Raw genomic sequence first — 54,549 nt, 5'->3', positions numbered from 1 at the left:
ACCTCATCCTAGTTGCCTGCCCAAGCATTTGGTCCCGGCGAAACCGACCGTCAGACCAGGCCGGCGTCGTGCACGAGCAGCGCCACCTGGACCCGGTTGTTCAGCTCCAGCCGGGTCAGCAGCCGCGAGACGTACGCCTTCACCGTCGCCACGCTCATGAACAGCTCCCCCGCGATCTCCGCGTTGGTGTGGCCGCGCCCCAGCGCGACCGCCACCTGCCGCTCCCGCTCGCTGAGCCCGGTGAGCAGCCGCAGCGCCCGTTCCCGGCGCGGGTCCGGGCCGACCGGGCCGGCCGGGCCGGGCGCGGCGCCGGTCACGTGCGCGATGAGCGTCCGGGTCACCGTCGGGGAGAGCGTCGCCTCGCCCGCCGCGACCCGGCGTACGGCGCGCACGATCTCCGCCGGTGGGGTGTCCTTGAGCAGGAAGCCGGCCGCCCCGGCGCGGAGCGCCCGCAGCACCTGCTCGTCGGCGTCGAAGGTGGTCAGCACCAGCACCTCCGGCGGGTGCGGCTGGGCCCGCAGCGCCTCGGTGGCAGCCAGCCCGTCGACCCGGGGCATCCGGATGTCCATCAGCACCACGTCCGGGGCGTACGCGGCGACGGCCGCCGGCACCTCGCCACCGTCGGCCGCCTCGCCGACCACGGTCAGGTCGGGCAGACCGCCAAGAATCATCGACAGCCCGGCCCGGACCAGCGCGTCGTCGTCCACGATCAGCACGCGCACCGGCGGCCCGGCCGCGCCGGCAGGCCCGGTCACGCCCGGCGGCCCGGCCACGTCGGCAGGGTTGGTCACGCTCGGCGACTCGGCCGCGCCGGCAGGGTTGGTCACGCCGGCCACGGCAGCCAGGCGGCCAGTCGGAAGTCGCCGCTGTCGTCCCGACCGTAGGCGAGCCGACCGCCGGCCAGGGTGACCCGTTCGCTGATGCCGACCAGGCCGGTGCCGGCACCCGGCAGTGTGTCGCCGGCCGGTGTGCCGACCGGCCACCGGTTGCCGATCGCCACGGTCAGCCCGGTGCCCGGCCCGCCGGCCACGTCCACGGTGACGGCCGCGCCGGCCGCGTGCTTGCGGGCGTTGGTCAGCCCCTCCTGCACGATCCGGTACGCGGCCCGGCCCAGCGCCGCCGGCACCTCCCCCGGGCTGGCGACGCTGTCGCTGACGTTCACCCGCACCCCGGCCGACCGCGACTCGGCGATCAGCGCCGGCAGGTCGGCGAGGGTGGGCTGCGGCGGCTCCGGGGCGTCCCCGCCGTCGTCCCCGGCCCGGAGCACCCCGATCACCTCCCGCAGGTCCTGCAGGGCGGCGTGCGCGCTGCCCCGGATCACCCCGGCGGCGCGGGCCACCTCGTCGGCCGGTGCGTCCGGGCGGAACTCCAGCGCGCCCGCGTGCAGGCTGAGCAGCGAGATCCGGTGGGCCAGCACGTCGTGCATCTCCCGGGCGATCCGGGTGCGTTCGAGGTGACGGGCCTGGGCGACCCGTAGCTGCTGCTCGGCCTCGGCGCGCTCGGCCCGCTCCCGCAACGACACGATCAACTGCCGCCGGGCCCGGACGAACATCCCCCAGGCCAGCACGCCGAAAGTGATCACCACCCCCCACAGCACGGTGGCCCAGTACGGCATGTGCGGGTCCGGGCGCGTCCAACTGAAGACCAGGTTGGTGAGGAGCCCGGCACCGGTGATCGCGATCGTGACGGCGGTCCGGCGATGCACGACCACGGTGAAGTAGATGATCAACAGCGGGATGGCGGCGGCCATCGAGAACAGGTTCAACGGCAGGGTGGCCACCGCCAACCCGAGCGGCCACCGCCGCCGCAGCCAGAGCAGCCCACAGCAGACCAGCCCGAGCAGCGCGTCCACGCCGACCATCCAGTCGTGCGGCAACGGGATCGCCGTCTCGGGAGCGGGCGACAAACCATCGGCGGTGACGAACAGCACCCAGAGCAGCCCGATCAGGAACGCGAGGCTGTCCACCACCCAGTCGCGCGTGGTGCGGCGCGGGTGCGCCCGGTCACGCTCGGCCGGCACCACCAGCTCCCCCGGCAGCAGCCAGGGGTGTTCCGGGACGGCGAGGCTGGTCACGACGTCATGCTAGGCAGCCGACGGGCGCCACGGCCAGCTACCAAAGTCGAGACCCTCCGGTCGACCAAGGTCGACGCGGCACCGACCGGTGGCCGCAGCGGATGGCCGGACGGCGCGGGCAGGCTCGACGACATGATCACCGTGGAGAACCTCACCAAGCGGTACGGGCCGCACCCGGCCGTGGATGACGTGTCGTTCCAGTGCGAGCCGGGCACCGTCACCGGCTTCCTCGGCCCCAACGGGGCCGGCAAGTCGACGACCATGCGCATGATCTGCGGGCTCACCGCGCCGACCGCCGGTCGCGCCACCGTCTCCGGGCACCTCTACCGGGACCTGCCCAACCCGGGGCGGGAGGTCGGGGTGCTGCTGGACGCCTCCGCCCAGCACGCCGGGCGCACCGGCCGCGAGGCGTTGACGCTGTCCGCGTACACCATGGGTCTGGATCGGCGCGAGGTCGCCGCGAAGCTCGACCTGGTCGGGTTGAACGCGGTCGCCGCGAAGCGTCGGGTGAAGGCGTACTCGCTGGGCATGCGTCAACGGCTCGGGCTGGCGCACGCGCTGCTCGGCGACCCCCGGGTGCTGATCCTGGACGAGCCGGCCAACGGTCTGGACCCGGAGGGGATCTTCTGGATGCGCGGCCTGCTGCGTGACTTCGCCGACCGGGGCGGCACGGTGCTGCTCTCCTCCCACCTGCTGCGCGAGGTGGAGGCGGTCGCGGACCGGCTGGTGGTGATCGGGGGTGGCCGGATCGTGGCCCAGGGCGACAAGAACGAGCTGCTGGCCGGTGGCGGCACTGTGGTCCGGGCCCGCGACGACGCGGCACTGCGCCGTGCGCTGAAGATGGCCGGGCTGACCGCCGCCGACAGCGCCGACGGCGTGCTGGTGCAGGCCGACGCCGAGGCGGTCGGCCAGGCCGCGGCCGATGCCGGCGTCGCGCTGGCCGAGTTGCGCCCTGCCGGCAGCGGTGGTCTCGAACAACTCTTCCTCACCCTGACCGCCGGCGAATCGACCAAGGAGGCCGTCCGATGACCACCACCACCACCACCGCGCCCGCCGCCGGCGCCGTCGCGCCCCGACACCACACTCCGGTACGCCGTCCGTCACTGCTCCGGCTCACCCACGTGGAGCTGCGCAAGCTCGTCGACACCCGGGCCGGCCGCTGGCTGCTGATCACCATCGGCCTGGTCGTCGTCGCGATCGTCACCCTCCTGCTGATCTATGCCGAGGACGGCGAGCAGACCTTCTTCACCTTCTTCGTGACGTCGCTGCTGCCGGTCAGCGTGCTCCTACCGGTGCTGGGCATCCTGTCGATCACCAGCGAGTGGTCCCAGCGCACCGCCCTCACCACGTACGCCCTGGTGCCCCGCCGGGAACGGGTGGTGGCCGCGAAGCTGATCGCCGTGACGCTCACCGCGCTCGCCTCGGTGCTGGCCAGTCTCGCCGTCGCCGCTGTCGGCACCCTTGTGGCGTCTGCCACCGGCGGGGCGGGCACCTGGCAGTTCGACTGGTCGCTTGTGCTGAACGCTGCGATCCTCCAGGTCACCAGCGTGCTGATGGGCGCCGCCTTCGGTCTGCTGCTGCTCAACCCGCCGCTGGCGATCGTCGGCTACCTGCTGCTGCCCACCCTGTGGGGGGTGCTCGGCGAGATGGTCAAGCCGCTGCGCGGGCCGTCCGAATGGCTGGACACCAGCAAGACCATGGAACCGTTGTTCAACAGCGACGCCGTCACCGGCGAGCAGTGGGGCCGGGTGGCGGTGTCCCTGCTGGTCTGGATGGTCCTCCCGCTGGCCGCCGGCCTGTTCCGGACGCTGCGCCGCGAGGTGTCCTGACCATGGACGCGGCCGGCTACCGTCCGCGCACCGTGGTCAGCGGCGGCCCGCTGGAGCTGGCGGTCCTGTGGGGTGGCTTCCCGCTGCTCGGCGCGGGCGCCGGGTGGCTCCTCGCGGCGGCGACGAGCTGGCTCGCCCGGTTGCCCTGGGTGCCGTTCGGCGACCTGATCGAGTGGCTGGACCGGCTGCCCGAACCGCAGGCGACCGCCGGCACCGTCGGGGTGGGTGTCCTGGTCGGTCTGGTGATCGCCGGGATCGGCACCGCCGAACGGCTGATCGTCACCGTCGACGCGGCGCAGGTCCGGCTGCGCCGCTCCGACGAGAACCGGACCGTCGCACGGGTCGACACCCGGGTGGTCTTCCTCGCCGACAAGCACCTGGTGCTGCTCGACGCCGACGGCGCGGAGCTGGTCCGGGAGTCGACGGACCTGCCGGCCGGCCAACTGGCGGCGGCGTTCCGGACCCACGGCTGGGGTTGGGCGGACGACGACCCGCACCGGTCGGCGTACCGGCTGTGGGTTCCGGACCTGCCCGGGTTGCCGGCCGGCGCGGACCCGCTGCTGCGCGCCCGGGAGCGGGCGATACAGCGGGACCGCCGCGACGACGCCCGGGAGTTGCGCCGCGAACTGGGGCAGCTCGGGGTGGTACTGCGCGACGAGAGCAAACGGCAGTACTGGCGGTTGACCAGTCGGGCCCTCACCCCCGGGCCGGACCAGCCGACTTCGGCCGAGCGGGACGCGGACGGGCGGTAGCGTCTGTCCCAGCAGACCCTGGGAGCCGCGCGATGACCGAACAGCAGCCGTACCGGGTGGTGTCCCGACACCCCGGCTTCGAGCTGCGTCGGTACCACGCCCACCTGGTGGCCGAGGTGCAGATCCAGGCGTCGTTCACCCGGGCGCCGATCGAGGCGTTCCGGCCGCTGGCCGCGTACCTCGGCGGCGCCAATCGGGCCCGGCACCCGATCGGTGCGGCCGCGCCGGCGATGGCGGCGACCGGCGGCTCGGAGAAGATCGCCATGACCGTGCCGGTGGTGCAGATCGAGGACGAGCGGCCGGGTTCGTACCTGATCCAGTTCGTCATGCCGGCCACCTTCACCACCGCCACCCTGCCCGAGCCGGTGGATCCCCGGGTACGGATCCGGGAGGTGCCGGCGCGACTGGCGGCGGCCGTGCGGTTCTCCGGGCGGTGGACGGAGCAGGCGTTCAGCCAGCGGGCCACCATGCTCGGCCGGTCGGTGACCGCGGCCGGGCTGCAACCTACCGACGCCATCCGGTACGTCCGCTTCGACCCGCCGTGGAAGCCGTGGTTCCTGCGCCGCAACGAGGTCGTGCTGCCGGTCGTCGAGTGAGCTACCTGTACCTGAGCTGCCGACCGAGACGGGCCTGGTGGGGCCGGGCGGCCTACGCTGAGCCGGTCACCCGCGCACCCAGGAGGAGCCATGACCCGGTACGTCGCCCTGCTGCGCGGGGTCAACGTCGGCGCCACCACCCGGCTGGCGATGGCCGACCTGCGCCGGATCGTCACCGACCTCGGCCACGAGGACGTCAAGACGTACCTGCAGAGCGGCAACGTGGCCTTCAGCAGCACGGTGCGCGATGCGGAGAAGCTGGCCGCCGGGATCGAGCGGGCGCTCACCGACGAGCTGGCGATGACCGTGCCGGTGTTGGTGCGCAGTGGCCGGGAGTTGGCGGCGGTCGCCGGCGGCAACCCGTACGCCGACCGGGAGGACGACCCGACACGACTGCTGGTGGCCTTCCTCGCCGCCGCCCCGAAGACGTCCACTGTGGATGCGCTCGCCGTGCCCGGTGGCGAGAACGTGTCGTTCACGGTGACCGGCCGGGAGGTGTTCCTGCACTACGTCGACGGCGGTTACGGCCGGTCGAAGTTCACGAACGCGTACCTGGAGAAGAAGCTCGGCGTGGTGGCCACCACCCGCAACTGGAAGTCGGTGCGGGCACTGGCCGAGCTGACCGGCTCCTGAGCACGGTGGGGGTGCCGGGCGGGCCGCGGAGCTGCTCGGGATGGCCCAGCCGCCGCTGAGCCAGTCGATCCAGCGGCTGGAGCGGGAGCTGACGGTCGAGCTGTTCGACAGGTCCCGCCGCCAGGTACGCCTCACCACCGCCGGTGAGCTGCTGCTCGGCGAGGCGGAGGAGCTGCTCGCCGGCGAGGGTCGACTGCGCAGCCTGATGGGGCAGATCCGCGCCGGTGAGCTGGGCGTACTCCGGGCCGGGGTGCCACCGGAGACGCCCGCCGTGACGCTGCGCTCGCTGCTGGACGGGCTCACCACCCGGGCGCCCGGCCTGGACGTGGAGCTGCACGAGCTGACCACTGCCGAGCAGGTGCGGATGCTCGCCGAACGGACCCTGGACGTGGGGCTCGTGCATCACCCGGTGGCCGCGGACGGGCTGCGCTTCGGCGCCCCGGTCGACGTACCCCTGGGGGTGTTGCTGCCGCGCACCTCGCCGCTGGCCCGCGGCCGTGCGGTGACGCTCGCGTCGCTGGCCGACCTGGATCTGGTGGCCGCGCCCCGCGCCACCGCCCCCGGCTGGCACGACCACCTGCTGGCGGTGTGCCGACGGCACGGTTGGCGCCCGGCCCGGGTACGCCCGGCCCGCAACCCGGAGTTCCTCTTCGGGCTGGTGCTGGCCGGCGGCGGGGTGGCCGTGGAACCGGCGGCGGTGGCCCGCCGGGAACCCCGGATGGCCTGGCGGCCGATCACCGACGCGCCGCTGGCGAAACGCACCTCGGCGGCCTGGCCGGACCGGTCGGCGCACCCGGCGGCGGCGATGTTCGGCCAACTCGCGGCGGAGGTGCTGGGCGACGCCGAGCCCGCCGCTCCCGCGCCGCCCGCGACGTCGGTGCCGGCGGAACGGCCGTGGCCGGTGCTGTTCGACACGACCGGGTGACCCGCCCCCGCGTTGCGCTCGTCACCCCGCGATAAGCGGTGAATCGACCTTCCCCTCGGGTATGGATGACAGGCAACGAAGATGACGCGAAGGAGCCCGCAGTGGCAATCACGATTCCCGACATCAGCCTGAACGACGGCACCACCATTCCGCAGCTCGGCTTCGGGGTGTTCCAGATCGAGCCGAAGGACACCGTCGCGGCGGTGACCACCGCGCTCGAGGTGGGCTACCGGCACATCGACACCGCCGAGATGTACGGCAACGAGGCCGAGGTCGGCGAGGCGGTACGGATGTTCGGCCTGGACCGGGACGCGGTCTACGTGACCAGCAAGCTGAACAACGCCTTCCACCGCCCCGACGACGCCCGCAAGGCGTTCGACTCGACGCTCGCGGCGTTGAAGATGGACTACATCGACCTGTTCCTGATCCACTGGCCGCTGCCGACGCTGTACGACGGCGACTACGTCTCGACCTGGAAGGTGCTGGAGGAGTTCCAGCGCGACGGCCGCGCCCGCTCGATCGGCGTGTCGAACTTCCAGGTGCCGCACCTGGAGCGGCTGGCCGCCGAGGCGAGCGTGGTGCCGGCGGTCAACCAGATCGAGGCGCACCCGTACTTCACCAACGACGAGGTCCGCGCCTACGACCGGGAGCACGACATCCGCACCGAGGCGTGGTCGCCCATCGCGCAGGGCAAGGTGCTCGACGACCCGACGGTGCTCGACATCGCCGAGCAGGTCGGGCGGACCCCGGCGCAGGTGGTGCTCCGCTGGCACGTGCAGCGCGGCGACATCATCTTCCCGAAGTCGACCACCCCGAAGCGGATCGAGGAGAACACCCGGATCTTCGACTTCGAGCTGGACGACTCGGCGATGCAGCGGATCACCGCGCTGGACAAGGGTGAGGCCGGCCGGCAGGGCCCGAACCCGGACACCTTCGCCTACCTGCCCAACTGACCTGAGCCGCCTCGACACCACCTGGTGACCTGTCATCAGCCGCCCCGCCGACCTCAGCTCCCGGTCGGCGGGGCGGTCAGGTCGAGCTGCCAGTCGTTGGCACGCATCATCCGCCCCGGCGGGTATTCGAAACCGGTCTCACCGAGCAGCGTGAAGCCCGCCTTGCGGCACACCGCGTTCGAGGCGGGATTGTCGACCGAGGGGTAGGCGTGGGCGAAGCGCCGGTCCCGTCGAGCGCGGGCCACGTCGAGCGCCGCGCGCACCGCCGCCGTGGCCAGCCCTCTCCCCCGGTACGCGGGCAGCACCGCCCAGCCCAGCTCGTACACCGGTTGCTCGCGCCACTCGCGGGCCCAGTAGCCGACGCTGCCCGCCCGTGCCCCGTCCGGCAGCACCAGCGTGAACATGCAGCCCTGCCCGGCGTCGGCGAAGTGCACGTACCGGTCGTGGCGGGCGAGGACCTGCTCGTCGGTCTCCGGGCCGCCGGTGTGCCTGCGCGTGTCCGGTGAGTTGAGCTGCCGCAGCAGGTCGAGGTCGTCCTCGTGCCACGGCTCGATGCGTACCTGAGCCATCCCGCTCCCCCATTCGTCGACCTCAGTCAAGCCGATCCCACCGACATTCCGCCCCGAAACCGCGCCCGCTAGATCGGATCTAGCGGGCGCCTGTCGTCACCTCGCGCCTTCAGGATGGAGGGAAGGTGGGCCATGACGCCGTTGCGGATCGCCGTGATCGTCGGCAGCACCCGCGAGGGGCGGGTCGGCGACCGGCTCGCCCACTGGTTCGTCGAGCAGACCGCCCGGCACGACGACCTCACGGTGACGGTCGTTGACCTGACCGAGTACGACTTCCCGGCCACCTACCCCGCCGAGCCGACCGCGTCCATCCGGGCGTTCGTCCGCGAGGTGGGCCGGGCGGACGCGTTCGTCGTGGTCACCCCCGAGTACAACCACAGCTTCCCGGCACCCTTGAAACAGGCCATCGACTACGCGTACGACGAGTGGCAGGCCAAGGCGGTCGGCTTCGTGTCGTACGGCTGTCGGTCCACCGGACTGCACGCGGTCGACCAGCTACGTACCGTATTCACTGCCCTGCACGCGATGACGGTGCGCGACGTCGTCGGGATCGACCTGCTCGCCGGCGAGCCGACCGCCCGGTGCACCGACGAACTGCGCCGCGACGTCGGCGCCCTGCTCGACCAGCTGCGCTGGTGGGGTGTGGCGCTGCGCGACGGCCGGGCGGCTCGACCCTACGTCTCCTGAACACGTCCACCACGAAAGGTAAGGATCATGAGTAGACGCACCACCGGTCTGGCCATCGAGGCCGAGGGGCTCACCCGCTCATTCGGCGACACCCGGGCGCTGGCCGGCATCGACCTTCAGGTGCCCGCCGGCACCGTCTACGGCCTGCTCGGCCCGAACGGCGCGGGTAAGACCACAGCGGTCCGGGTGCTCGCCACGTTGCTGCGCCCCGACGGCGGCGCGGCCCGGGTCTTCGGGCACGACGTGGTCACCGAGGCCGACAAGGTCCGTTCCCGGGTCAGCCTCACCGGCCAGTACGCCTCGGTCGACGAGGATCTGACCGGTACGGAGAACCTGGTGCTCCTCGCCCGCCTGCTCGGCCTGCGCAAGCCGGCCCCTCGGGAGCGCGCGGCGGCCCTGCTCGCCGCGTTCGGGCTGACCGAGGCGAGCGACCGTCAGGTGAAGAAGTACTCCGGCGGGATGCGGCGACGCATCGACATCGCCGCCAGCATCCTGAACACCCCGGATCTGCTCTTCCTCGACGAGCCGACCACCGGTCTCGACCCGCGCAGCCGCAACCAGGTGTGGGAGATCGTCCGGGCGGTGGTGTCACACGGCACGACGGTGCTGCTGACCACCCAGTACCTCGACGAGGCCGACCAGCTCGCCGGGCGGATCGCGGTCGTCGACCACGGCCGGGTGATCGCGGAGGGCACCCCGGGTGAGTTGAAGTCGTCGATCGGCTCCGGCACCGTCCACCTGCGACTGCGCGACCCCGGGCAGCGACCCGAGGCGGAGCGGGTGCTCCGGGAGGCGCTCGGCGTGCCGGTGCAGCTCGCCGCCGACCCGGTGGCGTTGACCGCCCGCGTCGGTGAGGCCGGCACCGACCTCGACGCCAGCGCCCAGGCCGCTCAGGTGCTCAACGACCTGGCCCGCGCCGGCATCGTCGTCGACAACTTCTCCCTCGGCCAGCCCAGCCTGGACGAGGTCTTCCTGGCCCTGACCGACCACCCCGCCGTGCCGGCCGACGAGCGCGACGACGAGCTGGAGGCAGCCCGATGAGCGACACCACGACCACCACGACCGAGCGGGCGCCGTCCGTCTACGTCCCGTCCGCCGAGGCGCTGGCGACAGTGCTCGCGCCCGGTGCCCGACCGCCCCGGCCGAGCGCGCTGGGCGCGTCGCTCACCTTCGGCTGGCGGGCCCTGCTGAAGATCAAGCACGTGCCGGAGCAGCTCTTCGACGTGACCGCGTTCCCGATCATCATGGTGCTGATGTTCACGTACCTGTTCGGTGGCGCCCTCGCCGGCAGCCCGCGCGACTACCTGCAGTTCTTCCTGCCCGGCATCATGGTGACCAGCGTCGTCATGATCACCATGTACACCGGCGTCGGCCTCAACACCGACATCGAGAAGGGCATCTTCGACCGGTTCCGGACGCTGCCCGTCTGGCGCCCGGCCGCCCTGGTCGGCATGATCTTCGGCGACGTGCTGCGCTACATCCTCGCCGCCCTGGTGATCCTGGGCCTCGGGCTGGCGCTCGGGTTCCGCCCCGAAGGCGGGGTGGTCGGGGTTGCCGCCGGGATCGGACTGCTGGTGGTCTTCTCGTTCGCGTTCTCCTGGGTGTGGACGTTCTTCGGGCTGATCCTGCGCAGCGAGAAGTCGGTGATGGGGGTCAGCATGATGGTGCTGTTCCCGCTGACGTTCCTCAGCAACGTCTTCGTCGAGCCGAGCACCATGCCCGGCTGGCTCCAGGCGTTCGTGAAGGTCAACCCGGTGACGCAGCTGGTGGCCGCGATCCGGGGAGCGATGAGCGGCGACTCGGACCCGTCGGCCACGATGTGGCTGCTGCTGTGGAGCGCTGGCTTCGTGCTCGTCTTCGGCACCCTGACCATGTACAAGTACAACCGCCGTTGACCCTGCGACGGGCGCCGCCACGGCCGTGGCGGCGCCCGTCCGTCGTTGGTGCGTCGGCCGGTGCTCAGACGACCGCCGGTACGCCAGCTCGGGTGACGCCGCGCAGATGGGCGACATCCTGACTGGGTGGTGCGCCGAATTGGCGACGATATTCACGGCTGAACTGGGACGGGCTCTCGTAACCGACGCGGCTGCCCACCCCGCTGACGTCGTTGGGGTGGGTGGCGAGAAGGAGCCTGGCCTCCTGCAACCGGATCTGCTTCTGGAACTGGATCGGGCTCATCGCGGTCACCGCCTGGAAGTTGCGATAGAACGCCGAGACGCTCATCCCGGACAGCCGCGCCAGATCCTCCACCCGGAACGCCTCCGCGTAGTGGTCGCGGATCCACCGCACCGCGCGCGCGATGTGACTGAGGCTGCTGTCGGCCAGGCCGAGCTGCCGGACCGCGGCACCCTGCTCCCCGCTGAGCAACAGCCAGAGAATCTCCCTTTTGATCAGGGGCGCGAGCACCGTGACGTCCCGAGGTCGGTCCAGCAGCCGAAGCAATCGGACCACCGCGTCGCCGAGTTCGTCGGGAGCGTCGCTGACCACCATCCCTGACGGTGCCCCGCCCGGCAGGGGCGGGAGGTCACCCGGGGCGGCCTGCAACAGCAACTCCGCGACCGTGGCCGGGTGCAGCACCAGCCCGAACCCCAGCGCGGGTGAGTGGGCACTGGCCTGGGTGAAACGCCCGGTGACCGGCAGATCGACCGAGGCGACAAGGTACTGGCCGGCCCGGTACTCGTACACGCGGTCGCCCAGCGCCATCCGTTTGGCGCCCTGCGCGATGAGCGCCAGCACGGTGCCCGACATCGACGTGGTCGGCGCGGTCTGCTCGTCGACCTTCGAAATCAGCACCCCGTCGAGGGCGGTGGACATGTCCGGGCGGGCGTGTCGGGCCAGCAACGCCCGAAGCTCATCGAGGTACACGCCCCGATTGAAGCACATGACCGATGCTCGTCACAACGAGAGAATCAGGCAAGTACCGAAGAGCATCTTTCTAACGTTTCTGCTGGTGGCGATGCTCTTATTGGAGTGTCAGTTTTTCGAGATCTCAGCAAGCGCTAGACGATTAAGGAGTCACTTCGATGACTGTCCACCACGGGTTCCAGGCCACCATGACCGCGCAGCCGGGGAAGGCAGACGAGCTGATCGAGCTGTTGCTCGACGCGCCGTCCCTGCCTCACCACGACTGCGTCGTCTTCCTCGTGGCCCGCTCGGCCGCCGACCGTGACGTCGTCCACGTCATCGAGGGCTGGACCAGCGCCGAGGCGCACAGCGCGTTCTTCGCCGGGGAGCAGGCGCAGGCCCTGGTCGCGAAGCTTCAGCCGCTGCTAGCCGGCGACTCGACGTACACCGACGCGGTGCCGGTCGGCGGCAAAGCGACCTTCTGAGCCGGCGACCACACCCCGCCACCCCGACCCGTACCAGCGAAAGGATCCTGATGAACCTCCCCCGACCGGGCATCGACCCCGAGTTGCTCGTACCCCTGACCGAGTTGCCGCCCATGCCGCCGCTCGGCCCCGAGGTGATCGAACTGCTGCGCCACTTCCCCCAACCGTCGATCGAGACCCAGCTGGACGGCCGGGCGATCTCCCGGCGCGAGGTCGCCGTACCCGCCGGGGACGGAGTTCCGATCCCGCTGTCCATCTTCAGCCCCACCGACCGTGCCGCCGGGGCGCCGTGCGTGTACTGGATCCACGGCGGCGGGATGATGTGGGGCGACCGCTTCTCGAACATCGACATCCCGCTGGAATGGCTCGACCGGTTCGGTGCCGTCGTGATCTCGGTGGACTACCGGCTGGCCCCGGAAGCCACCGGTACGACATTGGTCGACGACTGCTACCACGGCCTGCTCTGGGTGGCCGAGAACGCCGCTGACCTCGGCATCGACCCGGCCCGCATCGTCGTGGCCGGTGCCAGCGCCGGAGGTGGCCTGGCCGCAGGGGTCACGCTGATGGCTCGCGACCTCGGCACCCCGGCCATCGCCGCCCAGCTGCTGTCGTGCCCCATGCTCGACCATCGCAACAGCAGCAGCTCCAGCCTTCAGTACAGCGGCCTGGACGGCGTGTGGACCCGGGAGATGAACGAGTTCGGGTGGCGCAGCGTCCTCGGCGACAACACCGGCGACAACGTCTCCCGGTACGTCTCACCCGCCCTGGCTGACGACCTGTCCAACCTGCCGACGACCTACATCGACGCCGGGACGGCCGAGGTGTTCCGCGACGAGGACGTCACCTACGCGACCCGGATCTGGGCCGCCGGCGGCCAGGCCGAGCTGCACGTGTGGGCTGGCGGCTTCCACGGATTCTCGGCGCTGTTCCCGCACGTTCGCGTCTCCGACGCGGCACGGCGCACCCAGGCCGACTGGCTCGCCCGAGTTCTGGAACCCGGCCCTGACCTCAAGGACTGAACCCGACCCATGGCCGGCGCTGACCATCCGGCGCGCCGGCCGTGGGTTCAGAGTCGCCAGGGCGGCGGGTCGGACGGCAGGTAGCGGCAGGTGGTGCCGGTGGAGACGGACCCGCGCAGGTGGCCAGCCAGTGCTGGATGTCGGTCGTCGAGCTTGCGCAGCGTGTCGCGGATCCGCGCGGTCACCGTCTTGCGGGCCCGCTCGACCTCGTCGCCCAGGCGGCGGCTCCGGCCGGCGAGGCCCGCCGCGGCACGCAGCTCGTCGAGCAACGCACCCCGCTCGGCGTCCAGCTTGGACACCTTCCGGTCGTCGTCGCGCGCGGCGGCCCGGTCGATCTCCTCGTCGAGGCGGGCCAGGTGCCGCCGGTAGCGGGCCTTCGCCTCGTCGTCGAGGACCGGGTCGGCCCCCATCCGGCGGGCGGCGACCAGCTCCGGCCCGGCCGCCGGGTCGAGCAGTTCGACCGCCGGTACGTCACTGCCCGGCCGGCTGAGCAGCAGGTGCAGGTCACGCAGGCCCTTGGCGTTGGGCAGGTGCACCACGACACCGTCGTACGCGAGCTGCCAGACCGGCCCGTCGTGCCGAAACTCGTACCCCTCGATTGCAGCCGCGACCGGCGCGGCCCGGCCGGGCGCGACAACCTGGCCCGACCCGGCGGCCTGGCCCCAACCAGCAACCTGGCTCGAATCGACGGCCTGGGCTGGGCGGCCGGCGTCGATGGTCGTCGCGGCGTCGAGCCGGTCGAGCACCTGGGTCATGCCGAGAGCGGTCGCCTCCTGAACGGCGGCAGCGCGTAATGCGGTCGACGTCGTTGAGTCGCCGGGGTGGCCTCGGCCGGCGAGGGCGTTCGCGAGGCCGGTGCGGGCGAGCAACGACCAGGGCCGGGAGCCCAGCCGGTCGGCCGAGTTCCGAGCGGCGGTGAAGCCGGCGATGGCGTCGTCCCAGCGTTCCTGGGCGGCGTCGACAAGCGCCAGCCAGTGGTCGACGGGGCCGCTGATGTCGCAGCCGAAGATCCCTACCGTCCACTCTCCGCGGTGCGGGGCGAGCGCGGCCCGCGCGGCGTCGCAGCGCTGCGGGTCGGCGGACGCTGCGGCGGCCTGCGCGCGGAGCCGGAGCCAGAGCGGCGACACCGGGCGCGGGTACCGGATGGCGGCGGCCTCGATGCCGGCGGTCAGCCGGACCGCCGTCTCGCCGTCGCCCCGCTCCGCCGCGGTGATCGCCCGCAGCAGCTCCCGGTACGGGTAGTCGATCGGGGCCAGCCCGTCCACCAGCGCGGCGGCCTCGTCGACCCGCCCCTGAAGCAGCAGCCGGGACCACCGCAGGTGGTGGCCCATGAACCCGAACTCGGTGTGGCCCGGGTCGGTCTGGTCGGTGATGATGGCGAACCGCTCGTCGGCCATGGTGAAGTCGCCCCGGAACGCCGCGATGATCCCGCTGTCGATGGCCGCGGCCATCCGGTGCCGGGCGAAGTCGCCCTGCCGTTCGGCCTCGACGAATGTGGTGAGCTCCTCGACGAAGCGAGGGTCGCCCAGCTCCAGCAGCGCCACCCAGCGCAGCGAGGTGGCCCACAGCTCGGTCTCCCGGTCGCCCGTCCGGCGGGCCACGTCCCGGATCTCGGCGGTGAGCGCGGCTCGGGTCGCAGCGGTGCCGAGCCCCCAGGTCGTGTCGTGGCGGGCCCAGAGGCTGAAGGTGAGCGCCTCGTCGTCCTGCCCTCTACGGGCGATCGTCTCGCTGGCGGTGATCAGGTCGGCGACCAGGGCGCCGACCGTCGCGGTGGCGTCCGGTTCGCCGATCAACCGGCGGTACGCCTCGCGCACCAACTCTGCCGCCTCGATCGACTGGGCGGTCTCCACCTGGCGGGCGCGGTTCACGGTGAGCGCGACCCGGGCCAGCAGCACCGGGTCGTCGAGGGAACGGGCCAGCCTGGCGGCCTCGGCCAGCAGTCGGGTGACCTCTTCCCGGCCGGCGTGGTGATAGTGCGACTCGGCGAACTCGACGAGGATCCGCACTCGTTGCGTCTGGTCTTCGACGATCTCGAGAGCTCGGCGAAAGTGCACGGCCGCCTCGTCGCCGGCCAGCCGGGCGAACGCGTCCCGCCCGGCGGCGACCAGCAGCGTGGCCACCCGGGCGCGATCGAGCGCGGTGCCGGCGAGGTAGGCGTGGCGGGCGAGGTCGGCCGGGACCAGTCGGTCGGTGAGCTCCCGCAGGTCGTCGACCGCCCGGACGACCGCGCCGTGCCGGGCCCGCCGGTCGTCGTCGGTCAGCCCGTCGTAGAGGGTTTCGCGGACCAGGTCGTGGGCGAAGGCGAACCGGCCACCGCCCCGGGCTACCACCAGTCGGGCGGTCACCGCCCGGTCGAGCAGCCGGTCGACCTGCGCCGTCGGTGCGGCCGCGCAGGCTGCCAGGACCTGACGGTGGAACTCACGCCCCAGCACGGCGGCGACGGTCAGCGCCTCGACCACGGCGGCGGGCAGCTGGGCCAGGCGGCGCACCGCCTCCCGTACGCCGGGTGCGATCGCGCCGACCGCGTCGTCGGCGTGCCACAGCCGTGCGGTCTGCTCGACGAAGAACGGGTTGCCGCCGGTGCGCCGGTGCACCTCGTCGACCAAGCCGGCCTCGGGCTCCCGGCCGGCGGTCCGGGCCATCAGTGCGGCCACCTCGTCGCGGGTGAAACCGGTGAGGGTGATCGTGGTGGCCTTCGCAACCAGCGGCATCAGCAACGGGCGCAGCGGATGCTCGCCCGACTCGACCTCGGCGTCGCGGTAGGTGCCGATCAGCAGGAGCCGTTCGAACCAGGTGTGCTGGGCGGCGAAGCTCAGCAACCGCAGCGAGGCCGGGTCGGCCCAGTGCAGGTCGTCGAGGACGACCACGACCGGCCGGTGCTGGGAGACCGCGACCAGCGCGGCGGTCACCGCGTCGAACAGCGCGAACACCTCCCGGTCGGCGGCGTCCCCGCCGGTGTCGATGCCGGCCCAGCTGGCGGCGCGGCCAGCCTGCTCGCCACTGGTGTCGGCCTCGCCGAGAAGGGCTGCGAGGGCCGGCTCGGCGGACTGCCGCGCCACCGCCCAGTCGTCGGCGGAGCGCCGCAGGCCGCGCAGCACCTGCACCCACGGCCAGTAGCCGGGGGCGCTGTCGGAATCCCAGCAGGCGGCACCGAGCACCAGCGCGCCTCGCTGCCGGGCCTCCCGGGCCGCAGACGTGACGAGGGTCGTCTTGCCGATGCCCGGCTCGCCGGTGACCAGGACGAAACCGCCGTGGCTGGTGGTGGCGCGATCCAACTCGGCGCGCAGCAGGCCCGCGGGGTGATCCCGCCCGATGATGGCGTCGGCGCGCCGCGCGTCCATGGTTTTCAGACGGTACTGGAACCGTCCGACAGCGCGGGCGGGTTAATCGGCCGAACGCCTCGCGGGGATCTCTGCCCGGCTAGGGGGCCTTTGGAGCTGATGTCGTAAACGAGTCAGCCTCATTACTCCCTATACTTCCCTAAGAAGGGTAAGGTAGGGACAGATGACGGAAGAAGTGTACTCAGTTGAGCAGGTGGCTGACCGCCTCAACCTGCACGTGCGCACGGTGCGCGGCTACATCCGCTCCGGTCGGCTCCGGGCGGTGCGGATCGGCAAGCAGTACCGGATCGCCGCCAGTGATCTCGATGCCCTCACCGGACAGGCCCCGACCGCCACCCGCGTCAGCGGGCAGGCGGAGGTGTCGAGCATCGTGCAGATCGACGGGGTCGACCGGGCCGCCGCCGACCGGCTCGGCACGCTCGTGCTCACCAGCGCCAACACCGCCCACGACCAGGCCCACCCGCTGCGGGTGCAGACGGTGCACGACGAGGAACGGCACCGCATGAAGATCATCATTCTGGGTGACCCCGCCGCCACCGCCGAACTGCTGCACCTGCTCGACGCCGTCCTCAACGCCGACAATGGCCTGCTCGACCGGGAGGTTCGCGATGTCTGACGAGATCCAGGAACGCGCCGGGGTGCCGGTGCTGGTCTGCGACCCGGCGGGGCCGCTGGTGGCCACCGAACAGGACGCGCTGGACCTGATCGGCGCGGCGTTTCTCGGCGCCCAGGTGGTGGCTGTGCCGGCCAACCGGCTCGACGAACGCTTCTTCTCGCTGGGCACCCGCTTCGCCGGTGACGTGATGCAGAAGTTCGTCAACTATCGGCTGCGGCTCGTCGTGGTCGGTGACATCTCGGCACACCTCGCGGACAGTTCGGCACTACGCGCTCTCGTGCACGAGTCGAACCAGGCCGGGCACATCTGGTTCGTCCCCGACCTCGACGCGCTCGACGACCGCCTCCGCTCCGCGTCGTAGCGCCACCTCCACCGCGTCCGGCTCGACACCCTCGGATCGGGCCCGCTCGGCCGCCCAGCGCAGGTAGGCCAGCCACTCCTCGGACGACCAGTCATTGCGGCGGTCGACACCGGCCTCGACCGGAAGGTGGCTGGCCACGACCCGGTCGAGGATCAGCGGCTGCACCCCACCCACCCCACGTCGGTAGCCAGCGAAGTAGAGGACCTTCGTGAACAGGCCCGGCCCCAGCCACGGCAGCCGCGCGTGGTCGGGGTCGCGCAAGCGGCGGTACGCCGTGCGCAGCGCCTCCTCGTCCGGCGCGGACGCGGACACCTCCTCCAGCGCGTACGCCAGGCGCTTGCCCTCCGGGTCGGCGCCGAGCGTCCGGGCGGCGCGCCACGGCCCGTATCCGATCGGTCCGTAACCCCAGATCAGCACGGCGGTCAGCAGTTGCCGGGCGGTGGCCGAGCCGGCCCGGTACGCGTCGGCCACCGCGAAGACGTCACGCCGCCAGACCTCGCCGCTCAATGGAAAGGTGTCCGGCCAGGCGTCCGGCGGCAACCCCGCCCGCCACCGGTCCAGCTTCACGGTGATTGGGGCCTGCTCTCCCGGCAACGGCCTCTGCATGGCTACCTCCCTCAGGTCGCGCGCTTGGGGACCTGCGCCGTTCGGACGCTATGGTCGGGCACTCGTGCACGCCGTCCGCTGACGCCATATCGGGGTATCGAGCGTCTGCCCGCCCTCCGCGCATCTCCAGCACGGTCGATTCAGCGAGTCGTACACATTCCTCGGCGACGAAACCAGGCAGTCTGTTCGGCATGGGGCCAGAAGTCGTCATCGCAGTGGTGTCCGCCGCCGTGTCGCTGATCAGCGTCGCGGTGACGTACCGGACTGCTCTCGTCACCCACCGCCTGCAGGACGAGGCACGCAACCGCGACAAGGTGGAACTCGCCGAGGAGTTGTTTCGGCGTTACCGGGTGCCACTGTTGGCGTCAGCCGAGTCGCTGCAGTCTCGGCTGCACAACGTGCTCAGCCGAAACCTCCTGCGCACATACCTGCACTCCGGCGACAGCGAGGAGCAGCACTACGTCCGCCACAACACCGTGTACGTCCTCGCCGAACACCTGGCCTGGCTGGAGGTCCTCCGCCGGGAACAACGCTTCCTCGATCTTGAGTCGGTGAAGAGCACCAAGGAGCTCTTCGCAGCGATCCAGCGGATTCATCATCCCTTGGCGACCGACTCACTGCCCGGCCCGTTCCGCGTGTTCCGGGGGCACCAGCGAGCCATCGGTGAAGTCATGTTGCGCCGAGTGGAGTCGCCTGAGGGCGCGGTGACAGAGGTGCTGGGATACGCGGCCTTCTGCGACCGCCTCGAAACCGACCCGAGGTTCGCATCCTGGTTCACGCGCCTGCTGACGGAGGTGGACGACGTGGAAGCCCAAGGCCAACACGGAAATGAGCGGCTAATACGCCTGCAGAACGAACTCGTCGAGCTCATCGAACTGCTCGACCCCAAGGGTGAATGGCTCCCGTTGGAGCAACGCGAGCGACTGCCACGACCGACCCCCCTCCTGCCCACCTCGCGGACACCGAACGGCTGACGTTCGCCGGGTGGCTCGTGACTAGCCGGCGGGTGACCGGGTACGCGCGGTCCATGGGTAGCCACAAGCAGAACAAACACGACAACGACGGCGAGTCGGCGCGAGGTCGGCGCCATCCGGGCAGTGGCGCTCGCGGGCACCAGGGCTCGACCGTGGAGCACTCGCCCGACCAACGGCACCGCCGTACCGCGACCGGCCCGGCTGGCACCGAACGCGACCTGGGCCGGGCCAAGGTCTCGGGCGACGGGCGGATCCAGCGCCAAGGCGGCTCCTGAGCCGACCCCAGCCGGTGCAGCCGCTCGCGTCCGCAGGGCGGCTGCACCGGCTGATCGGTTTCTACGGCGTGGCGCAGGCATCACCTGCAAGCCGACTGCGTCGCGGGATGGACTAAGTCCATCGTCGGCGCGGCGCTGAACTGACGGATGATGGATGCGCGTCGATGTCTGTGCATACCATTCGGTTATGCCCGCTCGCCGCGTCACCGCCGCCGCCAGCATCGCCCTCGCCGCGCTGGCGAGCCTGCTCGCCGTCAACGCCGCCCGCGCCGACGGGCCGGCGATCAGCACTCCCGGCACCCCCACGGTGGTGGCCAACCAACCGCATCAGCTCACGCTCAGCTGGGCGCCCTCCGCCTGGGTCGACGAGTCGGGCGCGGAGCAGCCGATCAACTACGAGGTGCAGGTGCCGCTGGGGCCGAACACGTACCGCTTCCTCGGCTCCACCACCGACACCACGATCACGTTGACCGACCTCGCACCCGGCACGACGTACCGGATCGCGGTTGCCGCCCGCGCGCTCGGCGGCTATTCCGACACCTCGCCCCCCACGACCGTGCGCACCGCGGTCGGCCGCGCGACGGTCAGCTACCTCAACCTCGACTGGGCACCGACGAACAACCAGATCCAGTACGTCCTGCGGGTCACCAACACCGGCACCGGGCCGCTCGACCTGAGCACCGTGCAGGTGCGCTACCACCTGCGCTTCGAGGGCGGAAACACCTCGCTGGTGCCGAACTGCGACTGGGCCGCATTGGGCTGCGACCGGATCCGGCAGACCGTGCAGTTCTCCATCCCGCCGGGAGCGCCGTCGGTGCTCTCGACGCCGGCGCCGCCGTACCCGGCCCCGGGAACGCCGGTTCCCGGCTGGGTGGAGCTGACCTTCACCCACGGCACGCTCACGCCGGGCCAGTCGACGGGGCCGATCCAGCTACGGCACCACCGGCACAACTGGAGCACGATCGACGAACGCGACGACCCGAGCTGGCTCGCCGCCACCGGCCAGTGGACCTCAAACGACCGGATCACGCTCGACGTCGACGGGGTCCGCGAGTTCGGTGACACCTACTCCTGACCACGCGCCGGGCGACCGGCGTGCCCCGGGTCCGGGCGGCCTTGTCCTGACGAGCGCGATGCCTGTGAGTCATCACGATGACCCACAGGCATCAGGCTTCTCGGGGAACTACTCCCGACTCTCTGGCGCCCCGGGTGCTGGGGCGTTGGCGCGCCGCCGCACGGGACGCGGTGACCCACTGCTGCGCAGACAGAGTCATCAGTGGGCTTTGAGGCAGGTGGATGCGGGTGGCGGGGATGCCGAGGGCGCGCAGCCGTGATCGCGCCGCGGCCAGCATCGCGGGTGGACCGCAGAGGTAGATGTCCTGATCGGGCCGGTGGTGTTCGAGCGCGATGGTCAGGGCGTCGCCCCGCTCGGCCGGCTCGGCGCAGGGGTCGTCGGAGAAGGCCGGCACGATGGTCAGCCAGTCGTGCGCGCACTGCAGCTTGTCGAGGGCGATCGAGTCGTACAGGTCGGTGAAGGTGCGCGCGCCGACGACAAGCGTCACCCGCCGGCCGTCCGGTGCGGCGGCCACCTGCTCGACCAGGGCGCGTAGCGGCGCCAGGCCGGTGCCACCGGCGATGAGCAGCAGATCGTTCGTGCTCGCCGGGTCGAGGCTCAGGCCGGTGTCGACGGGTGGGCCGCGATCCAGAGCAGCTCGCCGGGGCGTACCTCATGGACCAGGCGGTGGGAGACGGTGCCGGCGGGTACGGCGCGGACGTGCAGCTCGACGGTGCCGTCCGCGCGTGGGGCGTTGGCGGGTGCGAGCCAGCGCCAGTGACCGGGCAGCCGCGGGGTGCAGACCGGGACCGCCTGACCTGGCTGGAAGGGCAGTCGCCGCCAGGGACGTACCGTCAGGATGGCGATGTCGGGCGACGGCCGGTCATGGCCGATCACCTGGACGTGCCACCAGGCCGGGCCCTCGCCGGCCCGCGCAGCGGCGCGGTGGATCGCATGCGTGGCGTGGCACAGGGCGCGCTCGGCGGCGATGGCGAGCCGCGGGGTCCACTGTGTGTGGGCGTGACGGGCCACGGTGGCGAGCAGCGCGTCGCCGATGGTGGTGGCGTGCGGGAGCAGGTCGAAATGACGGTACGCGCGACCGAGCACCGAGAGCAGCGCCGCCCGGTTCGCCGGGGCGTCACCGCCGACCAGGAGGCGGCCCAGCGCGGTGAAGAACAGCGGCGCGTCGCGGTGTGGGAGCAGCCCGGGGCGGCGGTCTTCGAGCGTGCACCAGAAGTCTCCGGCAGCTCGCGCGTCGACCGACTCCCAGGCAGCGGCCAGGCTCACCCGAGCCGGATGGTCATCGATCAGGTTGGGCATGCCGGCTCCAAGACGTTGACTCGTGGGCTGGCACCGGGGCGGGCGGGAGGAGCTGTGCCGTTGAGGGCCGGCGCAGTTCCGGGACCGAGCACCCGCCCCGGGCCATGCGTCGACTGTCGCGGCTGACCAGGCACAACGGCATGCCACGGTGATCATCGGCGGCATGCGCGATCGGTATGCGCTCCACGCCGCGACTGTCGAATCGGGCAGACTGCGGGCATGACGGAACGCCCGGTGCTGTATCTGGTCGTCTGCGCCGCCGGTCCGGCGGAACACATCGACGAGCTGGTCGACCTCCTGATCGCCGACGGGTGGCAGGTGTGCATGATCGTCAGCCCGACCGCCGCGCCGTGGCTCGACCGTCAGGCGTTGCAGGACAAGACCGGCTATCTGGTACGCGTGGAGTGGCGGATGCCCGGCGACCCCGAGCCGCACCCGCCGGCGGATGTGGTGGTGGCCGCCCCGGTCACGTTCAACACGGTGACGAAGTGGGCGTTGGGCATCAACGACACGCTGGCGCTCGGCGTCCTCAACGAGTCACTCGGGGCGGGACTGCCGATCATTGCGTTTCCGCACGTCAAGGCAGAGCTGGGGGCGCACCCGGCTTATGCCGGTCACCTGGAGGTGCTGCGTGCTGCCGGGGTGGTGGTGGCGGACGGGAAGCCGCTGGATTCGATGAATGGTCCGGCGCGTTGGGGCGTGGTCATTGAGGCGGCACGGTCAGCTCGACGGTCTTGAGGGTGTCTCCAAGCGGCGTGATCGAGCCGCCGCGCCCCCGGTAGGTCGACCACTGCTGAGCGGCATCGAGGAGCGGGCCGTGGTGGGGTGCCGGCGCGGCAAGCTGCTTGCGCCGCCAAAGCCGCGTCAGAGCGTCAGCGAAACCGGTCACCGACTGTTCGGGTGCGGAGGAGTACGCGGGAATCTGCGTCGCCCAAGCCTCGGCCGCAGCCGGCGTGTGACCAGCGCGAACGAGTCGGAGCAGGAGGAATGCAGCGTCGATCCAGGCGGCGCCACGGGCGGGGCTGGACCAGTCGATGAGTCGAACTCTCGTCGCTGACCCTGCTCTTCCCTCGGATACCAGGAAGTTCCGGGGCGTCATGTCGGTGTGCAGGAGGGTGTCGCCGTCGACCAATTCACTGGCGATCAGGCTGTCCCAGCGGTCGGCGAAGGGCCGCACTGCGATCGGCGGGCAAGGCGATAGTTGGCCGCCTAGCTCGATGAGCAGTGCCGCAAGCACCGGCAGGTCGGGGGATCCGGGGGTTAGGTCGGGGTGCCTCCCCGCGACGTGCTCGAAGCCTAGGAGTAGCCAACCGTCGCGCTCAACGGTCCAGAGCAAGCGGGGTGCCGCCTCCGGCAGCCACGGGTTGACGCGAGCCTCGTTGCGGTAGAGCCACGCCACCGGGCTGGCCGACTCCCCGCCCTTGCAGAAGACTCGACCCGATGCCGTGTCGAGGGTGACCGCCACCTGGCAGGCGGCCCCGGTGGGGATCGTCTCGGTCGAACGGATCGGGCCGGTGTGCCGCTCGACTTCTGCCCGTACCGGCTCGGGAAGCTCGTGCCAGTGCTGACGGCGTGGCATGCAGCGGCCCTCCGAACGGCGAGCGGTCCCGGGCAGTCTATGCCCGGGACCGCTGGTCAGCCGCCTTATCCAGTCGGGCTGTCGGTGCACCCGGCGTGGCACTGGGTGCAATCGGCCGCGCCCTCAATCGTCCAGACCGCAGCGTCGACGATGAAGCCGGCGGCTCGCATCGCGTCGACCGTCCGCGAGATGGGGGCACCGATCGGCTGCGGGACGTCATCGTCGGGTGTGGGCTCGGGCTCGTGATGGATGAAGTGGCCGGCGATGCGGTGGCAGAACTCCGCGTAGTCGTGGGTGTGAAGGATGAACGTGTGCCAGCCGATGTCGACCAGAGCGCTCGGGCCGATCGGCCGGGAGGTGACGGCGCAGGTGCCGAGGAAGGCGAGCGCCTGGTCCAGGATCCTGGGCGGTAAGTCGGGGGCCAGCTCGGGGTGGTCGTGGGCGATACGGGCGGACAGCCGGGCGAAGAGTTCGTCAGAGACGAGTGCCCTCCCCGTGCTCCGTTGAGACGTGGTCAGCAGCATGGCGCTCCTTCCGGTGGCTTTCACCGACCGTGCGGCCTGGCGGGCTGACAGCGGATGACGGCGCGAGCATCATCGATATGCGCGCTGCGTATACCGCGCCTCCACGCAGCGGGTTCAATGGATAGGCTCGATGAAGCTGGATGGACGGAGCCGCCGGTGACCCACTCAAACTGCCCTCGCTGCGGCGGACGGCTGGCCCGAGACAACGACAGCGGACGGTGTACGCCGTGCCAGGTCGCCGAGCGGGACCGCTTGAGCGCGCCGCCGCCGGTGCCGGCGACCTTCTGGGAGCACGAGCCGGTGCGACAGGCGCTGGCAGAGCGGCATCTGGGGCGGGTGATCCGGGCGTACCGCTGCCATCCGTACCACGGGCGAGTCGCGTTGCCGCAGACCGTGGTGGCCGGATGGTTGGGGATCACGCAGGCGCAGCTCAGTCGGGTGGAGAACGGGCCACCGCTCGTGCACTTGGACCGATTGGCGCACTGGGCGAATCTTCTCGGGTTACCCGCATCCTGTCTCTGGTTCGACCTCCCTGGACAGGCCCAGCAATCGGTCAGAAAAGCCGAGACCGCTTGCGCCTCAACCGATCCACACGGTGCTGGGCCGGACGAGGGTCGGCGGGCCCTGTTGGCGGGCATCGCCGCTGTCGCTGTGGGCGCGGGTCTGCTCGGCGGTAGCGAGCGTGTTCAGCCTCGGCGAATTGGCACGGCGGATGTCGCTCGACTGAACGCCGTGCTGGAGTTGTACCGGTCGGTGGACCGGGAATCTGGCGGTGGCCTGCTGTATCGGGAGGTGGCCCGGTTCGCGGAGTCGGTGTATCGGATGCTTGATTGGTCGCACCCGGCCGGGCTCACACCGCCCCTCATCGAGGCGGTAGCGACTGCTCGGCAACTGGCCGGCTGGACCGCGCTCGACGCAGGAAGGCACGACGACGCGCAGCGGCACTTTGTCGCCGGGGAGCGCGCCGCGTTGACTGCTGGTAATGCGCCGCTGGTAGCGATGATTCGATATGCGCAGGCCAAGCAGCTTCAACACCTTCGGCATAACCGGGATGCCCTCGCGACACTGCAACTCACTCACGCGCAACTGGGGTCGCACGCCACCCCGGCGACAAAGGCAATGCTCTGGGGCGCGGAGGCAGCCTCGATCGCGGCACTCGGGGACCATCAGACCGCGGTGACAACACTCGGCAAGGCAAGCGACGAATTCGAGCGCGTCAACAAGGAGCGGGAGCCGGCCTGGATGGGCTTCTACGACCGCGGTGAACTGTTGGCTCAGCACGGGCGGGTGTACCGGGACATGGCACGGCGAGACGGCAGGCACGCGCCCGAGGCGGTGCGCTGGGGCAGGGATTCCATCGCTGAGTTTGGTGCGGCGAACGTTCGCAGCACCCTGCTCAACGAGGTCGGGCTGTGCAGCGCGCTGTTCTTGGCCGACGAGCCCGAGCAGGCGCTTGCAGTGGGCGCGCGGGTGCTGAAGCAGGAACGGGCGATGAGCTCCAGGCGGGTACTCGATCGGGTCGTCAATCTGCGTCGTGATCTCGCTCGGCATCGGGAGCTTCCCGAGGTAGCCGAATTCGAACGGGTCATCACCGCTCGGGCTGTGACGGCCGCATGAGCGGGCGGTTCTCCGAGGAGACGATGACCGCGGCCATGCGAGACATCGCTGCTACCTTGGACGTCTCTGCTGAAGGCGCTCGGCTGCTGCAGTTGACTAACAACGCGGTCTTCGCCCTTCCTCGGCCAGGAATCGTCATTCGGATCGCGCGGACACACCAACTCCTGGATCGGGTTACCAAGGTCGTCCATCTCGGACACTGGTTCGCCGAAGTCGACGCGCCAACGATCCGGCTGGCACCCAACGTCGAGCAGCCGATCCAAGTCGGCGACGTGGCGGCGTCAGTTTGGCGCTATATCCCCTCGCAACTACCTGCTCCGACGGTGGAAGATCTGGGCTTTGTGCTGCGCAAGTTCCATGCACTCGACCTGCCAGCCTTCGGCTTGCCGTTCTGGGATCCGATCGGTGACGCACGACGACGTCTGGTCGACGCCGACGGCCTCGATCCGGATGACTGTGATTTCCTCGTGGAGTGGTGCGACCGCCTCGAGCCGCAGATCGTTGCGCTCAACCGTCAGGCGGAACCGCAGCTCATTCACGGTGATGCCCATGCCGGAAACCTGCTGCGGATGTCACCGAACCGAGCGGTCTTGTGTGACTTCGATGCTACGTGTGTTGGCCCCTGGCTGGTTGACTTCGCAGCAGTAGCAGTTAGCGAGGTTCGGTTTGGAAGAACGGGAGCGTACAATGCTTTAGCGACCGCCTACGGATCCGACGTAACCTCAGACCCGTCATGGACAACCTTGCGGCAGGCTCGCGAATTAAAGATGATTGTTGCGGCCGTGCCGTTGCTAGGCAGCTCACCGGACGTCGCGGCCGAGTTCAAGAATCGTCTGCGGTCAGTGCGGGATGATGATTTGAAGGCCCGGTGGGTGCCACTCGCCGATCTCACCCAACGGTCTAAAAAAGTGTTTCGTTGACCATGTAGTAGCCGACTAATACAACATCACGTTCGTTGACTACCGCGACCGCCTCTCGATGCCGTAGTGAACTAGCAAAGGTCCGGACACGAGCCGCTTGCCCTTCCGAAAGCTCGAAGCTACCGTCTCTAACAATCAGGCGAAGCGAGTCGTAGAGTTCGACGACGAAACCGCCGCTGACAGGATAGGTCTGCAGTACGTCTTCTGGATTTATGCTGTCGAACGACGCACCCTGGTACCTCGGGCTCGGCTTAGCCTCTATCTCGTCACCTTCCCTCGTTCGAATGTCGATGACCCGCATCTTGCCGTTCCAACCTACAAGAAGGTGATTATTAGTGTTACCGAGGACCTCAAATTCCCCGGCGACCTGGTACTGGGAGTGGCTCTTGGTTGAAACTTTGTTGGCGCTGGTCGCCGCTGAGTAGACTACCGAACTGAGATCCGCCTCGCCCTTATAACCAATAACTTGACTCTCTTCGTAGCGGGCGGCCTCGTGAGTCTTCGACTCTTCAATCTTCGCCGCCAGGAAGCGAGGTACCGCATCACCGGTATAGTTTAGAAGATTGCGGTGCGAATGCGATGTCGACATCGATGAGTCAGCAACTTTAGTCCAGCTGGACTGGCGGAAACCGGGGATTCCTCCGGAGGCGAACCGTACCCGTGCGAAGTAAAGTCCCCGCTCTTCCGCCGACAAGTTTATTGCAGCGTAACGAACTGAGACTTTGGAGACACGGAAGTCAGTCTGTTGATTCAGTGGGTAGCCGCGATCTGGATAGCTGGCGTTTACGTAGCTCTCCAAAAGGCCTTCAGGGGTTGCCAGGTATACGCGATCAGCATAGATCTGCGTATCCAAAACTAGCCCCCCGTAGGACTCAGACTCGCTGCGACTGAATAGCCAATGCGGCAAATCTACCGTTAGTGAGTCGGAGTCACGATAAGGCAGCAAGAACGCCGCCTCCATATCAGGAACACGCATCATTGCGCGGAACTGCTCACCAACCTTCCAATCATTTCGGAAGATTAGGGTCTGGATGACATTACTGATCGAAGCACCGTAGGTCTTTGTCAGATACTTTCCCACAGATTCAAGGTCGGCAAATTTTAACACCCCCAAGCGGTCCCACATGTACAATCGCCGCTTGTAAAGCCATGCGTCGCGATATTCGCCAGCAACCCTGACCCTCGCAACGAATATTTTGCTCATTACAACCGCCTCGTCAAAATTCGAGTATAGGTTGTGTAAGAAATAAGGCCTTCTTTGTGCCAGCGCTCGACCAATTCGTCAGGTGGCGGGCTCCGGAACTTCATCCCGCGCCGCCCTCCAACCGGGAAGCCATGCCATGGATCAGTCCGATTGATTGGGATCGAGAAAAACGCGATCCGCTCTCCGCGCGTACCGAAGGCTTCTGAGCCTTCTCGAGCCACCGCCCAATACTGGCCGGCCGAGTCAAGCCAATCTTGGTACTCGGCCTCGCAAAATACATGACATTCATCTGGACGCTCGATAGCCCAAAGGGATTTTGGATGCCGCGTCCCACTGGCGGCTCGATGCACGTCCAAGGATAGGTAGGCGGTCTCGGAACACGACGTGAATAGGATCCCCGAAGAGTTTGCGCTAACCCGTTTGCATTGTCGCTCCATCGGCTCGAACTGCCGCTGGCCGTACCGTTCCCCCGATGCGCCCTCGGCTGCCCCGTCCACGATCGCAACACTAGCGGCTTAAGTCCAACTGTGGGATCCCCCAACCTGCCAAGATCAGCTGCCGAGCCGTTCAGTTGCGACTCCGACGTGAACACATCTCACATTAGCTACTCGGTGGCTACGTTGTTTACTCGCACTCGAACGCGACCACTCATACCCCTGGCCATTCGGAGTCAAGGGGCATACGAGCCAGGTCATCTTCAAGCACGAAACGTAGCGTACTATCCCGATTGACGGATTTGCCGAGAATCCTGCCTCCGCCTTCATGGTCGATTGGTTGCAAGACCACCGACGTTTCTGACGCCCATCCACAGCTGGCGGCAGATGAGCCGGCGAACTCCTAATGGACTTGATCGGCAATCAAGGTCCGCGGGGCGGCATGTCGGGACGGCACCTCGTTACGGGAGTCCGTTAACGTGCCGGGATGACGGATCTTGAGCGCGGTGTCTACGAGCACCTGATCACCCACGAGCTGGCCGATCGCCTCCAGCACGTCGACCCCGCCCTGATCCAGCACCACAAACTCGACCCGGCTGACGCCCACACCGCCCTCGCCCGCCACATCGCCACCCTGGCCGCCCGTGCCCTCCAGGCCGTCCCCAGCGGCGACGACAAGCTCCACCACCAGGTCGCGATGGCGAACCAGATCGCGGGCGCCATCGCCGCCCTCAGCCCCAAGGCAGCGACCGATCAGGACCAGGTGACCGACACCAAGCACCTGCTGCACGCCATCGCCGCCCCACCAACCCCACCTGCGGAACCCACCTTCCCGCAGCGCCCCGCGACCCCCCTCTCCACCGGCGCACTGCTGGTCAACGGCCGCCACCAGCCCCGCATCGGCCACGAGGTCAACCACGAGATGGCGTCGGCCGAGAGCGTCGACCTGCTCTGCGCGTTCATCAAGTGGTACGGCCTCCGCATCGTCGAGCCGGCCATCCGCGAGCTGATCGCCCGAGGCGGCAAGGTCCGCGTCATCACCACGACCTACCTGGGCGCGACCGATCAGCGAGCGCTAGACCGGCTCAAAGAACTGGGCGCCGAGGTCAAGGTGTCGTACGAGACGCGGACCACCCGGCTGCATGCCAAGGCGTGGCTGTTCCGTCGCAACAACGGCACCACCACCGCGTACGTCGGCTCGTCGAACCTGTCAAAGACCGCGCTGGTGGACGGCGTGGAGTGGAACGTGCGCATCTCGAACCTTGAGCAGCCGCACGTCATCGACACGTTCACGGCGACGTTCGAGGACTACTGGAACGATCCGGCGTTCGAGGCGTACGACACGGCCAGGGACGCCGATCGGCTGCGGCACGCGTTGAGCGGCGAGCGCCGCGACGATGCCCCGACCGCGATTTCGAACCTGGACGTGCGCCCGTACCCGTACCAGGCGGAGATCCTTGCCGACCTGGACGCTGAGCGGCTGGTACACGGGCGGTGGCGCAACCTGGTGGTGATGGCGACCGGCACGGGCAAGACAGTCGTCGCAGCGCTGGACTACCGCCGGCTGCACCGCAACAACAGGGTGGATTCGCTGCTCTTCGTCGCTCATCAGGAGCAGATCCTGCGGCAGAGCCTGTCGACGTTTCGGCAGGTCATGGGTGATGGCAGCTTCGGCGAGACACTTGTCGCGGGCGAGAAGCCCAACGGTTGGAAGCACGTCTTCGCCTCCATCCAGTCGCTGCACCGCCGGGAGGTCGACCCCGAGGCGTACGACATGGTGATCGTGGACGAGTTCCACCACGCGGAGGCTCCGACGTACGCGCGGCTGTTGGAGCGGTTGCGTCCCCGCATACTCCTGGGGCTCACGGCAACGCCGGACCGGGCCGACGGCGGCGACGTGCGCCGGTGGTTCGACGGGCGCGCGGCTGTTGAGCTGCACCTGTGGGAGGCGTTGGAGCGGCAGCTGTTGGCGCCGTTCCAGTATTTCGGGCTGCACGACGACGTGGACCTGTCGCAGGTCACCTGGAAGCGTGGGCAGGGCTACGACCTGGCAGAACTCAACGGCCTCTACACCGGCAACCACGCGCGGGCGCGGTCGGTGCTGCGCGCGGTCAGCGACAAGGTGGACGTGGGTCGGATGCGGGCGCTCGGGTTCTGCGTGAGCATCGGGCACGCGGAGTTCATGGCCGACTGGTTCAGGCAGCACGGCGTCGAGGCGGCGGCGGTGACTTCGGGAGTAGACCGCTCGACGCAAAAGGGAATGCTGCGGGACTTCAAGGCCGGCAAGCTGCGGGTGCTCTTCACGGTGGACCTGTTCAACGAGGGCGTCGACCTGCCGATGGTCGACACGATCCTGATGCTGCGGCCCACCGAGAGCGCCACGATCTTCCTGCAACAGCTCGGCCGTGGCCTGCGGCTGGACGATGACAAGTCCTGCCTCACGGTGCTCGACTTCATCGGCGGGCAGCACGCCAACTTCCGCTTCGACCTGCGCTGGCGCGCCCTGACCGGGGTGAGCCGGAGGGCGATCACCGAGGCGGTCCGCGACGACTTCCCGAGCCTGCCCAGCGGCTGCCACGTCGAGCTGGACCGAGTAGCGAAGGAGGTGGTGCTCGCCAACCTGAAGTCGGCGCTGCCCACCTCGAAGGCCGGCCTGGTGTCTGAGCTGCGGCAGCTCGGCGACGTCAGCCTGGCGACGTTCCTGCGCGAGACCGGCCTGGAGATCGAGGACGTGTACCGATCGGCCAGCGTCGGCGGCTGGACCGGACTGCGGCGGCTCGCCGGCATCGAGACGTCCGCGCCCGGCCCGGACGACCGCGAGTTGGGCCGGGCCATCGGTCGCATGCTGCACACCGACGACACCGACCGGCTAGAGCTGCTGACCCGGGTCGCGGCCGGACCGTCCGCGCCAGGTCAGCAGGTGTACGCGGGCAACAGCCGACTGTTGGACATGCTGCACTTCAGCCTCTGGGGGCCAAACGCACCCCTCACGACGCGCGATGAGCGGCTGGCCCGGCTGTGGAAGGAACCGGCGCGCTGTACCGAGTTGCGGCAGGTCGCCGAGGTGCTGCGGGACCGCATCCACCGGGTGACGCCGACCGCGGCTCCGGGTGCCGTGCCGTTGCGGGTGCACGCCCGGTACAGCCGCAACGAGGCGTGTGCCGCCTTCGGCATGACCAACCCGGGGTCACTGCGCGAGGGGGTCAAGTGGCTGCCCGACGCCAAGGCCGACCTGTTCTTCGTCACCCTGGTCAAGTCGGAGGCGCACTACTCCCCCACCACCATGTACGCGGACCGCGCCATCACCGACACCCTGTTCCAGTGGGAGTCGCAGAGCACCACGTCGGCGGCGTCGACGACCGGGCAGCGCTACACGTCTGGCGGCTCGACCGTGCACCTCTTCGTTCGGGAGACCCGCATCGCCGACCGCGACCTGGGTGCACCGCCGTACCTGTACGCCGGCACCATGACCTACGACTCGCACACCGGCGACCGACCGATGCGCGTCCTGTGGCAGCTCCACCACGCCCTACCCGCCGACGTGTACGCCACCGCCCGGACGATCGCCGCCTAATGCCCCTCGCGAGCCTCGGCCGTCTCGCAGCTCACGAGGCAGGGCTGAAACTCCTCTGGCTCAATCGAGCTCGGACAGGAAGGCACCGACCGCAGCGGCGAACTGCGCTTCAGCATCGTGATGCACAACGTGACCAGCTGGCAGCTCGACGAGCCGAGCCTGGCCGGGACGGCGGGCGATCATCTCGCGAGCGTGATCGGCCGCCAGCTCGTCGCTGCGCGTACCGCGGGTCAGAAGGGTGGGGCAGGACACCGCTACCCAGTCCGTCCAGTGGTCGCCGTTGAGCGCTTTCTGGGACGCCACCGTGTCATCGATGTCGAACGAGAAGCCCCAGCCGTCTTCCGACTCCCGGAAGGAGCACTCCAGATAGGGCGCCGCCGCACCCAGGGCCGAGGCCAGCGCGTCGCGGGATGGCGCGCGGCGAGGGAGGCTGGTGCTGAACGACCAGTCGCAGTCCACCACCGCGCCGATGTCCTCGACGATCAGCGCGCTGACCTGATCCGCGTGCCGGCTGGCGTACTGGTAGGCGTTCACCCCGCCGAGTGAGTGGCCCAGCACCACGGCGGGGCCAATCTTCAGATGCTGGTGGAACGCGGCGACGTCGGCAACGTAGTCGTCCCGTTCGTAGGTCTCGGCACGGTCGGACGCTCCGTGCCCACGCTGGTCGAGCGCGATCACCCGCCATTGCGGTGCCAACGCCTCAGCCAGCGGCGCGAAAGCCGACGCTTCGTTGTAGTGCCCGTGCAAAGCCAGGAGCGGGTTACCCGGACCGCCAAAGTCCAGATACGAAAGCCTCCGACCACCAACCGTGAAGAACTCCCGCATGACCTGGAATCCTAGATCAACGACCGCCGGCTGCCGTTACACGAAGACGTCTGCCGCTCATCGCGGTAGGCGCCGGAGGCAGTCAGGCTGCGTCCGCGTTCGGCGTGAACCTGACGTCCAGTCGCCTGTCCAAGGCTCTGGCTAGCCGCTCCAGGACCGGCAGGGTCGGCACGGTCCCGCCTGCCTCAAAGCGGGCAACTGCGGACTGAGTCATGCCGGCGGCGCGGGCCAACTGGCTCTGACTCCAGCCGTGCCCTTCGCGCAGGTGGCGCACCTCCTGCCCAAGCTCGAAGGCGATCCGGGTGGCCTCGTACGTCTCAGTCGCTCCCGGCTCCGTCATCCGGCGCTCACGCATGTCGTTCCAGTCCAGGCGATCACTCATCGCTCTGCCCCCTCGTTCACGATGTGCCGCTCCGCCACGCACCGCTCGAACGCGCGGCGAGCCCGCTCGACTTCCCGGTCCTCCCGCATTCGCGTCTTGCGGAACACCGTGAGCAGGATGATTCTCCGGTCGGAGGCTATCCAGTACGTCACGCGGACCGCGTCACGCTCCAGATAAAACCGCAGCTCACGCAACTTGCCGTCGAGCTGTCTGCTGTGCGGCTCTCCGAGCAACACGCCTCGGCCAGCCAATAGATCGATGTAGAAGGCCGCTCGAGCGAAGTCGGCAGTCGGCAGTTCCTCCAGCCAGTCTCGGACCTCTGGTTCCAGCTCCACGCTACCCCAACCCATAGCATCGATGCTATGGGTTGGGTCGTTCCCACCGAACTTCATCGAACGCGTGTCGGCGATGACTCCGGCGATGCTCTTGCGGCGCCTAGACGATCTCTTTCAAGGGTTCGGTGAGCGGAGGTGTCGGTGCGTCTGATGGTCGGAGACCGTGCCGGCGACGCCGTCCGAGGCGCGGGAGGCGGTTGACAGGGGTAGATCTTGGACAGTTTCCGTTAGCTAACGGAAACTGTCCAAGATTGCCAGTGATGGCGGGTGGAGCGGCCTGAGGTTGTGCCGTACGGGAGCGTCTGGTCCCTGTCGCAGTCGGAGGTCATCTCGCCGCGACACGTCCCCGACCGACGGGCGTCGGCGGTCAGGTCCCTTGGCATAGATCGTCTAGAGCGGCAACAACGTCGAGGCCGCGTGCTGCACCCCCGAGTGATCGCGCGTTAGGTTGAAGGCCATGGAGCAGCGGATCAGCCTGATCACTCTGGGCGTCGCGGACGTGGCCCGCGCGAAGGCGTTCTATGAGCAGCTCGGCTGGCGCGGCCAGGAGGTCGAGGAGACGGTCTTCTTCCAGGCCGGCGGCCTGGCCCTCGTCCTCTGGGGCCGCGACAAGCTGGCCGCCGACGCGGGCGTCGAAGAGGTGGGCACAGGCGCGATGACCCTCGCCCAGAACGTCCGATCGCGTGCCGAGGTCGACGAGGTGATAACCACTGCGGCCAAGGCCGGCGCGACGGTGACCAAGCCGGCCGAGGAGACCTTCTACGGCGGCTACGCCGGCTACTTCGCCGACCCGGACGGTCACCTCTGGGAGATCGCCTGGAACCCGGGCTTCACCCTGGCGGAGGACGGCACCCTCACCGTCCCCGACTTCAGCGCCACGAACTGAAGCGCCATGAACTGAGCCGCACGGGCAGAAACGCCGATCAGGGCGTCGGGGACGGGCAGACCAGCGGGTCCAGCAGCGGCAGCTGAAGAGGATCCAGGCAGATCGCCAGCGGCCCCGGATCCGGTGACGGCGTCACGCTCGGAGTCGCGGTCGGCGTCGGCGACGCGACGGGCGGCGTCGGCAGGGCTGACGCGGGCGGGTCCGTGCTGGGGACCGGACCAGGCGTCGGCACCGAACTGGCCGGCGGGATCGGAGCGACGGACGGCGCAGCGGCCGGAGGCAGGGCCACCGCGACAGCAGGTGCCACCACTGTGGAGACAGCAGACGGCCGGTCAGCCTGAATATCGGGCGGTCTCCATACGGCACGGTGGGCAGAGCCGATCCGCGACCTGGGCGCCACCGGCCCGACGGCACCGATCGGAACGATGACCGCCCCAGCCCGAGGTGCGTCCAAGGCGATGACCTCCGCCGAGCGCACCGGCCCACGAGGACCCCACGCGCCAGGCCCCAGAGCACCCGGGCCGAGCGTCACGAACACCACGGCCGCGACGGCGGCAGCGCCGAGCGCCCGCCGGTCGGGGCGTACCGCCACCAGCGGCGCGTCGTCGGGTTCCGCCCATACGACGGGGGCGGGGCGGGCGGCTCGGTGCGCGGCCAGCAGCGCGTCGACCTGCGCGGCGACGGTAGCGCGATCGTCGGCAGCCGCCAGGGTGAGATAGAAGCGGAAGTTCACCGCGGCGCTGGCCGGGACCAGCAGCCCGGCCAGTCGACCGTGGTCGGGCAGCAGGGTGACCGGCACGTCGGTGTGGTGCGCGGTGCCGACCAGGTCGGCGTACCGCCACTCGCGCCGGTACTCCCGACCACCGAAAGCCACCCGTCGACTGGTCACCACGGCCATGCCGATGTCGACGACCCGCAGGCCCGGCGGCAGGGCGTCGGAAGAGGGCTCAGCGAAGGAACACAGGCCCGGTGTGGGCAGGCCGGGGACGTGCCGAGCCTCGGCCTCGACGAGCGTGGCGACGGGGAGGACGCGGAAGACGAGCTCGTCGTCGTCGAGGTCCACCGGTAGGCCGCTGCGGGGCTGCGTACACCCGAGGAAGCTGGCGGCTTCGATGCGGAGCCGGGCCAGGTGGTCGTCGCGGCGCCGCCATTCGTCGGTGGCGTCGCGGTACGCGCGCTGCCGGCGCTCGTTCTCGCGCTCAGCCCAGGCGATCCGCCAGGGGGCACAGGCCACAGAGGTCACGGTCACACGCGGTACAACCGCTCACGTACGTGACAGGCAACGCGGCTGGGATCGATGCATCCCTTTGCGCCCGATAGAAGAGAATTTCAGGCAGCGGCGGGCGCGAAGAGTTCGACAGGATTACCAGCCGGATCGTCCAGGACGATCTGTCGGCCGCCCGGCCCTGTGACGATGTCGCTGCGGAAGGCGACCCGGGCTGCGCGCAGCCGGGCAACCTCCGCGTCGATGTCGGCGACGATCAGGTGGATGCGGTTCCAGCCGCCGGGGTGTGGACGGCGTCCGTCGGGCATGGACCGGCCTGCGGAGCTGCTCGGGCCGGACAGCAGCAGCCGCAGGTTCCCGCGCCGGACGTCGGCGAACGCCGGCAGGAACGAGCTGGATGAGGTGAACCCGAGGTGGGTGGTGTAGAAGTCGGTCGCGGCGGCAACGTCGTCGACGAGGTAGCGCACGCTGACGGTGTTGTCATCAATGGGGCTGGTCATGATGCCTTCTCTCGTGGGCGGGAAGCGTGTGCAGCAGGAGACGACCAGGGCCAGGCGGCGGAGCCGGCCGTGGTGGGATCGGCTCCGCCGCCTCGATCGGGAAAGTTGGCCCGGGTACCGGCACCGAGCCAGCTAGGCCGGTTGGCCGGGCTCCGGTGCCTCGTAGACCCGGCGGATGTCCACCTCCACCTCACCGATCGTTCCGGCGAAGACGTCGACGAAGCGTCGACCCCACTCCAGGGCCTCCTCGTGGGAGCGCACGTCCACCAGCGCGAACCCGGCGATCAGCTCCTTGGTCTCGGTGAACGGCCCGTCGGTGACGGTGGTCTTGCCGCCGCTCACAGTGATCCGGGTGGCGTCGGTAGCGGTCGGGCAGAGCCCTTCGGCGGCGACCAGGATGCCGGACTGCGCGACCTCCTTCATGAAGGCCTCCATCCGGGCGACGAACTCCGGGCTCGGGTTGAATGCCTCCGGCAGGGTCTCGTCGAGCTTGTGCATCATCATGTAGCGCATCGGTCGGTCCTTCCGTTGTCGATGACAGTGGTCAATTGGCGAGCTGCCGACCGCAGAGCGCGGTCAGCCAGCTGAAGACGACGACGCAGGCGAGCGCCATCCGCACGCTGAGGGTGCCCTGGTCGGGCCAGGCCAGGATCGCCACCACGGCCAGCGCGCTGCCGACGGAGAACGCCGCCCAGCCGCGCTGCCCGGCCCGCCACCAGGCACGGGCGAAGACCAGGCAGGCGATGGGTACCGAGCCGAACGCCAGCCCCGCGCCGACGCCGTGACCGATGGCGTGCCAGCTCAACGTGTCGGGCGTACCCTCCGGCGCACCGGCCGGCCAGCCCATGCTGGGGTCGGAGACCAGTACCCCGCCGATGATCAGGCCGAGGCCGTGCACGGCGATCAGCGCCGGCCCCCACGTTCCCCCCGGCGCGCCGCGCAACGCCCGGCGCAACCCGACCGCGCCGGCCAGGGCGAGCAGCCCGGTCAGCACGAAGTTGGCGATCTGGATCCAGCCCAACTCGCCCAGGGCCAGCAGGCTGAGTGGCTGCCGGCTCAGGTCGTACCCGTCCCGGGTGAGCACCTGGGCCGCCGCCACCACCACGAACAGCGGGCCGGCTACGACTCCGCCGGCCAGCAGGGCCCTGGTCGTCGTACGCCGGGAGTCGACGCCCGCCACTGGGGACCCTGCGCTCATCGCGTTCGTCGTCGTCATGTCGATCTCCTTGTCTCTGCCGGCCGTTCGCCGGTCCCCGCGTGCCGGTTCGAGCCGGCTTCCACTGACGCGTCGAGCGACCGGCGCGGGATACGACATGACGTTCGGAGAATTTTCAGCCGGTTGGCGCGACGCCGCGGGCGCAGTCGGCGGCACGGGCTCGGAGCAGCGCGCGCTCGCGTTCGTTGCCGGTCAGGTCGGCGGCCCGTTCGAACTCGGCGCGCGCCTCGTCGTGGCGTCCCAGCTTGGCCAGCAGGTCACCGAGCACGCTGGGCAGCAGGTGGTAGCTGGCCAGCGCGGGTTCCTCGGCCAGCGCCTGGGCCAGTTCCAGTCCGGCGGCCGGGCCCTCGGCGAAGGAGACCGCGACGGCCCGGTTCAGCTCCACGACCGGCGACGGTACGACCCGGGCCAGCTCCGCGTAGCCGGCGGCGATGCGCACCCAGTCGGTCTCCTGCGGCTTGGCCGCGCGGGCGTGGCAGGCCGCGATCTCCGCCTGGAGGGTGTACGGGCCGGGTGGGCCGTCAGCCGCCCGGGCCCGCTCCAGGGCGGCGAGGCCGCGACGGATCAGCAGCCGGTCCCAGCGCCCCCGGTCCTGCTTGAGCAGCAGGACCGGCTCGCCGTTGGCATCGACGCGGGCGGCGGTACGCGACGCCTGGATCTCCAGCAGCGCGGCCAGGCCGTGCACCTCAGGTTCCTCGGGCATCAACTCCTGCACGAGCCGGGCCAGCCGCAGCGCGTCCGCGCAGAGCGCCGGCCGCATCCAGTCGTCGCCGGCGGTCGCGGAGTAACCCTCGTTGAAGATCAGGTAGATGACCTCCAACACGGAGGCGAGCCGTTCGCCGCGCTCGGCCACGCCCGGCACCTCGAACGGCACCTTCGCCTCGGCGAGGGCCTTCTTGGCCCTGGTGATCCGCTGCGCGACGGTGGTCTCCGCCACCAGGAACGCCCGTGCGATCTCCTCGGTCCTCAGCCCGCCCAGCACCCGCAGGGTCAGCGCCGCACGCGCCTGCGGTGAGAGCACCGGGTGGCAGGCGGTGAAGACCAGCCGCAGCAGGTCGTCGTCGATCCTCTCCTCGAAGGCCGCGTCGAAGTCCGGGGTGAACCGGTCGTCGTCGAGATCCTGCCCGAGTTCCTCGACCGTACGCTCCAGCAGCTTGCGCCGGCGCAGCGCGTCGATCGCACGTCGCTTCCCGACCGTGGTCAGCCACGCGCCGGGATTGGCCGGTACGCCGTCGCGCGGCCATTGTTCCAGCGCGGCGACCAGGGCGTCCTGGGCCAACTCCTCGGCCCAGCCCACATCACGTACCAGTCCGGCCAGGGCGGCGACGACCCGCCCGGACTCGATGCGCCACACCGCCTCCACCGTGCGGTGTACCTGCTCGACCCCCATGACCGCACATCAGAGCAGGGCCGGCGCGGGCTCCACAAGGACCGCACCGGCTGGACCGGTCAGCCGGCGCGCCGTCGGTACGGCTGCGGGCCGTGGGTCGGAAACCGCGACTGGGTACGCGGTGGGTACGCCTCGCAGTGCTCGGCCCAGTGTTCGGCGGCGGTGGCCAGGGCGTCCGCGGAGATGGTGAGGATCAGCGGGTAGATCGCGCTGGACGGGCGGCGCATCCATGGTGGCAGCGACTCGGCGGAGAACTCCACGATCAACTCCAGCCGGCGGCGGCGCAGCACCCGGCTGCGCAGGGCCAGGTTGGGTTCGGTGAACCGCACCATCGCCGGTGGCGCGCTCAGCCCGAGGGCGGCGGTGGCCTGCCCGTGCAGCCAGCCGCCGAGCGCGCGGGCCTCCTCGACCATCAGGCTCGGGTAGTGGTGCGACCAGGTCTGACCGTCGGCGGTGCGGGCGTCCACCTCGATGAGCAGCCAGTCGTGCCAGCCGGGCGTGGCCCCGGCGGGGTCGTCGGGCGGGTCGATGCCGGGCTGGTAGCCGACGGGGCGTATCCGCACCCGAGCGCCATCATCAGACCGGATCTCCACTCGATCATTCTGGCCGAGCAAAGCGGACGTCAGGGCCTGAATCGGTCATTTGGTGATGGTATGCCGGACACCCTGATGCTGGGCGCAGGCGTTGGATCGGCCGCCGGCCAGGCTGACCGAGCCGTCCCGGCACTGCACCAGGTAACCGCGTCCCGCCCAGAACTGCGGTACGCAGTCGAACCAGTCGCACACCTCGGCGGCCGGCTTGCGGATCCGCGTGCCGCCACAGAAGTCGTACCCCAGTGGGTTCTCCGGGGCTCCGCAGCGCGGGCCCTGGGTCGCGCGGGGCGACGGTCGTGGTGACTTCGTCGGCTTCGGGGGCGGGGGGTTCAGGGCGAGCGCCGGGCCGATCCGCGCGGGCGCCACGCTGGCGGTGGGCGCCGGGGTGGCGGCGACGGCGACCTCCGCGCCGCCGGTCGGGTCGGACGGGTCCGACTCGATGAGCGCCGCCGGCACCAGCAACGCGATGGCCGCCGCCACCGCGATGCTCCGGCGGCCACCTGGCACGAACGACGACAGCCGGGCCTGTCCGGGGGTGGCCGCGGCCGGCCGGAACGGCTTGAGCTGGGCGTGCTCGTCGATCAGCTCGTCGAGCTGGGCGACCACCGTGGCGCGCTGTTCGATCGCGTCGGCGAAGGCCAGCGTGAGCTTGAACCGGAAGTCCGGCGCGGCGTCGGTGGGCAGCAACAACCCGGAGGTATGCCGCCGGTCCAGCACCTGGATCAGGGTGACCGGCGCCGCCGGGTCGTGGGCCAGGCCGGTCATCCGGCCGTACGCCCAGTCGCGCCGGCCGCGCCCGCCGAGCAGCACGAGCCGACGGCTGGTGATCACGGCCATGCCAGCGTCGGTGACGCGGACGTCGTCCGGGCGGCGCGGGCGGAGCTGCCCGGTTCGCGGGGCGACAGTGAGGTCCGGTGCGGGCAGCACTGTGGTGTGCCGCACCTCGACCAGTTGCGCGGCGGGCAGCGCCCAGAGCACCACCTCGTCGGCGGCCAGTTCCAACGGCAGACCGGCGCCGGCGGCCACTGAGCCCTGGAAGTCGGCGGCCAGTGCGCGCAGCCGCCGTAATTCGTCATCGCGTCGCCGCCACGCCGCCTCGGCGCCGCGGAACGTGCTGACCCGCCGCACGTTCTGCCGGTGCGCCCACCGGTATCGCCAAGTGGAACCCGTCGAATCAGTCTTCGCCACGCCGACTCCTTCGCCGCGCTGGCCACCAATCTGGGGTGTCACAGGGGTTAACAGGCACGGCGCGGCGCCCGGACACGCCGAAACGGGCGAAGTACCCGATCGGCGGAGCAACCGGCACGATAGGGGGATACTAGTGCCGACGTTCATGTTTCTGAGGGGGTGGCGGTCGTGCCGGCAGTCACGCTGCCCGGGGTCGTGATCGGGGTCGACATCGGCACCACCAGCACGAAGGCCGTCGCGTACGACACCGACGGGCGGCAGCTCGGCCGCCACCTGGTCAGCTACCCGCTGAACAACCCGCAACCCGGCTACGCCGAACAGGACCCGCAACTCATCCTGGAAGCGGTGCTCACGTCGATCAGCATGGTGGTGGCCGAGTTGGCCCAGCCGGTGGCCGGGCTGTCGTTCGGCTCCGCCATGCACAGTCTGATCGGGTTGGACCGGGACGGTAGTGCGCTCACCCCGTCGGTGACCTGGGCCGACTCGCGGTCCACCCGGCAGGCCGAACGGTTGCGGGCGGTGCCGTCGGGGCTGGCCCTGCACCGGCGCACCGGCACGCCGATGCATCCGATGTCGCCGCTACCCAAGCTGCTCTGGTACGCCGAGCAGGAGCCGAAACTCTTCGAGCGGGTGACGCACTGGGTGGGCATCAAGGATTGGGTGCTGCTGCGGCTCTGCGGCGCGCTGGTCACCGACCACTCGATCGCCTCGGCCACCGGCCTGCTCGACATCCACAGGCTGGAGTGGGACCCCGAAGCGCTGAGCATCGCCGGCATAAACGCGGAACAGCTCCCGCGGCTCGTCTCCACCACCGCCGTGCTGCCCAACCTCACCCCGCAGACCGCGGCCGAGACCGGCCTGCCGGAACGCACCCCGGTGGTGGTCGGCGCGGGTGACGGACCGCTGGCGAACCTGGGCCTGGGCGCTGTGCGCCCCGGCATGGTGGCCTGCTCCATCGGGACCAGCGGCGCGATGCGGGTGATCATCGAGCGGCCCGGCGTGGACCCGCTCGGCGGGGTGTTCTGCTACGCGCTGACCGAGCAGCGCTGGGCGGTCGGTGGCGCGATCAACAACGGCGGGATCGTGCTCAAGTGGGCGGGTGCGGCGCTCGCCCCGGATCTGGGCGAGCACTCCGAGGAGGACCTGGTCGCCCTGGCGGCCCGCGCGCCGGTCGGCTCGGGTGGGCTCATCATGCTGCCGTACCTGCACAGCGAACGGGCACCGCACTGGAGCGCCCTGCCGCGCGGCGCGTACGTGGGGTTGACCCACGCACACCGCCGCGAGCATCTGGTGCGGGCCGCGCTGGAAGGTGTCTGCCAGCAGCTCGCGCTGGTGCTCAGCTCGGTGCGCGCGGCCGGCAACGAGGTTCGCGAAGTCCGGGCCGGTGGCGGCTTCGCCCGCAGCGGCCTGTGGCGGCAGATGCTCGCCGACGTGCTCGGCCTGCCGGTGAGCTTCCCGGCCGCGCACGAGGGGTCGAGCTTCGGCGCGGCGCTGCTCGGCATGGAGGCGCTCGGGCTGATCCCGAGCATCGACCTCGCCGCCGACCTGGTGCGGATCGAGGAGACGATCCGCCCCGACCCGGCCGCCGCCGCCACCTACGCGGGGCTGCTGCCACTCTTCGCCGAGCTGTACGACGCCCTCACGCCCACCTTCGCCTCGATCCGCCGGATGGCACCCGGCCTGCCCACCGGGCCCGAAACACAGGCGTGACCGGGTGCCGGCTCGGCCTTCAGGGGTCGGGGCTCCGGGTGCCGGCTCGGGCCTCCAGGGGTCGGGGTCGCTGATGAGCATGATGCCCGTGAGTCATCGTGATGCCTCTGGGTCATCGCGCTCATCAGGACATTGCCGCCCAGACGAGTGACACCGGTCCCGTCGGTCTCACCAGCCTCCGGAGCTTCATATCGTGCAAACGTGAGAAAAAGCGACAAGAGGCGCTCATCTTCCCTGCTGGGGAACTCTGCCCGCGTACCCCTGAAAGTGCTGACGGCGGCGGTCGCGCTCGCGGTGCTCGCGACGACCGTGCCGGCCACCGCGGACGGCCCGGACCGCGAGCCCGTCGCGGAGAGCCAAGAGCCCGGGATCGACCCGACGCCGGAGCGCCCACCTACCAGCGAGGTGTCCTGGCTGTCGTTCCCGGGCGGGGCGTTCGCGGTGGACTCGCTCGGGCACACCGTGCGCTACCGCGCCTGCGACGGCGACACCGGTCGGGTCGCCGACCCGAACATGCGGGTTGCCGCCGGGGTGGCCAGCGGTGCGGTGGTGGTCGGAGGAACGGCCTACCGCTACCGGGTGCCGCTGGTCGGGCGGACCGAGGGAACGCTTGAGGTGATCCAACGGCACCGCCCGCCGGTGACGCTTACCGGCGTGGTGGTCACCAGCCCGCAGCCGCCCACCGACCCGGTGGCCGGGGCCCGCCTCTTCCCGCTCAGTAATCAGCTCGCTCGGGTGGTCGCCGACGCGAGCCTCAACCCGGCCGGGGCCACCGTCCGTGACCTGTCCGGCCGCTACGGCGACCAGCAGATCGCCGTCAACGGATCGCTGCGCCCCAAGGCGGCCAGCGTGATCAAGCTGTGGATCCTGGTCGAGCTGCTGCGCCGGGTCGACTGTGGACAGGTCTCTCTCGACGACGGGGTGCTGGTCACCCCGGAGGACGTGGTCGGCGGCACCGGTCAACTGCAGTTCGAGACGTTCCCGCAGGTGGTGAGCCTGCACCGGCTCGCCCAGTACCTGATCAAGTTCAGCGACAACGTGGCCGCGAACGTGCTGATCACCTACCTGAACACGAAGATCCCGGCAGCGTTGCCGCCCGGCGTGCCGGTGGCCCACAAGACCGGTGACCTGCCGGACGCCTCACACGACGTCGGCTACTACCTGATCCCCGGCACCGAGACCGCCGTCGCGTTCCTCACCGCCGGGCCCATGGCCACCGGCGACGAGACGGTCCGCCGGATGGCCCGCACCGTCTACGACTTCCTGGTCCCCCCGGTCGACGGGGCGGTCGAGGAGTGAGCCGACGTCAGGCGCCGGGGATGTTCGACGGCGGGTCCTCGCCGACCAGGTCGGCGGCCGGCGGGTCGGCCGACACCGACAGCCCGAAATCCGAGTACGTCAGGTCGAGCTGAGCGGTCTGCGACTGCTCGCTGGCCAACTCGATGCGGTAGCGGACCAGCCGCCCCTGCTCGTCGACGGTCGCGGTGAACGGCACCGCCCCGGCCCGGTCACCGAGCACGCCGTCGACGCCGCTGCCCAGCACCGCGCCGCTCTGGCGCAGGTCCAGCGTGCCCGCGTACTCCCGCTCGGCGGTCTGCCGGACCTCCGCCGGCGCGCCCAACGTGCTCGCCAGCCGGGTGTTGTCCAGGCCCTGCTTGGCCGCCGGGGCACCCGGGGCGCCGACGTGCCACCAGGTCTTGCCGTCCCAGACCGGGACGCGGCGGTCCGGTGCGGTGACCCGCACGTACACGTCCGGCCCGGTGGTCAAGCGCTCGATCTTCACCAGGCCGGCGGGCACCTTCAGCGAGGTGGTCTCCAGACCGCGCTTCGTCTTCGGGTCCCAGAGCAGCACCGTGGCGTCCCCGTCCGCGCCGCCGGTGCCGACGGTCAACTTGTACGGCTGCTCGTCGGCCTTCGCGGCGGCGGCCTTCAGCACACCGACCGGATCGGCCGCACTCGCCGACGCCGCCGGGCGACCCGCCTCAGGTTCGTCGTCGCCGGTGGCGACCAGCGCCCACGCCCCGGCGCCGACCGCCACCACGAGCACGGCGACAGCGGCGATCAGCTTCGGTTTCTGCACTGTCATCTCCCCCGGGCGGTGCGGTCCGGCCAGACTAGCCGGACCGCCCGTCGTCACGCCCGGCTGATCGCGTTGGCGTGGATCGCCTCGTGCAGATAGGCGGCCAGCCCCGGGGCGATGTTCTCGTAGTACGTGGTGAACCGCTCGTCGGCCAGGTACATGTCGGCCAACCCGGTCTGCATCTCGTACGAGCACTCGTAGAACCAGCGGCTGATGAGCTGCCGGTGCTCCTCGGCCAACTCCATCGCCTCCGGGCTGTCCGCCGGCGCGCCCGAGCCCATCAGCTCGACGATCCGCCGGCCCCAGTCCTCGTTCTCCGACTTGATCCGCAGCCAGTCATCCTTGCCGTAGCGGGAGGCCCGGCGGTTCGACTCCCGGTACGCGTCGGTGTCACCCCACCGCTGCTCCGCCTCGGTCTCGTGCTCCTCCGGGCTGAAGTCACCGAAGACCTCGAACCGCTCCTCCGGCGTGAGTTGGATGTTCATCTTGGTCGCCTCCATCGCGAACTCGATCGCCGTGATCATCTCCTGCAACCGCTTGAGCCGTACCGTCAGCAGTTCGTGCTGTCGGCGCAGGTGCGCGGCCGGATCGGCCGCCGGGTCGTCGATGATCGCGGTGATCTCCTCAAGCGGGAAACCCAGCTCCCGGTAGTACCTGACGAGTTGCAGCCGTTGCAGGTCCGCGTCGTCGTAGCGGCGGTAACCGGCCGAGGTCCGCCCGCTGGGCGAGAGCAACCCGATCTGGTCGTAGTGGTGCAGCGTCCGCACCGTCACGCCGGCGACCTTCGCCACCTGACCCACCGTGTACGCCATGGTCCCCCTCCCTTCCGGGAACCAGGCTCCGGCCTGCCGCTACGTGAGAGTCAACCCCGATTCTGGCCCACCATGGCCGGACCGTCCGGCCGCCCGTACAGATAGCCCTGGCCGCGTGGGCAGCCGATCGCGGTGACCGCCTCGTGCTGACGTTCGGTCTCCACCCCCTCGGCGACCACCGCCAGGTCGAACGCGCCGGCCAGTCGGGTGACCATCTCCACCGTGGCGTACGCCCGGTCGTCGGTGCCCAGCCGGGCCACGAACGACCTGTCGATCTTCAGCTCGGTGGCCGGGATGCGGTGCAGGTAACTCAGCGACGAGTAGCCGGTGCCGAAGTCGTCGATGGCGATCCTGATGCCCAGCTCCCGGAGCTGGTGCAGCCGCTCCAGCACCGCCTCGGTGCCCTCGATCAGCGCCGACTCGGTCAACTCCAGGGTCAACGCCCGCGGCGCCAACCCGACGGCGCTGGTGGCCGCGGTGACCGTGGCGATCAGGTCCGGCCGGCGCAGGTGCGCGGCGGCGATGTTCACCGCGACGGTCGCCTCCGGCGCCCGGCCCCGCCAGGTCGCGGCGGCCCGGCACGCCTCGTGGATCACCCAGCGGTCGATCGGCAGGATCAGCCCGGTCTCCTCGGCCAGCGGCAGGAACCTCGACGGCGGCAACATCCCCAACCGAGGGTGCCGCCAGCGCACCAACGCCTCGGCGCTGCGCACCGCGCCGGTGGCCAGGTCGACGATGGGTTGGAACTCCAGGTGCAGCTGGTCCTCGTCGACAGCGCGGCGCAGGTCGGCGATCAACTCGGCGCGGGAGACGGCCGATTCGCGCAGCGCCGGCGTGCACGTGCGGTACGCGGACTTCCCGGCCGCCTTGGCCGCGTACATGGCGATGTCGGCGTCGCGCAGCAGGTCGGTGTGCGAGGCGTGCTGCGGGCCGTACTCGGCGATACCGATGCTCGCCGACGGATGCACCCCGACGTCCTCCTCGTCGTCGGAGGGCCGCAACGCGTCCAGCAGCCGCTCGGCGAGCCGTTCGGGGGACACCGGCCGGTCACCGTCGACAAGCACCGCGAACTCGTCACCGCCGAGCCGGGCGATCGTGCCGTCGCCGTTCACGGCGGTGTGCATCCGGGCCGCGAGCCCGGTCAGCAGGGTGTCCCCGGTGGCGTGCCCGAACCGGTCGTTGACCTGCTTGAAGCCGTCCAGGTCGAGCAGCAGCACGGCCACCGGTCCGCCGTCGCGCAGGGCCAGCCGCAGCCGCCGGTTGAACAACAGCCGGTTGGGCAGCCCGGTGAGCTGGTCGCCGTACGCGAGCCGGCGCAGCCGCGCCACCAACCGGAGGTTCTCGTTGGCGGCCAACCCCTGGCGGACGGCGAGGGCCGCCAGCAACACCATCATGGTCACGAACACCAGTTGCGGGGTCTGCCCGGTGGGCCGGCGGGCCAGCACCACGGCGATGATCGCCCCACCCACCGGCAGGTACGGCAGCGCCACCCGCCACCAGGGCGGCAGCGGCGACTCGGCGGTGTCGTCGGTGCCGTCACAGTCCGGTGGCGGTGGATTCCGGGTGGCCAGGCCGATCAGCAGGTAACTCAACGGCCAGCACAGGTCGATCGGGTGACCGGCGGCGTAGTCGGCGCGAGCGACCAGCGAGACGTAGACGACGTCGGCGACGACCCGCAGGGTGAGGCTCGCCGCGAGGATGCTCATCGGCCGCCACATCGGCCGGGCCGGGCCGGAGACCGCGACCAGGATGGTGAGCTGCATCAGGTCGAACATCGGGAAGAGCAGCCCCAGCGTCCGCGCCGGATCGGCCAGCTCGGCGGCGGCGACCCCGCGGAAGACCAGCACCCAGGCGATCGGCACCAGGGCCAGGGCGACGATCACCCCGTCCAGCAACGTACGGGCCCGCCCGACCGCGGTCCGTGGTGCGGACGGCGAGCTGAGCAGCGCGGCCGTGCCGGTGAGGATGCCGGCGGTGAAGACCACCCCGACCACCGGCGTGTGCGGCAGGTCGCCGCCGACGAGCCGCTGCACCGTCCAGACCGCCCGGCCGACCGCGGCGAGCGCCATGGTGACGGCGAGCAGCGTCCAGAACCGGCGCAGCGGCGCCGGATGCCGACGGGCCACCCCGGTGCACGCGAACGTCGCCCAGCCGGCGACCAGCATCGCGCCGATGTCGCTGACCAGCGCGGCGCCAGGCAGCGCGGCGACCAGCCAGCCCGCCTCCAGCAGGATGACCGCAGCCGCGACGAACGCACCGGCAGGGTTGAGCGCCCCCGCAGCCTGCTTTCCGTCCTTTCGGGACACGGTCGCTCGGGCCCTTTCGTCGTGTGCGTGCACCCTCGGCAGGGCCGGTCCACGGCAAACCCCGAAAGCCTAACCAGCGCTCAGATACGCCGCCAGAGCCGAACGTGCACCCCGCTGCGGCGCCGGCCTCTGGTCAGCGGCCCGCCGACCGGTTCCAGGGTGAACGGGGCAGTGCGGTGCCGGCCAACGGGCGGCGTGCGCGGCGGCGTCTGCGCCGGCCGGGGGTGCAGGGCGGGCGGGCAACGGAGTGCACTGCCACGTCGACCGAGGGCGTTGGTCGGCCGATCAGCCAGCAGAGGAAGCGTTCCATCGTCGGATCAGCCGACCGGGAGGCGCTCGGCGTCGGACTTGGAGATCTCGTACTCCGCCGCGCAGAACGTGCACTGCTGCGCGTACCGGGTGCGGATCGGAATGAGAGGGATGAAAAATAGGGTGAATTTCGTCGAGCGGCGGGTGATCACCTGCGCGGCCTGGTTGCCGCAGTGCCGGCAGACCTGCTGCACGACACCGGACCGGTCGACCTGGGTACGCAGACCAAAGATGAAGAACATCGCCCGCCAGTACCCACCCGGCCGCGAAAAGTCACCACATCCCGCCAGCGGATCAGGCGCCCTGCTCAAGATCTGCTCACTTACAGGGAAACTGCTGCCTCGGCACGGCTTGAGGCAGCAGTTTCCCTGATGTTGCTCGGATCTTGAGGCGGGGCTTGAAGCGAGGCTTGAGGCGGGTCAGCTGGCCGGCGAGGGCTCCAGGCCGGGGACCTCGGCGGGCAGCCAGATCGGCTGCCAGTTCGGTACTTCGTGGAAGCGGCGCAGCTCGAACAGCCCGGACACCGACCCGCTCCAGGCCCCGTACGGGGGGTTGGACTCGTCGAAGCCGCTCTGCACGAAGGTCAGCGTGGTCCGACCATCGGACTCGGCCAGCTCCCAGTTCGTCACGCCGGTCGGTCCCCAGTCGACGGACATCCGTCGGCCGGGCTCCAGGTCAACGATCTTGGCCGCGTAGCCGGCCTCGAAGCCGCCCATGGCGTACCGGCCGCCGACCCAGGGCTCGATGCCGATCGGGTAGCCGAACCAGGCGCTGGCCTGCTCGGAGTCGGTCAGCGACTTCCACACCTTGTCGGCGGGGGCGGCGATGACCAGCTCACCGCGCAGGTCGGCGGAGGTGAAGTCGGTGCGGGGCAGCAGCGGCTGGCCCTCCAGGTGGGCGGCGAGGTTGGCGATCGCCAGCGACCAGTACGTCTGGAGCACGCCGCGGATGCTGGAGCCGCTCATCGCCTCGGCGAAGTCGAAGTGGCTCTGGGTCAGCGTGAGCACGGTGCTGTCGGTGCTCTCGGCGGTCAACTGGAACTCGGTGGTGGTCTCCACCCCGTCGAGCAGCCAGCTGAAGCGCAGCGTGTCGTCGTCGGCGTGCAGCAGCCGCTGATGCGGGGCGTCGCCCTCCGGCGTGTAGCGGCCCCAGAACTCGTACCGCTTGGGCAGCTCGACCTCGGCGTGCTCGGCCAGCCAGAGACGCAGCTCGGCCGGGTCGGTCAGGGCTTTGCGGACGCGCCCGACCGGCGCGGAGAGACGGGCCTGGAGCTTCATCGGCTCACTCATTGTCGTTCCCTTTCGGATAGCAGGCGACGGCCAGCTTGAAGGCATCTCCTTCACTGCCGCCGTAGCGGGTGAACAGGTCCTGAAGTGCGGTTTGCAGGTCGTGCAGGAACTGCGGGCGCTGCTCGGCCGGCACCCGGATCTCGCCGGAGACCCCGATCGAGGGCAGCTCGGGTGCCGTCCGGTCCAGGCCGGCGATGTCGGCCTGCACCTCCTCCATCAGGTCGAGCAGGTAGCCCAGGCTCAGCTCGTCACGGGCCCGACGCAGGCCGATCCGGCCGACGAGCCGTGGGGAGAGCCAGTAGGACCGGGCGGCGGCCTGATAGATGCCTTCGGTGATGCCGCGGACCTTGCGCTCGTTGACCAGCTCGACGAGGCCGGCCGCGACGAGCTGCTTGACGTGGTAGTAGACGCGCTGTGGCGTCTGGTCGAGTCGGGCCGCGACCTCGGTGCAGGTGCGCGGCTCGGCCAGTTGCCGCAGCACCTCGACGCGCTGCGGCTTGAGCAGGACCTCGGCCTGCTCAATCTGCTCCAGGTACAAAATCTCTCTCATGGCAAAATCAGTTTGTACGTACAAAACTTCTTTGTCAATGGCTTCGCGTGAAGCCGCGCCGACTTTCCCGACGCGGCTTCAGGCGACGCTCAGCAGATGGTCAGGGCAACCAATCGGGACGCAACGGGTAGCCGCTCACACCGTTCGGGCCGTTGTGGGTGGCCAACACCTGATGCAGCTGGATGCCGTTGCGCTCGAACGCCATCCGCGACCCGGCCATGTAGAGCCCCCACACCCGGGCGGTGCCCGCGCCCACCTCGGAGACGCAGAAGTCCCAGTGCTCGACCAGGTTGCGGCACCAGGCGGCCAACGTCAGCGCGTAGTGCTGGCGCAGGTTCTCCTCGTGGTGCACCTCGAACCCGGCGTCGTGCGCCTCGCTGATCAACCGGCCCGGCCCGGCCAGCTCACCGTCCGGGAAGACGTACCGGTCGATGAACGCGCCGGAGCGGTGCGGCGCCCGGTTGTCCGCGCGGGTGATGCAGTGGTTGAGCAGCCGCCCACCCTGCCGCAGCCGACTGCGCAGCGCCCCGAAGTACGCCGGGTAGTTGCGCACCCCGATGTGCTCGGTCAACCCGATCGAGGAGATGGCGTCGAACTGCTCGGCCGGCGCGTCCCGGTAGTCCAGGTGCCGCACCTCCGCCAACTCGGTCAACCCCTCCCGCTCGATCGCGGCCTGCGCCCACTGCGCCTGCGCCTTCGACAGGGTCACCCCGAGCGCCTTGACGCCGTACTCGCGGGCGGCGTGGCGCACCATGCCACCCCAGCCGCAGCCCACATCCAGCAGCCGCATCCCCTTCTTCAGCGCCAGCTTGCCGGCGACCAGGTCGTACTTCGCCGCCTGGGCCTGCTCCAGGGTGTCGTCCGGAGACCGGAAAACCGCGCAGGTGTACGTCATCGACGGGCCGAGCACCTTCTCGTAGAAGGCGTTGGACACGTCGTAGTGGTGCGAGATGGCCGTGCTGTCCCGCACCCGCGAGTGCCGCAGCCCGTTCACCACCCGCTTCCAACGGGGCTGCGCCTCCTGCGGCGGCGCCGGCGGCGGCATCAGCCGCTCCCAGCCCAGCCCACGGGCCAGCGCCAGCCCCTCGGCCAGCGCCGGTGGGCGTAACCGCAGCTCGTCCTTGAGCACCCGCAACGCCTCGTACGGGTCGCCCGGGTGCACCCCCTGCAACGCCAGGTCACCACTGACGTACGCCCGGGCCATGCCCAGGTCGCCGGGTGCGGTGAGCAGGTACGACAACCCCCGCTCGGAACGGATCGCCAGGGTGATGCCGGCGTCGGACGGGCCGACGGCGCTGCCGTCGTACCCGGTGATCCGCACCGGCAACGGCCCCGCGGTGACCGCGCGGACGACTTCCGCGACGGTCGGAGCCGTGTGCCGGCCCCCCGCCGGCGGGGTGGCGGGGACGCTCGCCGCCCCCTGATCTCTGTCGGTCAGGCTCATGCTCGTGCTACCGCCTTTTCGTACAGTCCCGTCAGCCGGTGGTCCGGGTCGTAGCGGTCTTTCACCGCCCGCCACGTGTCGCCGCCGTACAGGCGATCGAAGGCGTCCCGGTCGTAGTACGCGTCCGAGTAGAGCGACTTGTGCCCGCCCGACTCCGACACCCTGCGTTCGATCGTGCGGTTGACGTCGCCGTCGGCGGCGCCGGGCGCGATCGGCACGCTCCCCCAGAACCCGATGTTGACGTAGTCCTGCCCCGGCCGGAGCGGATACAGCGGCCAGGACCGTGCGGAACCGGGACCCGCCGGCTCGCGCAGTCGCAACGGGCACAGCCACACCGGGTTCATCCTCACCGCGCCGGCGAACCAGCGCAGGAAGTCGGCCGTACGGTCCAGCGGGATCTCCACGTCCTGCACGACCCGCTCCCGGGCCGGTTGCCCGCGCAGCCGGTCGATCCGGGCCGCCACCTGATGGCGGTGCTCCAGCCGGACCAGTCGGTGGTAGAAGTCGCTGCGCCGGTACCGCGACGGCCAGAGCCTGCGCATGACCGGATGCTGCGCGCCGAACGCCGCCGAGCACCAGAACCAGTCGGTGTCCCAGCGCCACAGATAGTCGTGCGCGGTGAGCACGTCGCGAGTGCGCTGGCGCAGCGACCGGTAGTAGATCGCCTGACCGGTGTAGTCGCTGGGCGGGTCGGCCGTGTCGGTGAACGTGGCGAACACCAGGTACGCCTCGCCGGGGCTGAACATCACCCCGTCCATCGCGTCCACCGGCTCACCGGCCCAGGACCGGGTCTCGCTCACCTCCGCGATCGCGTCGGTCAGCGCCTCCAGCTGGGTGAACCGGACGTTGCGCAGCGCCACGTACCGGCCGACCGGTTGCAGCTCGATGCGCAGCCGGGTGGCGTAACCGAGGCTGCCCAGCGAGTTGGGGAACGCGGTGAACAGGTCGGCGTGCTCGCCGTCGGGTCGGGCGGTGACGATCTCGCCGGAGCCGGTGAGCACGTCCAGCTCCCGGACCGACTCGTGCGGCAGGCCGTTGCGGAACGAGGTCGACTCGATCCCGAGGCCGGTCACCGCGCCGCCCAGCGTGATGGTGCGCAACTGCGGCACCACCAACGGCATCAGCCCGTGCGGCAGCGTCGCGTCGACCAGGTCCTCGTAGGTGCACATGCCCTGCACGTCGGCGGTGCGGCCGGCCGGGTCGACCGACAACACGCCGTTCAGGCCACTCACGTCGAGCCCCGGAGTCCGAGGAGCGGACCGTGGGCGGAACAGGTTGGAGGTACGTTTGGCCAGCCGGACAGGCTCGCCCGTGGGCACCGCGGCGTACGACCGTCGCAGCGTGTCCACCGCTTGATCATGGTCAATCGGATGATCCACACGCTCAGCGCGCATGTGATCACCTTACGCTCGCCGTTCCGAAACGGTGGGATGTCGACAGCGGCAGTTTCCCGTCCGGTGGCAGGCCCGACGGCTACCGTGGCGGGCATGCCATCGCCAGCGATCACCGCCCTGGACGCCGCCCAACTGCCGTATCGGCTGGTCAGCCATGGTGCGGTCGGCAGTCTCGCGGAGGCCGCCGCCGCCCGGGGCGTGGCCGTCCCCGACGTGGTCAAGACGATCGTGGTACGCCGTGGTGAAGCCGACTACCTGTTCGTACTCACCCCCGGCGACCGGGTGATCTCCTGGCCCAAGCTGCGCGCCCTGCTCGGGGTGCACCGGCTCTCCATGCCGGACGCCGAGGGCGCCCTGGCCGCCACCGGCTACGAGCGGGGCACCATCACCCCGTTCGGCGCGAGCACGGCCTGGCCGGTGGTCGCCGACGAGCGACTGCGCGGCCGGGAGATCACGCTGGGTGCCGGCGAGCGTGGTCTCGCCATCGCGATCGCCGCCGACGTCGCGATCGCCGCCCTCGACGCCACAGTGGCCGACGTCACCGACCCGCAACCCACCCGCTGAACGCTGTCGTCGTCGGTGCGACGGCATAGTGTTGAGCACATGCCGAAAGCCGTGTGGAACGACCTGGTCGTCGCCGAGAGCGACGACACCGTGCTGGTGGAGGGCAACCACTACTTCCCCCGCTCCGCCCTCCGCGACGACCTGATTCGCGAGTCCGCGACGCACACCGTCTGCCCGTGGAAGGGCACCGCCTCCTACTACTCCCTCGAACACGAGGGCAGCACCAGCAAGGACGCGGTCTGGTATTACCCCGAGCCCAAGCCGGACGCCGAGATGGTCCGCGACCGGGTGGCGTTCTGGAAGGACGTCCGGGTCGTCGACTGACGACGCCGACTGGCTACGGCCGACGGCGGTGGGTGAGGATGGCGCCTATGTCCGCGCCCGAGGAACGCCCCGACCCCGCCGGCACCATCTACGGTGGCCGTCCGGCAACCCGCCCCGGGCCGCTGGCCGACCCACTGCTGCGGGTCGCGCTGGCGGTCGGGGTCGTCGGCGTACTCCTGGGGGTCGTCTTCGCCAGCGGTCTGCTCGACGGTGACGACGAGCCGGCCGTGCCGGCGGCGGTCGGTACGCCGTCCGGCGCGGCCCCGCCCAGCGCCCCGGCCGCCGAGCCGAGCCCGACCGCACCGGCCGAGCCGTCCCCGACCCCGTCGGCCAGCACGCCGGCCGCACCGCCCACCGGGCCCCGGGTGCTGCGCGCCGCCTCGGGTCTCTGCCTGGGGCTCGACGGCGACGGCGAGAAGGCTGAGGCCGAGTTGGCGGTGTGCACCGGCGCCCCGGAGCAGCAGTGGGTGGTCAGCCCGACCGGCGCGGACGTCATGACGGTGACCAACGCCGCGTACGGGCAGTGCCTCGACGTCGAGGGTGGCAGTCGGGACGACGGCGCGCGGTTGCAGCAGTTCCCCTGCCACGGCGAGGCCAACCAGCAGTGGCGGCTCGGCGGGACCGGCACCGGCGCGGTGCTGCTCGTCGCCGCGCACAGCAACAAGTGCGCCCAGGCCGACGACGACGCTGCCGAGGCCGGCGACGACATCCGGCAGCGCCCGTGCGACGGCCGGCCGGCCCAGCAGTGGACAGTGGGCTGACCGGCCGACGACTCGCCGGTTCAGCCCCGGAAGCTCCACGCCCTGCGTGCGGTCGCGGCGACCAGCACGGCCTCCGGCACCGGCCGGCCCGGCCGCCTGCGCAGCAGCAACGACAGCCCGGCGGCGCCGATCGACAGCGCGCCCGCCACGTACCAGGCCATCGCGTAGTCGCCCAGCCGGTCCCGGACCAGTCCCGCGCCGGTCGCGGCGACCGCCGCGCCGAGTTGGTGCGCGGCGAACACCCAACCGAAGACGACCGCTCCGGCGGCACCGAAGTACTCCCGGCACAGCGCCACTGTCGGCGGCACGGTGGCCACCCAGTCCAGGCCGTAGAAGACGACGAACACCAGCATGCTCGGCTCGGCGGTGCCGGCGAACAGGCTCGGCAGCACCAGCAGGGACAACCCCCGCAGCGCGTAGTACATGCCGAGCAGCAGCCGGCTGTCCACCCGGTCGGTGAGCCAACCGGAGGCGATGGTGCCGACGATGTCGAAGAGCCCCACCAGGGCGAGCAGGCTGGCCGCGGTGGTCTGGGCCATGCCGTGGTCGTGCGCGGCCGGCACGAAGTGCGTACCGACCAGGCCGTTGGTGGTCGCCCCGCAGATCGCGAACCCTCCGGCCAGCAGCCAGAACGGCCGGGTCCGGGCCGCGGTGGTCAGCGCGCCGAGCGCCCGGGTCGCCGCGCCGCCGGTCGCCGGCGG

At 70.5% G+C, this 54,549-nt stretch carries 57 protein-coding genes and 1 pseudogene; 28 read left to right on the top strand and 30 right to left on the bottom strand.

Features of this window, described 5'->3' with window-relative positions; genetic code table 11:
- Positions 1-50: 50 nt before the first annotated feature.
- Both ABZU52_RS00290 and ABZU52_RS00285 read right to left on the bottom strand, forming a co-directional pair.
- Complete coding sequence (locus tag ABZU52_RS00290) at positions 51-773, bottom strand: response regulator transcription factor (RefSeq protein ID WP_354969051.1); 723 nt, start codon at positions 771-773, stop codon at positions 51-53.
- Positions 774-823: 50 nt separating this feature from the next.
- Complete coding sequence (locus ABZU52_RS00285) at positions 824-2,074, bottom strand: histidine kinase (RefSeq protein ID WP_354968923.1); 1,251 nt, start codon at positions 2,072-2,074, stop codon at positions 824-826.
- 132 nt (positions 2,075-2,206) lie between these two features.
- Between ABZU52_RS00285 and ABZU52_RS00280 the strand changes: the two genes are divergently transcribed.
- From ABZU52_RS00280 to ABZU52_RS00245, 8 genes and pseudogenes are all read left to right on the top strand, one after another.
- Complete coding sequence (locus ABZU52_RS00280) at positions 2,207-3,103, top strand: ATP-binding cassette domain-containing protein (protein WP_354968922.1); 897 nt, start codon at positions 2,207-2,209, stop codon at positions 3,101-3,103.
- Complete coding sequence (locus ABZU52_RS00275; protein WP_354968921.1) at positions 3,100-3,903, top strand: ABC transporter permease; 804 nt, start codon at positions 3,100-3,102, stop codon at positions 3,901-3,903. Before ABZU52_RS00280 ends, ABZU52_RS00275 begins: the two co-directional genes overlap by 4 nt.
- A 2-nt stretch (positions 3,904-3,905) precedes the next feature.
- On the top strand, positions 3,906-4,655 hold the full coding sequence (locus tag ABZU52_RS00270) for a hypothetical protein (RefSeq protein ID WP_354968920.1): 750 nt from the start codon (positions 3,906-3,908) through the stop codon (positions 4,653-4,655).
- Positions 4,656-4,687: 32 nt separating this feature from the next.
- Entirely contained in the window at positions 4,688-5,251 is a 564-nt protein-coding gene (locus tag ABZU52_RS00265; protein ID WP_354968919.1) for a heme-binding protein, read from the top strand.
- A gap of 90 nt (positions 5,252-5,341) precedes the next feature.
- Complete coding sequence (locus ABZU52_RS00260; RefSeq protein WP_354968918.1) at positions 5,342-5,884, top strand: DUF1697 domain-containing protein; 543 nt, start codon at positions 5,342-5,344, stop codon at positions 5,882-5,884.
- A gap of 22 nt (positions 5,885-5,906) precedes the next feature.
- Positions 5,907-6,020 (top strand): annotated as a pseudogene (locus tag ABZU52_RS00255) (LysR family transcriptional regulator); the annotation flags it as partial.
- Between the two features lie 69 nt (positions 6,021-6,089).
- Positions 6,090-6,809, top strand: coding sequence for a LysR family substrate-binding domain-containing protein (locus ABZU52_RS00250; RefSeq protein ID WP_354969050.1), 720 nt, complete (start codon positions 6,090-6,092; stop codon positions 6,807-6,809).
- Positions 6,810-6,910: 101 nt separating this feature from the next.
- A complete protein-coding gene (locus ABZU52_RS00245; RefSeq protein ID WP_354968917.1) occupies positions 6,911-7,762 on the top strand; it encodes an aldo/keto reductase in 852 nt (283 codons plus the stop codon).
- A 53-nt stretch (positions 7,763-7,815) separates the two neighbouring features.
- On the opposite strand, the gene ABZU52_RS00240 is transcribed toward ABZU52_RS00245, so the two are convergent.
- Positions 7,816-8,331 carry a GNAT family N-acetyltransferase gene (locus tag ABZU52_RS00240; protein ID WP_354968916.1) on the bottom strand — a complete coding sequence of 172 codons (516 nt, stop codon included), beginning with the start codon at positions 8,329-8,331 and terminating at the stop codon, positions 7,816-7,818.
- 132 nt (positions 8,332-8,463) lie between these two features.
- Here ABZU52_RS00240 and ABZU52_RS00235 point away from each other — a divergent pair, with 132 nt between their 5' ends.
- From ABZU52_RS00235 to ABZU52_RS00225, 3 genes are read left to right on the top strand one after another with little or no spacing between them, the layout of a single operon-like run.
- Complete coding sequence (locus ABZU52_RS00235; protein ID WP_354968915.1) at positions 8,464-9,018, top strand: NAD(P)H-dependent oxidoreductase; 555 nt, start codon at positions 8,464-8,466, stop codon at positions 9,016-9,018.
- Between the two features lie 27 nt (positions 9,019-9,045).
- Positions 9,046-10,059: an ATP-binding cassette domain-containing protein gene (locus ABZU52_RS00230; protein ID WP_354968914.1), complete on the top strand. Its 1,014-nt coding sequence runs from the start codon at positions 9,046-9,048 to the stop codon at positions 10,057-10,059.
- Entirely contained in the window at positions 10,056-10,913 is an 858-nt protein-coding gene (locus tag ABZU52_RS00225; protein WP_354968913.1) for an ABC transporter permease, read from the top strand. Before ABZU52_RS00230 ends, ABZU52_RS00225 begins: the two co-directional genes overlap by 4 nt.
- 64 nt (positions 10,914-10,977) lie before the next feature.
- On the opposite strand, the gene ABZU52_RS00220 is transcribed toward ABZU52_RS00225, so the two are convergent.
- The gene (locus ABZU52_RS00220) at positions 10,978-11,883 is read right to left on the bottom strand and encodes an AraC family transcriptional regulator (protein WP_354968912.1); all 906 of its coding nucleotides are present in this window, start codon (positions 11,881-11,883) and stop codon (positions 10,978-10,980) included.
- Between the two features lie 158 nt (positions 11,884-12,041).
- Here ABZU52_RS00220 and ABZU52_RS00215 point away from each other — a divergent pair, with 158 nt between their 5' ends.
- Together ABZU52_RS00215 and ABZU52_RS00210 are read left to right on the top strand one after the other, a co-directional pair.
- Complete coding sequence (locus ABZU52_RS00215) at positions 12,042-12,347, top strand: antibiotic biosynthesis monooxygenase (RefSeq protein ID WP_354968911.1); 306 nt, start codon at positions 12,042-12,044, stop codon at positions 12,345-12,347.
- A gap of 50 nt (positions 12,348-12,397) precedes the next feature.
- Positions 12,398-13,366: an alpha/beta hydrolase fold domain-containing protein gene (locus ABZU52_RS00210; RefSeq protein WP_354968910.1), complete on the top strand. Its 969-nt coding sequence runs from the start codon at positions 12,398-12,400 to the stop codon at positions 13,364-13,366.
- A gap of 47 nt (positions 13,367-13,413) precedes the next feature.
- Here the strand turns inward: ABZU52_RS00210 and ABZU52_RS00205 are convergent, their stop codons facing one another.
- On the bottom strand, positions 13,414-16,707 hold the full coding sequence (locus ABZU52_RS00205; protein WP_354968909.1) for an AAA family ATPase: 3,294 nt from the start codon (positions 16,705-16,707) through the stop codon (positions 13,414-13,416).
- 163 nt (positions 16,708-16,870) lie between these two features.
- Here ABZU52_RS00205 and ABZU52_RS00200 point away from each other — a divergent pair, with 163 nt between their 5' ends.
- Both ABZU52_RS00200 and ABZU52_RS00195 read left to right on the top strand, forming a co-directional pair.
- The gene (locus ABZU52_RS00200; RefSeq protein WP_354968908.1) at positions 16,871-17,323 is read left to right on the top strand and encodes a helix-turn-helix domain-containing protein; all 453 of its coding nucleotides are present in this window, start codon (positions 16,871-16,873) and stop codon (positions 17,321-17,323) included.
- Positions 17,316-17,684, top strand: coding sequence for a DUF4180 domain-containing protein (locus ABZU52_RS00195; protein ID WP_354968907.1), 369 nt, complete (start codon positions 17,316-17,318; stop codon positions 17,682-17,684). The genes ABZU52_RS00200 and ABZU52_RS00195 overlap by 8 nt, the downstream gene beginning before the upstream one ends.
- Here the strand turns inward: ABZU52_RS00195 and ABZU52_RS00190 are convergent.
- Complete coding sequence (locus ABZU52_RS00190; RefSeq protein WP_354968906.1) at positions 17,589-18,290, bottom strand: hypothetical protein; 702 nt, start codon at positions 18,288-18,290, stop codon at positions 17,589-17,591. The genes ABZU52_RS00195 and ABZU52_RS00190 overlap by 96 nt on opposite strands.
- A 191-nt stretch (positions 18,291-18,481) precedes the next feature.
- Here ABZU52_RS00190 and ABZU52_RS00185 point away from each other — a divergent pair, with 191 nt between their 5' ends.
- From ABZU52_RS00185 to ABZU52_RS00175, 3 genes are all read left to right on the top strand, one after another.
- Positions 18,482-19,264 carry a hypothetical protein gene (locus ABZU52_RS00185; RefSeq protein ID WP_354968905.1) on the top strand — a complete coding sequence of 261 codons (783 nt, stop codon included), beginning with the start codon at positions 18,482-18,484 and terminating at the stop codon, positions 19,262-19,264.
- 53 nt (positions 19,265-19,317) lie between these two features.
- A complete protein-coding gene (locus tag ABZU52_RS00180) occupies positions 19,318-19,539 on the top strand; it encodes a hypothetical protein (RefSeq protein ID WP_354968904.1) in 222 nt (73 codons plus the stop codon).
- 187 nt (positions 19,540-19,726) lie between these two features.
- The gene (locus ABZU52_RS00175; RefSeq protein WP_354968903.1) at positions 19,727-20,614 is read left to right on the top strand and encodes a cellulose binding domain-containing protein; all 888 of its coding nucleotides are present in this window, start codon (positions 19,727-19,729) and stop codon (positions 20,612-20,614) included.
- 91 nt (positions 20,615-20,705) lie between these two features.
- Here ABZU52_RS00175 and ABZU52_RS00170 read toward each other — a convergent pair whose 3' ends face one another.
- Together ABZU52_RS00170 and ABZU52_RS00165 are read right to left on the bottom strand one after the other, a co-directional pair.
- Positions 20,706-21,128 carry a hypothetical protein gene (locus ABZU52_RS00170; RefSeq protein WP_354968902.1) on the bottom strand — a complete coding sequence of 141 codons (423 nt, stop codon included), beginning with the start codon at positions 21,126-21,128 and terminating at the stop codon, positions 20,706-20,708.
- A gap of 83 nt (positions 21,129-21,211) precedes the next feature.
- Positions 21,212-21,913, bottom strand: coding sequence for an FAD-binding oxidoreductase (locus ABZU52_RS00165; protein ID WP_354968901.1), 702 nt, complete (start codon positions 21,911-21,913; stop codon positions 21,212-21,214).
- Between the two features lie 219 nt (positions 21,914-22,132).
- Between ABZU52_RS00165 and ABZU52_RS00160 the strand changes: the two genes are divergently transcribed.
- Entirely contained in the window at positions 22,133-22,651 is a 519-nt protein-coding gene (locus tag ABZU52_RS00160; RefSeq protein ID WP_354968900.1) for a flavoprotein, read from the top strand.
- On the opposite strand, the gene ABZU52_RS00155 is transcribed toward ABZU52_RS00160, so the two are convergent.
- Positions 22,617-23,378, bottom strand: coding sequence for a hypothetical protein (locus ABZU52_RS00155; RefSeq protein WP_354968899.1), 762 nt, complete (start codon positions 23,376-23,378; stop codon positions 22,617-22,619). The two genes, ABZU52_RS00160 and ABZU52_RS00155, sit on opposite strands and share 35 nt — an antisense overlap.
- Before the next feature lie 179 nt (positions 23,379-23,557).
- Entirely contained in the window at positions 23,558-24,016 is a 459-nt protein-coding gene (locus ABZU52_RS00150; RefSeq protein ID WP_354968898.1) for a hypothetical protein, read from the bottom strand.
- 252 nt (positions 24,017-24,268) lie between these two features.
- On the opposite strand from ABZU52_RS00150, the gene ABZU52_RS00145 reads away from it, so the two are divergent.
- Together ABZU52_RS00145 and ABZU52_RS00140 are read left to right on the top strand one after the other, a co-directional pair.
- Entirely contained in the window at positions 24,269-25,633 is a 1,365-nt protein-coding gene (locus tag ABZU52_RS00145; RefSeq protein WP_354968897.1) for an XRE family transcriptional regulator, read from the top strand.
- Positions 25,630-26,553: an aminoglycoside phosphotransferase family protein gene (locus ABZU52_RS00140; protein WP_354968896.1), complete on the top strand. Its 924-nt coding sequence runs from the start codon at positions 25,630-25,632 to the stop codon at positions 26,551-26,553. The genes ABZU52_RS00145 and ABZU52_RS00140 overlap by 4 nt, the downstream gene beginning before the upstream one ends.
- Here ABZU52_RS00140 and ABZU52_RS00135 read toward each other — a convergent pair.
- Complete coding sequence (locus ABZU52_RS00135) at positions 26,534-27,757, bottom strand: hypothetical protein (protein ID WP_354968895.1); 1,224 nt, start codon at positions 27,755-27,757, stop codon at positions 26,534-26,536. The genes ABZU52_RS00140 and ABZU52_RS00135 overlap by 20 nt on opposite strands.
- A 921-nt stretch (positions 27,758-28,678) precedes the next feature.
- Here ABZU52_RS00135 and ABZU52_RS00130 point away from each other — a divergent pair.
- The gene (locus ABZU52_RS00130) at positions 28,679-31,765 is read left to right on the top strand and encodes a DUF3427 domain-containing protein (protein ID WP_354968894.1); all 3,087 of its coding nucleotides are present in this window, start codon (positions 28,679-28,681) and stop codon (positions 31,763-31,765) included.
- A 60-nt stretch (positions 31,766-31,825) separates the two neighbouring features.
- Here the strand turns inward: ABZU52_RS00130 and ABZU52_RS00125 are convergent, their stop codons facing one another.
- The 3 genes from ABZU52_RS00125 to ABZU52_RS00115 form a co-directional block, all read right to left on the bottom strand.
- Positions 31,826-32,590, bottom strand: a complete 765-nt coding sequence (locus ABZU52_RS00125; RefSeq protein ID WP_354968893.1) for an alpha/beta hydrolase — start codon at positions 32,588-32,590, stop codon at positions 31,826-31,828.
- A gap of 82 nt (positions 32,591-32,672) precedes the next feature.
- Positions 32,673-32,972: a helix-turn-helix transcriptional regulator gene (locus ABZU52_RS00120; protein ID WP_354968892.1), complete on the bottom strand. Its 300-nt coding sequence runs from the start codon at positions 32,970-32,972 to the stop codon at positions 32,673-32,675.
- Positions 32,969-33,307: a type II toxin-antitoxin system RelE/ParE family toxin gene (locus ABZU52_RS00115; RefSeq protein ID WP_205780040.1), complete on the bottom strand. Its 339-nt coding sequence runs from the start codon at positions 33,305-33,307 to the stop codon at positions 32,969-32,971. Before ABZU52_RS00115 ends, ABZU52_RS00120 begins: the two co-directional genes overlap by 4 nt.
- A 457-nt stretch (positions 33,308-33,764) precedes the next feature.
- On the opposite strand from ABZU52_RS00115, the gene ABZU52_RS00110 reads away from it, so the two are divergent.
- Positions 33,765-34,193 carry a VOC family protein gene (locus ABZU52_RS00110; protein ID WP_354968891.1) on the top strand — a complete coding sequence of 143 codons (429 nt, stop codon included), beginning with the start codon at positions 33,765-33,767 and terminating at the stop codon, positions 34,191-34,193.
- Between the two features lie 37 nt (positions 34,194-34,230).
- On the opposite strand, the gene ABZU52_RS00105 is transcribed toward ABZU52_RS00110, so the two are convergent.
- The 7 genes from ABZU52_RS00105 to ABZU52_RS00075 all read right to left on the bottom strand — a co-directional run bounded on the left by ABZU52_RS00105 (position 34,231) and on the right by ABZU52_RS00075 (position 40,305).
- Positions 34,231-35,427, bottom strand: coding sequence for a hypothetical protein (locus ABZU52_RS00105; RefSeq protein ID WP_354968890.1), 1,197 nt, complete (start codon positions 35,425-35,427; stop codon positions 34,231-34,233).
- Between the two features lie 95 nt (positions 35,428-35,522).
- Complete coding sequence (locus ABZU52_RS00100; protein ID WP_354968889.1) at positions 35,523-35,918, bottom strand: VOC family protein; 396 nt, start codon at positions 35,916-35,918, stop codon at positions 35,523-35,525.
- A 132-nt stretch (positions 35,919-36,050) separates the two neighbouring features.
- Positions 36,051-36,431, bottom strand: a complete 381-nt coding sequence (locus tag ABZU52_RS00095) for a YciI family protein (protein WP_354968888.1) — start codon at positions 36,429-36,431, stop codon at positions 36,051-36,053.
- Between the two features lie 31 nt (positions 36,432-36,462).
- Positions 36,463-37,134, bottom strand: a complete 672-nt coding sequence (locus ABZU52_RS00090; RefSeq protein WP_354968887.1) for a DUF998 domain-containing protein — start codon at positions 37,132-37,134, stop codon at positions 36,463-36,465.
- Between the two features lie 115 nt (positions 37,135-37,249).
- Entirely contained in the window at positions 37,250-38,524 is a 1,275-nt protein-coding gene (locus tag ABZU52_RS00085) for an RNA polymerase sigma factor (protein WP_354968886.1), read from the bottom strand.
- Positions 38,525-38,583: 59 nt separating this feature from the next.
- Complete coding sequence (locus ABZU52_RS00080) at positions 38,584-39,087, bottom strand: hypothetical protein (protein ID WP_354968885.1); 504 nt, start codon at positions 39,085-39,087, stop codon at positions 38,584-38,586.
- A gap of 75 nt (positions 39,088-39,162) precedes the next feature.
- Positions 39,163-40,305, bottom strand: a complete 1,143-nt coding sequence (locus ABZU52_RS00075) for a hypothetical protein (protein WP_354968884.1) — start codon at positions 40,303-40,305, stop codon at positions 39,163-39,165.
- A gap of 168 nt (positions 40,306-40,473) precedes the next feature.
- Here ABZU52_RS00075 and ABZU52_RS00070 point away from each other — a divergent pair, with 168 nt between their 5' ends.
- Together ABZU52_RS00070 and ABZU52_RS00065 are read left to right on the top strand one after the other, a co-directional pair.
- Positions 40,474-42,015, top strand: a complete 1,542-nt coding sequence (locus tag ABZU52_RS00070; protein ID WP_354968883.1) for a gluconokinase — start codon at positions 40,474-40,476, stop codon at positions 42,013-42,015.
- A 201-nt stretch (positions 42,016-42,216) separates the two neighbouring features.
- Positions 42,217-43,314, top strand: a complete 1,098-nt coding sequence (locus tag ABZU52_RS00065; RefSeq protein WP_354968882.1) for a serine hydrolase — start codon at positions 42,217-42,219, stop codon at positions 43,312-43,314.
- 7 nt (positions 43,315-43,321) lie between these two features.
- Here ABZU52_RS00065 and ABZU52_RS00060 read toward each other — a convergent pair whose 3' ends face one another.
- From ABZU52_RS00060 to ABZU52_RS00025, 8 genes are all read right to left on the bottom strand, one after another.
- Complete coding sequence (locus tag ABZU52_RS00060; protein WP_354968881.1) at positions 43,322-44,095, bottom strand: hypothetical protein; 774 nt, start codon at positions 44,093-44,095, stop codon at positions 43,322-43,324.
- A 53-nt stretch (positions 44,096-44,148) separates the two neighbouring features.
- Positions 44,149-44,907: a MerR family transcriptional regulator gene (locus ABZU52_RS00055; RefSeq protein ID WP_354968880.1), complete on the bottom strand. Its 759-nt coding sequence runs from the start codon at positions 44,905-44,907 to the stop codon at positions 44,149-44,151.
- 50 nt (positions 44,908-44,957) lie between these two features.
- Complete coding sequence (locus ABZU52_RS00050; protein WP_354968879.1) at positions 44,958-47,213, bottom strand: EAL domain-containing protein; 2,256 nt, start codon at positions 47,211-47,213, stop codon at positions 44,958-44,960.
- A 317-nt stretch (positions 47,214-47,530) separates the two neighbouring features.
- The gene (locus ABZU52_RS00045) at positions 47,531-47,764 is read right to left on the bottom strand and encodes a zinc-ribbon domain-containing protein (protein ID WP_354968878.1); all 234 of its coding nucleotides are present in this window, start codon (positions 47,762-47,764) and stop codon (positions 47,531-47,533) included.
- A gap of 177 nt (positions 47,765-47,941) precedes the next feature.
- Entirely contained in the window at positions 47,942-48,811 is an 870-nt protein-coding gene (locus tag ABZU52_RS00040; RefSeq protein WP_354968877.1) for an SRPBCC family protein, read from the bottom strand.
- Positions 48,804-49,361 (bottom strand): helix-turn-helix domain-containing protein, encoded by a 558-nt coding sequence (locus ABZU52_RS00035; RefSeq protein ID WP_354968876.1) that lies wholly within the window; start codon positions 49,359-49,361, stop codon positions 48,804-48,806. Before ABZU52_RS00035 ends, ABZU52_RS00040 begins: the two co-directional genes overlap by 8 nt.
- A 100-nt stretch (positions 49,362-49,461) precedes the next feature.
- Entirely contained in the window at positions 49,462-50,805 is a 1,344-nt protein-coding gene (locus tag ABZU52_RS00030) for a class I SAM-dependent methyltransferase (protein ID WP_354968875.1), read from the bottom strand.
- Positions 50,802-52,199 carry an FAD-binding oxidoreductase gene (locus tag ABZU52_RS00025; RefSeq protein WP_354968874.1) on the bottom strand — a complete coding sequence of 466 codons (1,398 nt, stop codon included), beginning with the start codon at positions 52,197-52,199 and terminating at the stop codon, positions 50,802-50,804. The genes ABZU52_RS00030 and ABZU52_RS00025 overlap by 4 nt, the downstream gene beginning before the upstream one ends.
- A 93-nt stretch (positions 52,200-52,292) precedes the next feature.
- On the opposite strand from ABZU52_RS00025, the gene ABZU52_RS00020 reads away from it, so the two are divergent.
- The 3 genes from ABZU52_RS00020 to ABZU52_RS00010 are packed head-to-tail and all read left to right on the top strand — an operon-like array spanning position 52,293 to position 53,848.
- Positions 52,293-52,763, top strand: coding sequence for a YbaK/EbsC family protein (locus tag ABZU52_RS00020; RefSeq protein ID WP_354968873.1), 471 nt, complete (start codon positions 52,293-52,295; stop codon positions 52,761-52,763).
- A 39-nt stretch (positions 52,764-52,802) separates the two neighbouring features.
- Positions 52,803-53,087 carry a DUF427 domain-containing protein gene (locus ABZU52_RS00015; RefSeq protein WP_112582349.1) on the top strand — a complete coding sequence of 95 codons (285 nt, stop codon included), beginning with the start codon at positions 52,803-52,805 and terminating at the stop codon, positions 53,085-53,087.
- A gap of 47 nt (positions 53,088-53,134) precedes the next feature.
- Positions 53,135-53,848: an RICIN domain-containing protein gene (locus tag ABZU52_RS00010; protein WP_354968872.1), complete on the top strand. Its 714-nt coding sequence runs from the start codon at positions 53,135-53,137 to the stop codon at positions 53,846-53,848.
- Between the two features lie 20 nt (positions 53,849-53,868).
- Here the strand turns inward: ABZU52_RS00010 and ABZU52_RS00005 are convergent.
- On the bottom strand, positions 53,869-54,549 hold a 681-nt coding region (locus tag ABZU52_RS00005), incomplete at its 5' end, for an MFS transporter (RefSeq protein ID WP_354968871.1).

The organism is Micromonospora sp. NPDC005220 (assembly GCF_040607895.1).
Lineage (GTDB): Bacteria > Actinomycetota > Actinomycetes > Mycobacteriales > Micromonosporaceae > Micromonospora.
This window is presented reverse-complemented; position numbering and strand designations above follow the sequence as displayed.

What these genes read in the sequence shown, in the direction of transcription:
- ABZU52_RS00205 (WP_354968909.1), bottom strand. Translation starts at nt 16,707, where the DNA reads ATGGACGCGCGGCGCGCCGACGCCATCATCGGGCGGGATCACCCCGCG.
- ABZU52_RS00240 (WP_354968916.1), bottom strand. Translation starts at nt 8,331, where the DNA reads ATGGCTCAGGTACGCATCGAGCCGTGGCACGAGGACGACCTCGACCTG.
- ABZU52_RS00265 (WP_354968919.1), top strand. Translation starts at nt 4,688, where the DNA reads ATGACCGAACAGCAGCCGTACCGGGTGGTGTCCCGACACCCCGGCTTC.
- ABZU52_RS00275 (WP_354968921.1), top strand. Translation starts at nt 3,100, where the DNA reads ATGACCACCACCACCACCACCGCGCCCGCCGCCGGCGCCGTCGCGCCC.
- ABZU52_RS00150 (WP_354968898.1), bottom strand. Translation starts at nt 24,016, where the DNA reads ATGCTGCTGACCACGTCTCAACGGAGCACGGGGAGGGCACTCGTCTCT.
- ABZU52_RS00160 (WP_354968900.1), top strand. Translation starts at nt 22,133, where the DNA reads ATGACGGAACGCCCGGTGCTGTATCTGGTCGTCTGCGCCGCCGGTCCG.
- ABZU52_RS00030 (WP_354968875.1), bottom strand. Translation starts at nt 50,805, where the DNA reads ATGAGCCTGACCGACAGAGATCAGGGGGCGGCGAGCGTCCCCGCCACC.
- ABZU52_RS00200 (WP_354968908.1), top strand. Translation starts at nt 16,871, where the DNA reads ATGACGGAAGAAGTGTACTCAGTTGAGCAGGTGGCTGACCGCCTCAAC.
- ABZU52_RS00190 (WP_354968906.1), bottom strand. Translation starts at nt 18,290, where the DNA reads ATGCAGAGGCCGTTGCCGGGAGAGCAGGCCCCAATCACCGTGAAGCTG.
- ABZU52_RS00195 (WP_354968907.1), top strand. Translation starts at nt 17,316, where the DNA reads ATGTCTGACGAGATCCAGGAACGCGCCGGGGTGCCGGTGCTGGTCTGC.
- ABZU52_RS00045 (WP_354968878.1), bottom strand. Translation starts at nt 47,764, where the DNA reads ATGTTCTTCATCTTTGGTCTGCGTACCCAGGTCGACCGGTCCGGTGTC.
- ABZU52_RS00260 (WP_354968918.1), top strand. Translation starts at nt 5,342, where the DNA reads ATGACCCGGTACGTCGCCCTGCTGCGCGGGGTCAACGTCGGCGCCACC.
- ABZU52_RS00175 (WP_354968903.1), top strand. Translation starts at nt 19,727, where the DNA reads ATGCCCGCTCGCCGCGTCACCGCCGCCGCCAGCATCGCCCTCGCCGCG.
- ABZU52_RS00085 (WP_354968886.1), bottom strand. Translation starts at nt 38,524, where the DNA reads ATGGGGGTCGAGCAGGTACACCGCACGGTGGAGGCGGTGTGGCGCATC.
- ABZU52_RS00110 (WP_354968891.1), top strand. Translation starts at nt 33,765, where the DNA reads ATGGAGCAGCGGATCAGCCTGATCACTCTGGGCGTCGCGGACGTGGCC.
- ABZU52_RS00180 (WP_354968904.1), top strand. Translation starts at nt 19,318, where the DNA reads ATGGGTAGCCACAAGCAGAACAAACACGACAACGACGGCGAGTCGGCG.
- ABZU52_RS00215 (WP_354968911.1), top strand. Translation starts at nt 12,042, where the DNA reads ATGACTGTCCACCACGGGTTCCAGGCCACCATGACCGCGCAGCCGGGG.
- ABZU52_RS00210 (WP_354968910.1), top strand. Translation starts at nt 12,398, where the DNA reads ATGAACCTCCCCCGACCGGGCATCGACCCCGAGTTGCTCGTACCCCTG.
- ABZU52_RS00230 (WP_354968914.1), top strand. Translation starts at nt 9,046, where the DNA reads ATGAGTAGACGCACCACCGGTCTGGCCATCGAGGCCGAGGGGCTCACC.
- ABZU52_RS00010 (WP_354968872.1), top strand. Translation starts at nt 53,135, where the DNA reads ATGTCCGCGCCCGAGGAACGCCCCGACCCCGCCGGCACCATCTACGGT.
- ABZU52_RS00140 (WP_354968896.1), top strand. Translation starts at nt 25,630, where the DNA reads ATGAGCGGGCGGTTCTCCGAGGAGACGATGACCGCGGCCATGCGAGAC.
- ABZU52_RS00135 (WP_354968895.1), bottom strand. Translation starts at nt 27,757, where the DNA reads ATGAGCAAAATATTCGTTGCGAGGGTCAGGGTTGCTGGCGAATATCGC.
- ABZU52_RS00025 (WP_354968874.1), bottom strand. Translation starts at nt 52,199, where the DNA reads ATGCGCGCTGAGCGTGTGGATCATCCGATTGACCATGATCAAGCGGTG.
- ABZU52_RS00125 (WP_354968893.1), bottom strand. Translation starts at nt 32,590, where the DNA reads ATGCGGGAGTTCTTCACGGTTGGTGGTCGGAGGCTTTCGTATCTGGAC.
- ABZU52_RS00270 (WP_354968920.1), top strand. Translation starts at nt 3,906, where the DNA reads ATGGACGCGGCCGGCTACCGTCCGCGCACCGTGGTCAGCGGCGGCCCG.
- ABZU52_RS00015 (WP_112582349.1), top strand. Translation starts at nt 52,803, where the DNA reads ATGCCGAAAGCCGTGTGGAACGACCTGGTCGTCGCCGAGAGCGACGAC.
- ABZU52_RS00185 (WP_354968905.1), top strand. Translation starts at nt 18,482, where the DNA reads ATGGGGCCAGAAGTCGTCATCGCAGTGGTGTCCGCCGCCGTGTCGCTG.
- ABZU52_RS00280 (WP_354968922.1), top strand. Translation starts at nt 2,207, where the DNA reads ATGATCACCGTGGAGAACCTCACCAAGCGGTACGGGCCGCACCCGGCC.
- ABZU52_RS00225 (WP_354968913.1), top strand. Translation starts at nt 10,056, where the DNA reads ATGAGCGACACCACGACCACCACGACCGAGCGGGCGCCGTCCGTCTAC.
- ABZU52_RS00250 (WP_354969050.1), top strand. Translation starts at nt 6,090, where the DNA reads ATGGGGCAGATCCGCGCCGGTGAGCTGGGCGTACTCCGGGCCGGGGTG.
- ABZU52_RS00100 (WP_354968889.1), bottom strand. Translation starts at nt 35,918, where the DNA reads ATGACCAGCCCCATTGATGACAACACCGTCAGCGTGCGCTACCTCGTC.
- ABZU52_RS00035 (WP_354968876.1), bottom strand. Translation starts at nt 49,361, where the DNA reads ATGAGAGAGATTTTGTACCTGGAGCAGATTGAGCAGGCCGAGGTCCTG.
- ABZU52_RS00095 (WP_354968888.1), bottom strand. Translation starts at nt 36,431, where the DNA reads ATGCGCTACATGATGATGCACAAGCTCGACGAGACCCTGCCGGAGGCA.
- ABZU52_RS00040 (WP_354968877.1), bottom strand. Translation starts at nt 48,811, where the DNA reads ATGAGTGAGCCGATGAAGCTCCAGGCCCGTCTCTCCGCGCCGGTCGGG.
- ABZU52_RS00090 (WP_354968887.1), bottom strand. Translation starts at nt 37,134, where the DNA reads ATGACGACGACGAACGCGATGAGCGCAGGGTCCCCAGTGGCGGGCGTC.
- ABZU52_RS00120 (WP_354968892.1), bottom strand. Translation starts at nt 32,972, where the DNA reads ATGAGTGATCGCCTGGACTGGAACGACATGCGTGAGCGCCGGATGACG.
- ABZU52_RS00055 (WP_354968880.1), bottom strand. Translation starts at nt 44,907, where the DNA reads ATGGCGTACACGGTGGGTCAGGTGGCGAAGGTCGCCGGCGTGACGGTG.
- ABZU52_RS00165 (WP_354968901.1), bottom strand. Translation starts at nt 21,913, where the DNA reads ATGCCCAACCTGATCGATGACCATCCGGCTCGGGTGAGCCTGGCCGCT.
- ABZU52_RS00020 (WP_354968873.1), top strand. Translation starts at nt 52,293, where the DNA reads ATGCCATCGCCAGCGATCACCGCCCTGGACGCCGCCCAACTGCCGTAT.
- ABZU52_RS00235 (WP_354968915.1), top strand. Translation starts at nt 8,464, where the DNA reads ATGACGCCGTTGCGGATCGCCGTGATCGTCGGCAGCACCCGCGAGGGG.
- ABZU52_RS00130 (WP_354968894.1), top strand. Translation starts at nt 28,679, where the DNA reads ATGACGGATCTTGAGCGCGGTGTCTACGAGCACCTGATCACCCACGAG.